The organism is Mycolicibacterium sp. ND9-15 (assembly GCF_035918395.1).
Lineage (GTDB): Bacteria > Actinomycetota > Actinomycetes > Mycobacteriales > Mycobacteriaceae > Mycobacterium.
This window is the reverse complement of record NZ_CP142362.1, coordinates 3,061,060-3,117,576: the sequence shown is the minus strand read 5'-3', so window position 1 is coordinate 3,117,576 and position 56,517 is coordinate 3,061,060. Positions and strand designations below refer to the sequence as shown.

The 56,517-nt window shown below is 65.2% G+C and carries 58 protein-coding genes and 5 tRNA genes (1 of these 63 only partly in view); 39 read left to right on the top strand and 24 right to left on the bottom strand.

Features of this window, described 5'->3' with window-relative positions:
• The first annotated feature begins 279 nt into the window (after positions 1-279).
• Positions 280-462, top strand: a complete 183-nt coding sequence (locus QGN32_RS15270; RefSeq protein WP_326545206.1) for a hypothetical protein — start codon at positions 280-282, stop codon at positions 460-462.
• Between the two features lies 1 nt (position 463).
• Here QGN32_RS15270 and QGN32_RS15265 read toward each other — a convergent pair whose 3' ends face one another.
• Genes QGN32_RS15265 through QGN32_RS15255 form a run of 3 tightly spaced genes read right to left on the bottom strand, consistent with a single transcriptional unit; the run spans position 464 to position 3,693 of the window.
• Positions 464-1,447, bottom strand: coding sequence for an NAD-dependent epimerase/dehydratase family protein (locus tag QGN32_RS15265; protein WP_326545205.1), 984 nt, complete (start codon positions 1,445-1,447; stop codon positions 464-466).
• Between the two features lie 40 nt (positions 1,448-1,487).
• Positions 1,488-3,050, bottom strand: coding sequence for a phytoene desaturase family protein (locus QGN32_RS15260; protein WP_326545204.1), 1,563 nt, complete (start codon positions 3,048-3,050; stop codon positions 1,488-1,490).
• A gap of 46 nt (positions 3,051-3,096) precedes the next feature.
• The gene (locus QGN32_RS15255) at positions 3,097-3,693 is read right to left on the bottom strand and encodes a TetR/AcrR family transcriptional regulator (protein WP_326545203.1); all 597 of its coding nucleotides are present in this window, start codon (positions 3,691-3,693) and stop codon (positions 3,097-3,099) included.
• Between the two features lie 72 nt (positions 3,694-3,765).
• Here QGN32_RS15255 and QGN32_RS15250 point away from each other — a divergent pair, with 72 nt between their 5' ends.
• From QGN32_RS15250 to QGN32_RS15240, 3 genes are read left to right on the top strand one after another with little or no spacing between them, the layout of a single operon-like run.
• Positions 3,766-4,260 (top strand): DUF2834 domain-containing protein, encoded by a 495-nt coding sequence (locus tag QGN32_RS15250; protein ID WP_326545202.1) that lies wholly within the window; start codon positions 3,766-3,768, stop codon positions 4,258-4,260.
• 27 nt (positions 4,261-4,287) lie between these two features.
• Entirely contained in the window at positions 4,288-4,734 is a 447-nt protein-coding gene (locus QGN32_RS15245; RefSeq protein WP_326545201.1) for an ester cyclase, read from the top strand.
• Positions 4,731-5,519: an MBL fold metallo-hydrolase gene (locus tag QGN32_RS15240; RefSeq protein WP_326545200.1), complete on the top strand. Its 789-nt coding sequence runs from the start codon at positions 4,731-4,733 to the stop codon at positions 5,517-5,519. The genes QGN32_RS15245 and QGN32_RS15240 overlap by 4 nt, the downstream gene beginning before the upstream one ends.
• Here the strand turns inward: QGN32_RS15240 and QGN32_RS15235 are convergent.
• Positions 5,516-6,355: an SDR family NAD(P)-dependent oxidoreductase gene (locus tag QGN32_RS15235; protein WP_326545199.1), complete on the bottom strand. Its 840-nt coding sequence runs from the start codon at positions 6,353-6,355 to the stop codon at positions 5,516-5,518. The two genes, QGN32_RS15240 and QGN32_RS15235, sit on opposite strands and share 4 nt — an antisense overlap.
• A gap of 229 nt (positions 6,356-6,584) precedes the next feature.
• Positions 6,585-6,652: transfer RNA gene (locus tag QGN32_RS15230), tRNA-Phe, on the bottom strand.
• A 174-nt stretch (positions 6,653-6,826) separates the two neighbouring features.
• On the opposite strand from QGN32_RS15230, the gene QGN32_RS24300 reads away from it, so the two are divergent.
• From QGN32_RS24300 to QGN32_RS15210, 4 genes are all read left to right on the top strand, one after another.
• Positions 6,827-8,341: a rolling circle replication-associated protein gene (locus tag QGN32_RS24300; protein ID WP_442791709.1), complete on the top strand. Its 1,515-nt coding sequence runs from the start codon at positions 6,827-6,829 to the stop codon at positions 8,339-8,341.
• Positions 8,342-8,489: 148 nt separating this feature from the next.
• Positions 8,490-8,957 carry a TIR domain-containing protein gene (locus tag QGN32_RS15220; RefSeq protein ID WP_326545197.1) on the top strand — a complete coding sequence of 156 codons (468 nt, stop codon included), beginning with the start codon at positions 8,490-8,492 and terminating at the stop codon, positions 8,955-8,957.
• Positions 8,954-9,532, top strand: coding sequence for a toll/interleukin-1 receptor domain-containing protein (locus QGN32_RS15215; protein WP_326545196.1), 579 nt, complete (start codon positions 8,954-8,956; stop codon positions 9,530-9,532). Before QGN32_RS15220 ends, QGN32_RS15215 begins: the two co-directional genes overlap by 4 nt.
• The gene (locus tag QGN32_RS15210; protein ID WP_326545195.1) at positions 9,529-10,104 is read left to right on the top strand and encodes a hypothetical protein; all 576 of its coding nucleotides are present in this window, start codon (positions 9,529-9,531) and stop codon (positions 10,102-10,104) included. Before QGN32_RS15215 ends, QGN32_RS15210 begins: the two co-directional genes overlap by 4 nt.
• 58 nt (positions 10,105-10,162) lie before the next feature.
• On the opposite strand, the gene QGN32_RS15205 is transcribed toward QGN32_RS15210, so the two are convergent.
• The 3 genes from QGN32_RS15205 to QGN32_RS15195 form a co-directional block, all read right to left on the bottom strand.
• On the bottom strand, positions 10,163-10,606 hold the full coding sequence (locus QGN32_RS15205) for an HIT family protein (RefSeq protein WP_326545194.1): 444 nt from the start codon (positions 10,604-10,606) through the stop codon (positions 10,163-10,165).
• A 186-nt stretch (positions 10,607-10,792) separates the two neighbouring features.
• Entirely contained in the window at positions 10,793-11,536 is a 744-nt protein-coding gene (locus QGN32_RS15200) for a hypothetical protein (RefSeq protein ID WP_326545193.1), read from the bottom strand.
• Positions 11,533-12,492 carry a hypothetical protein gene (locus QGN32_RS15195; RefSeq protein ID WP_326545192.1) on the bottom strand — a complete coding sequence of 320 codons (960 nt, stop codon included), beginning with the start codon at positions 12,490-12,492 and terminating at the stop codon, positions 11,533-11,535. The genes QGN32_RS15200 and QGN32_RS15195 overlap by 4 nt, the downstream gene beginning before the upstream one ends.
• 296 nt (positions 12,493-12,788) lie before the next feature.
• Here QGN32_RS15195 and QGN32_RS15190 point away from each other — a divergent pair, with 296 nt between their 5' ends.
• The 6 genes from QGN32_RS15190 to QGN32_RS15165 all read left to right on the top strand — a co-directional run bounded on the left by QGN32_RS15190 (position 12,789) and on the right by QGN32_RS15165 (position 25,199).
• Positions 12,789-13,814 carry a S1 family peptidase gene (locus tag QGN32_RS15190; RefSeq protein WP_326549085.1) on the top strand — a complete coding sequence of 342 codons (1,026 nt, stop codon included), beginning with the start codon at positions 12,789-12,791 and terminating at the stop codon, positions 13,812-13,814.
• A gap of 110 nt (positions 13,815-13,924) precedes the next feature.
• Positions 13,925-17,335, top strand: a complete 3,411-nt coding sequence (locus tag QGN32_RS15185; RefSeq protein WP_326545191.1) for a DUF8742 domain-containing protein — start codon at positions 13,925-13,927, stop codon at positions 17,333-17,335.
• Positions 17,335-20,124 carry a DUF1156 domain-containing protein gene (locus QGN32_RS15180; RefSeq protein WP_326545190.1) on the top strand — a complete coding sequence of 930 codons (2,790 nt, stop codon included), beginning with the start codon at positions 17,335-17,337 and terminating at the stop codon, positions 20,122-20,124. The genes QGN32_RS15185 and QGN32_RS15180 overlap by 1 nt, the downstream gene beginning before the upstream one ends.
• A 1-nt stretch (position 20,125) precedes the next feature.
• Positions 20,126-23,476 (top strand): DUF499 family protein, encoded by a 3,351-nt coding sequence (locus QGN32_RS15175; RefSeq protein WP_326545189.1) that lies wholly within the window; start codon positions 20,126-20,128, stop codon positions 23,474-23,476.
• Entirely contained in the window at positions 23,473-23,853 is a 381-nt protein-coding gene (locus QGN32_RS15170; protein WP_326545188.1) for a hypothetical protein, read from the top strand. The genes QGN32_RS15175 and QGN32_RS15170 overlap by 4 nt, the downstream gene beginning before the upstream one ends.
• 242 nt (positions 23,854-24,095) lie before the next feature.
• Positions 24,096-25,199: a hypothetical protein gene (locus tag QGN32_RS15165; RefSeq protein WP_326545187.1), complete on the top strand. Its 1,104-nt coding sequence runs from the start codon at positions 24,096-24,098 to the stop codon at positions 25,197-25,199.
• A gap of 148 nt (positions 25,200-25,347) precedes the next feature.
• Here the strand turns inward: QGN32_RS15165 and QGN32_RS15160 are convergent, their stop codons facing one another.
• Positions 25,348-26,919, bottom strand: coding sequence for an RNA-directed DNA polymerase (locus QGN32_RS15160; RefSeq protein WP_326545186.1), 1,572 nt, complete (start codon positions 26,917-26,919; stop codon positions 25,348-25,350).
• Between the two features lie 307 nt (positions 26,920-27,226).
• Positions 27,227-27,649 (bottom strand): NUDIX hydrolase, encoded by a 423-nt coding sequence (locus QGN32_RS15155; protein WP_326545185.1) that lies wholly within the window; start codon positions 27,647-27,649, stop codon positions 27,227-27,229.
• A gap of 97 nt (positions 27,650-27,746) precedes the next feature.
• Between QGN32_RS15155 and QGN32_RS15150 the strand changes: the two genes are divergently transcribed.
• From QGN32_RS15150 to QGN32_RS15125, 6 genes are all read left to right on the top strand, one after another.
• The gene (locus tag QGN32_RS15150) at positions 27,747-28,526 is read left to right on the top strand and encodes a GntR family transcriptional regulator (RefSeq protein WP_326545184.1); all 780 of its coding nucleotides are present in this window, start codon (positions 27,747-27,749) and stop codon (positions 28,524-28,526) included.
• Between the two features lie 100 nt (positions 28,527-28,626).
• Entirely contained in the window at positions 28,627-29,049 is a 423-nt protein-coding gene (locus QGN32_RS15145) for a plasmid replication, integration and excision activator (protein ID WP_326545183.1), read from the top strand.
• Between the two features lie 41 nt (positions 29,050-29,090).
• Positions 29,091-30,368 (top strand): cell division protein FtsK, encoded by a 1,278-nt coding sequence (locus QGN32_RS15140; RefSeq protein WP_442791708.1) that lies wholly within the window; start codon positions 29,091-29,093, stop codon positions 30,366-30,368.
• A complete protein-coding gene (locus QGN32_RS15135) occupies positions 30,361-30,717 on the top strand; it encodes a hypothetical protein (RefSeq protein ID WP_326545181.1) in 357 nt (118 codons plus the stop codon). Before QGN32_RS15140 ends, QGN32_RS15135 begins: the two co-directional genes overlap by 8 nt.
• A gap of 4 nt (positions 30,718-30,721) precedes the next feature.
• Complete coding sequence (locus QGN32_RS15130) at positions 30,722-30,958, top strand: helix-turn-helix transcriptional regulator (RefSeq protein ID WP_326545180.1); 237 nt, start codon at positions 30,722-30,724, stop codon at positions 30,956-30,958.
• On the top strand, positions 30,958-32,127 hold the full coding sequence (locus QGN32_RS15125) for a site-specific integrase (RefSeq protein WP_326545179.1): 1,170 nt from the start codon (positions 30,958-30,960) through the stop codon (positions 32,125-32,127). The genes QGN32_RS15130 and QGN32_RS15125 overlap by 1 nt, the downstream gene beginning before the upstream one ends.
• A gap of 23 nt (positions 32,128-32,150) precedes the next feature.
• Here QGN32_RS15125 and QGN32_RS15120 read toward each other — a convergent pair.
• From QGN32_RS15120 to QGN32_RS15110, 3 genes are all read right to left on the bottom strand, one after another.
• A tRNA-Phe gene (locus QGN32_RS15120) sits at positions 32,151-32,227 on the bottom strand.
• Positions 32,228-32,269: 42 nt separating this feature from the next.
• Positions 32,270-32,346, bottom strand: a tRNA-Asp gene (locus QGN32_RS15115).
• 34 nt (positions 32,347-32,380) lie between these two features.
• Positions 32,381-32,453, bottom strand: a tRNA-Glu gene (locus QGN32_RS15110).
• A gap of 121 nt (positions 32,454-32,574) precedes the next feature.
• On the opposite strand from QGN32_RS15110, the gene QGN32_RS15105 reads away from it, so the two are divergent.
• Positions 32,575-32,646 (top strand) — tRNA-Lys (locus QGN32_RS15105).
• Positions 32,647-32,902: 256 nt separating this feature from the next.
• Here the strand turns inward: QGN32_RS15105 and QGN32_RS15100 are convergent.
• Positions 32,903-33,937 carry an oxygenase MpaB family protein gene (locus QGN32_RS15100; RefSeq protein WP_442791707.1) on the bottom strand — a complete coding sequence of 345 codons (1,035 nt, stop codon included), beginning with the start codon at positions 33,935-33,937 and terminating at the stop codon, positions 32,903-32,905.
• A gap of 71 nt (positions 33,938-34,008) precedes the next feature.
• Here QGN32_RS15100 and QGN32_RS15095 point away from each other — a divergent pair, with 71 nt between their 5' ends.
• Positions 34,009-34,593, top strand: coding sequence for a TetR/AcrR family transcriptional regulator (locus QGN32_RS15095; protein WP_326545178.1), 585 nt, complete (start codon positions 34,009-34,011; stop codon positions 34,591-34,593).
• A 6-nt stretch (positions 34,594-34,599) separates the two neighbouring features.
• Here QGN32_RS15095 and QGN32_RS15090 read toward each other — a convergent pair whose 3' ends face one another.
• Positions 34,600-35,025: a hypothetical protein gene (locus tag QGN32_RS15090; RefSeq protein ID WP_326545177.1), complete on the bottom strand. Its 426-nt coding sequence runs from the start codon at positions 35,023-35,025 to the stop codon at positions 34,600-34,602.
• A gap of 107 nt (positions 35,026-35,132) precedes the next feature.
• A complete protein-coding gene (locus QGN32_RS15085; RefSeq protein ID WP_326545176.1) occupies positions 35,133-35,594 on the bottom strand; it encodes a hypothetical protein in 462 nt (153 codons plus the stop codon).
• Between the two features lie 203 nt (positions 35,595-35,797).
• On the opposite strand from QGN32_RS15085, the gene QGN32_RS15080 reads away from it, so the two are divergent.
• The 4 genes from QGN32_RS15080 (at position 35,798) to phoU (ending at position 41,004) form a co-directional block, all read left to right on the top strand.
• Positions 35,798-36,796 carry an acyl-ACP desaturase gene (locus tag QGN32_RS15080; protein ID WP_326545175.1) on the top strand — a complete coding sequence of 333 codons (999 nt, stop codon included), beginning with the start codon at positions 35,798-35,800 and terminating at the stop codon, positions 36,794-36,796.
• 23 nt (positions 36,797-36,819) lie between these two features.
• Positions 36,820-37,953, top strand: a complete 1,134-nt coding sequence (gene dusB / locus QGN32_RS15075) for a tRNA dihydrouridine synthase DusB (protein ID WP_326549083.1) — start codon at positions 36,820-36,822, stop codon at positions 37,951-37,953.
• Positions 37,954-38,153: 200 nt separating this feature from the next.
• Positions 38,154-40,250: an LCP family protein gene (locus QGN32_RS15070; RefSeq protein WP_326545174.1), complete on the top strand. Its 2,097-nt coding sequence runs from the start codon at positions 38,154-38,156 to the stop codon at positions 40,248-40,250.
• Positions 40,251-40,335: 85 nt separating this feature from the next.
• Positions 40,336-41,004: a phosphate signaling complex protein PhoU gene (phoU, locus tag QGN32_RS15065; RefSeq protein ID WP_326545173.1), complete on the top strand. Its 669-nt coding sequence runs from the start codon at positions 40,336-40,338 to the stop codon at positions 41,002-41,004.
• 35 nt (positions 41,005-41,039) lie between these two features.
• Here the strand turns inward: phoU and pstB are convergent, their stop codons facing one another.
• From pstB to QGN32_RS15035, 6 genes are all read right to left on the bottom strand, one after another.
• Complete coding sequence (pstB, locus tag QGN32_RS15060) at positions 41,040-41,816, bottom strand: phosphate ABC transporter ATP-binding protein PstB (protein WP_326545172.1); 777 nt, start codon at positions 41,814-41,816, stop codon at positions 41,040-41,042.
• Between the two features lie 9 nt (positions 41,817-41,825).
• Positions 41,826-42,740 (bottom strand): phosphate ABC transporter permease PstA, encoded by a 915-nt coding sequence (pstA, locus tag QGN32_RS15055; RefSeq protein ID WP_326545171.1) that lies wholly within the window; start codon positions 42,738-42,740, stop codon positions 41,826-41,828.
• A gap of 28 nt (positions 42,741-42,768) precedes the next feature.
• The gene (pstC, locus tag QGN32_RS15050) at positions 42,769-43,812 is read right to left on the bottom strand and encodes a phosphate ABC transporter permease subunit PstC (protein WP_326545170.1); all 1,044 of its coding nucleotides are present in this window, start codon (positions 43,810-43,812) and stop codon (positions 42,769-42,771) included.
• Between the two features lie 49 nt (positions 43,813-43,861).
• Complete coding sequence (pstS, locus tag QGN32_RS15045; RefSeq protein WP_326545169.1) at positions 43,862-44,995, bottom strand: phosphate ABC transporter substrate-binding protein PstS; 1,134 nt, start codon at positions 44,993-44,995, stop codon at positions 43,862-43,864.
• Positions 44,996-45,120: 125 nt separating this feature from the next.
• Positions 45,121-46,014: a mycothiol synthase gene (mshD, locus tag QGN32_RS15040; RefSeq protein ID WP_326545168.1), complete on the bottom strand. Its 894-nt coding sequence runs from the start codon at positions 46,012-46,014 to the stop codon at positions 45,121-45,123.
• Positions 46,011-46,790: a winged helix-turn-helix transcriptional regulator gene (locus QGN32_RS15035; RefSeq protein ID WP_326549082.1), complete on the bottom strand. Its 780-nt coding sequence runs from the start codon at positions 46,788-46,790 to the stop codon at positions 46,011-46,013. Before QGN32_RS15035 ends, mshD begins: the two co-directional genes overlap by 4 nt.
• 180 nt (positions 46,791-46,970) lie before the next feature.
• Here QGN32_RS15035 and lmeA point away from each other — a divergent pair, with 180 nt between their 5' ends.
• The 10 genes from lmeA to QGN32_RS14990 all read left to right on the top strand — a co-directional run bounded on the left by lmeA (position 46,971) and on the right by QGN32_RS14990 (position 52,764).
• On the top strand, positions 46,971-47,768 hold the full coding sequence (lmeA, locus tag QGN32_RS15030) for a mannan chain length control protein LmeA (RefSeq protein ID WP_326545167.1): 798 nt from the start codon (positions 46,971-46,973) through the stop codon (positions 47,766-47,768).
• Positions 47,765-48,187, top strand: coding sequence for a thioredoxin family protein (locus QGN32_RS15025; RefSeq protein WP_326545166.1), 423 nt, complete (start codon positions 47,765-47,767; stop codon positions 48,185-48,187). Before lmeA ends, QGN32_RS15025 begins: the two co-directional genes overlap by 4 nt.
• A gap of 5 nt (positions 48,188-48,192) precedes the next feature.
• Entirely contained in the window at positions 48,193-48,309 is a 117-nt protein-coding gene (locus tag QGN32_RS24295; protein ID WP_442791706.1) for an Ms5788A family Cys-rich leader peptide, read from the top strand.
• A gap of 87 nt (positions 48,310-48,396) precedes the next feature.
• A complete protein-coding gene (locus QGN32_RS15020) occupies positions 48,397-48,882 on the top strand; it encodes a DUF4395 domain-containing protein (protein WP_326545165.1) in 486 nt (161 codons plus the stop codon).
• Positions 48,883-48,919: 37 nt separating this feature from the next.
• Positions 48,920-49,753 (top strand): sulfurtransferase, encoded by an 834-nt coding sequence (locus tag QGN32_RS15015; protein WP_326545164.1) that lies wholly within the window; start codon positions 48,920-48,922, stop codon positions 49,751-49,753.
• Positions 49,754-49,755: 2 nt separating this feature from the next.
• A complete protein-coding gene (locus QGN32_RS15010; RefSeq protein ID WP_326545163.1) occupies positions 49,756-50,058 on the top strand; it encodes a DUF1416 domain-containing protein in 303 nt (100 codons plus the stop codon).
• A gap of 223 nt (positions 50,059-50,281) precedes the next feature.
• Entirely contained in the window at positions 50,282-50,911 is a 630-nt protein-coding gene (locus QGN32_RS15005) for a heme-binding beta-barrel domain-containing protein (protein WP_326545162.1), read from the top strand.
• Positions 50,911-51,168 (top strand): YajG family lipoprotein, encoded by a 258-nt coding sequence (locus QGN32_RS15000; protein ID WP_326545161.1) that lies wholly within the window; start codon positions 50,911-50,913, stop codon positions 51,166-51,168. The genes QGN32_RS15005 and QGN32_RS15000 overlap by 1 nt, the downstream gene beginning before the upstream one ends.
• Before the next feature lie 700 nt (positions 51,169-51,868).
• Positions 51,869-52,486, top strand: a complete 618-nt coding sequence (locus QGN32_RS14995; protein ID WP_326545160.1) for a LysM peptidoglycan-binding domain-containing protein — start codon at positions 51,869-51,871, stop codon at positions 52,484-52,486.
• Positions 52,369-52,764 carry a recombinase family protein gene (locus QGN32_RS14990; protein WP_326545159.1) on the top strand — a complete coding sequence of 132 codons (396 nt, stop codon included), beginning with the start codon at positions 52,369-52,371 and terminating at the stop codon, positions 52,762-52,764. Before QGN32_RS14995 ends, QGN32_RS14990 begins: the two co-directional genes overlap by 118 nt.
• Positions 52,765-52,837: 73 nt before the next feature.
• On the opposite strand, the gene QGN32_RS14985 is transcribed toward QGN32_RS14990, so the two are convergent.
• Positions 52,838-53,725, bottom strand: a complete 888-nt coding sequence (locus QGN32_RS14985; RefSeq protein WP_326545158.1) for an aminodeoxychorismate lyase — start codon at positions 53,723-53,725, stop codon at positions 52,838-52,840.
• A 51-nt stretch (positions 53,726-53,776) separates the two neighbouring features.
• Between QGN32_RS14985 and ygfZ the strand changes: the two genes are divergently transcribed.
• A complete protein-coding gene (gene ygfZ / locus QGN32_RS14980) occupies positions 53,777-54,847 on the top strand; it encodes a CAF17-like 4Fe-4S cluster assembly/insertion protein YgfZ (protein ID WP_326545157.1) in 1,071 nt (356 codons plus the stop codon).
• A 125-nt stretch (positions 54,848-54,972) separates the two neighbouring features.
• Entirely contained in the window at positions 54,973-55,149 is a 177-nt protein-coding gene (locus tag QGN32_RS14975) for a DUF3073 domain-containing protein (protein ID WP_326545156.1), read from the top strand.
• Between the two features lie 3 nt (positions 55,150-55,152).
• Here the strand turns inward: QGN32_RS14975 and purM are convergent, their stop codons facing one another.
• The gene (gene purM / locus QGN32_RS14970; RefSeq protein WP_326545155.1) at positions 55,153-56,226 is read right to left on the bottom strand and encodes a phosphoribosylformylglycinamidine cyclo-ligase; all 1,074 of its coding nucleotides are present in this window, start codon (positions 56,224-56,226) and stop codon (positions 55,153-55,155) included.
• A 199-nt stretch (positions 56,227-56,425) separates the two neighbouring features.
• On the opposite strand from purM, the gene QGN32_RS14965 reads away from it, so the two are divergent.
• On the top strand, positions 56,426-56,517 hold the beginning of the coding sequence (locus QGN32_RS14965) for an NAD(P)H-binding protein (protein ID WP_326545154.1). It continues 865 nt past the right edge of the window; only the first 92 of its 957 coding nucleotides appear in the window; its start codon is at positions 56,426-56,428; its stop codon lies beyond the right edge, outside the window.

Sequence of the window (56,517 nt, the reverse complement as noted above, 5' to 3'; positions counted from 1 at the left end):
AGAGCCGGTGTTGACTGTCAACGTGGGTATACGGGCAAGCCAGGCCGTCAATAAGCAGGATTCGCAGGTCACCCCAATAGCTTTGGTTTCGCTCACCTAGATCGGATCGGGCTGAGCTTTTGGCTTGCCATCGCAGCGGGTGACAATCGGTATCCTTCCGGGGGGTGGACGCTGCAGTGGGCCGACTGTCTCGCCGAGCGGAACCGGATGCGTCGGGACTGGAAAGCGCAAAAGTCGGCGCAACGACTGAAAGTCGAACTCCGGGGGTATCCATCGCTGGTGAGCGACGACAAGCGAGACAAGCCTGACACCGCCGAGACCGACGCGGGCCCCGCGAACGCGGACGACGACGTGCAGAGCGACCCGGCCAGGGGCTCCGCCGGCACCGAGGGCGTGGACTGGTCGGACGAGGGCGGCGCGACACCGAGCGGACCTGCCGACACCGGCGACCACACCCAGTGAGTCAGCGCAGCGATTCCGCCAGCTGCGTCAGCGTCTGCGCGGCCGTGTGATTCGGCCGCCAGCCGAGCTGAGTCTTCGCCTTCGTCGTGTCCATGACGACCGATGTGCGGCTGGCGTGCAGCCATTCCAGCACCGACGGGATCAACGGCAGCCGGGCCAGGACCCCCGACGCCACGGTCGCGGTGATCTTGGGGACCCGCACCGGCCGAGCGCCGAGCGCGCGTGCCACGTCGGACAACGACACGACCCCGTCGGCGGCGATGTTGTACGCGCCCGGTGGCGCAGATGTCGTGGCCGCCAACGCTACTGCGGCCGCCACGTCGTCGTGATGAACCAGCTGCAGCGGTGTGCCGGGATCCGGGAACGGCGGTTTCAGCAGCGGCACCGCCTGGGTGATGCGCTTGACGGGTCCGGGCAGCTGCGTCCACGGCATGGCGTCGGCCAGTGCGTGCGCCTTCGGTCCGGCGACGATGCAGGGCCGCAACACGTACACCGTCAGCGACGTGCCGCCGGTGATTTCGGCGAGCGCGTCTTCACACGCGGCCTTCTGCTGCGAGTAGTAGTGCTCGGGCGAACCGCGCGGCGGGACGCTTTCGGTGATCGGGACGGGGTTGTCGGAGTGGTAGCCGTAGGCAGCCACCGAAGAGGTGTAGACCAGTCGCTGTGGGCGCGCGGCGGCCACCGTCGCCTCGAAGACGTTTCGGGTGCCCGCCAAGTTGACCCGCGCGCTCTCGTCGCGCGAGCCCATGATGATGAAGGCCAGATGGACGACGACGTCGGCGCGTTCGACGAGTGCGTCGACCGCCTCCCGGTCGATGATGTCACCCCGCACGTACGTCGTTTTCGACCATCCGTGTTCGGCCGGATCGAAGGGCCGGCGCGCCATCCCGATGATCTCGTCGATATCGGCGCTGGTTTCGAGAGCCTGCACCGCCGACTTGCCGATCTCGCCCGTGGGCCCGGTCACGGCCACCGTGATTCCCATGGCCCAGGCTATTCCCGGTGCGACGGGTCGGGAAACGGATTCAGGACATGTCGGCCAGTGCCTGCTTGGCAGCGTTGTACCCGGGAATGAACGTGATCCCCGGCCCGCCGTGGCAGCCGGCACTTGCCAGATACAGTCCGTCGATCGGAATCGGTTGATCCACATATCCTTTGGGGCCTGGCCGGTTCGGCCCGATCTGGTCGGGATGGATCAGCCCGTGACAGTAGTCGCCGCCCGGCGCGCCGAACATGGTGCCCATGTGCTTGGGCGTGAACGTCGTGTGCCGCAGGATGAGATCTTCGAAGTTCGGCGCCAGCCGCCTGATTTTCTCGATCACCCTCCTGCCCATCTCGGCCTTCATCTCGCCGTAGCCCTGTTCACCCTCCTGGATGGGGAACCAGAGCGAGAACGCCGAAGCCGCATGCTTGCCGGACGGCGCCAAGCCCGGATCGTTGACCGACGGGATCTGCAACGCGATCGTCGGGTCGGCGGGCACGATGCCTCGCCGGGCGTCTTCCCACTGCTGCTGCAGTTCTTCGGGAGTGCTGAAGATTCCGATGTTGGACTGCATCGCAGGGTCATTCAGCAGTTCGTAGGGCGCCGCGAACTCCGGAATCCCCTCGAGCGCGAAGTGCATCTGCAGGTAGCTGCCCCGATGGTCCAGCCGCGAGAACCGGTCGCGCACTTCCGCGGGCACCGCGCCGGGATCGACCATGCCGTTGACGGTCAGATCGGGCGCGACGCCGGAGACGACGACCGGGGCGGAAAGCGCAGTGCCGTCCTCGAGGCGCACGCCGTTGACCCGGCCGTCGTCGACCATGATCTCGACGACCTTGCTGCGCAGCCGCAGTTCGCCGCCGCCGGAGGTGAACACGTCGCACAGATGCGAGGTGAGCGCCCCGATACCGCCCCGCAGCTTCTTGACCAGCAGGGCGTTCTCGTCGGGAACGGCGAACCCGTAGGCGAGCGCCGCCGCGGTGCCCGGGGTGGCGGGGCCGCGGTAGGTGGTGTTGCACGCCAGCAGCGACAGCATGCCGCGCAGCGCCCCGTTCTTCTCCTTGTCCGGCAGGTAGCGGTCGAGCACGTCGGTGACCGACCCGAACAACAGATCGGTGATCGTCGACCGCTCGAATTCATTTGTCGCGCAGGCATACATCTCGTCGAGCGACTTGGGCGGCTGGCCCGCGTCGAACCGGCCCAACGCCCGGGTGGGCGCCTGACACCAGGCCATCAGACCGGCCATGCCGTTGACGGCCTCGGCACCGTGCACCTCGTTGATGTGCGTCAGCAGCTTCATCGGGTCGGTGTAGTAGATCAGCGGTTCCTCGCCGACGCCGCGCAGCGACACCGACATGACATCGAGGTCGACGGTCGGCAGCGCGTCGAGGCCGAGCTCGCGGCTGACCACTGCCGACGTCGGGATCTGCACCGAACCGGCGATCTCGAATCGGAACCCGTCGAACAACTCCACGGTGGAGGCCATCCCGCCGGCGTAGAGCTTGGCGTCCAGGCAGAGCGTGCGCAGCCCCTGCTTCTGCAGCAGGGCGGCCGCGGTCAACCCGTTGTGCCCCGCACCGATCACGATCGCGTCGAAGTCGCTCATCGGCCGAGGCTGACACGCACCGAAAGTTTTGTCAATCGTGACAAAACTATCCGCGGATGCCCTCGGCGAGGGCGCTCAGAGTCTCCCCGGTCAGCCGGGACAACTCCGGCAAGGAACGCTCATCCCCGAGCATCCACACCTCCATCGCGCCGAAGACCGCGGCCGCGATACACCGTGCCGTGACAGCGATCCGCATCCGCTCGTCGATGGAGGCCACCGCTGGGCCGCCTTCGGTCAGGTGCTCTTCGATCGCCTCGGCGAAGTCGGCCTCGACCTGGCGCATGTGCCGCACCACCCGGCCGGGTTCGAGTTCCTGCGCGCGCAACGCGGCGGTCTGCGCGACGGCCCAGTCGTCGTACGGCCGCGCCATGATCGCGTTGTGCACCGACTCGACGATCGTCTCCTGCCGGTCGCGCGCCGCCAGCGCCGCGCGGAACCATTCCAACCCGGCATAGTCGGCGAAGAGCAGGTCGTGCTTGGACGCGAAGTGCCGGTAAAAAGTTCGCAACGAAACGCCGGCGTCGGCCGCGATCTGCTCGGCCGACGTCTCCTCGACGCCCTGGGCCAGGAACCGCACCACCGCCGCCCTCCGCAGCGCCTCGCGGGTGCGCTCGCTGCGTGCGGTCTGGGCAGGCCGGGGCATGTGCACGAAAGTACCCCAGAGATGTTTTGTCAATATTGACAAAACCGGGCGGGGTGATGAGAAACTCCGGACATGGTCTCGCTGATCGTCCACCTCGTCCTCGGATTCGCCACGCTGGCCGTCATCGTCAAGGCGAACCCGGCGATCTTCGCGCGCTACACCTCGGGCCCGCGGGTCACCAAGCTCGAGTTGTTCTACTACGTCGCCGGCGTCGCTTCGGTGATCCTGGGCTACTACTTCAACAACCAGTTCGTGGCCGAGTACGCGCCGCCCGGTGGGCTGCACAACTTCATCTGGGGTCCGGGCAGCTGGTCGGAGTTCATCGCGCTCGGCTACGACAATCCCGCGGCCAGTTCCGCGAGCCAGGACTACACGATCATGAGCCTGCTGCTCTTCCCGGCGTGGTTGCTCGTCGACGGCCACCGGCGCGGCATCAAGCACGCCTGGCTGTATTTGGGCTTCATTTTGTTCGCTAGTTCTGCGTTCGCGTGGGCGTTCTACTTGGCCACGATCGAGCGCCAGCACCGCCATCAGCAGTCGGCGGCAGAGGTGAAGTCGACCGCCTGACGGCGCCCGCAGCCGTACAGTGCGTGCATGGTCACCGACGCGCTGCGGCAACGCCGACTCGACGTGATCCGTGTGCACATGGAGACGGAGGTCACCAAGGACTTTGACGCCACCCTGGCCACGTTTAACGGCCATCCGCACTACGAGATCATGGCCACCGGTCAGGTCTTCGACGGTGCCGACGAGGTGATGGCCTACTACCGGACCACGCGCACCGCCTTCCCGGACCAACGCCACGACAGCGTCCGATACCACGTCGCCGACGATGCGGTGATCGTCGAATTCGACCTGCTGGGAACCAATCTCGGTGAGTTCTACGGGTTGCCCCCGACAGGTCGGGCGTTCCGGGTGCCGGTGGCGGCGGTGTTCTTCTTCGACGGGGACCGCATCGTCAACGAGCGGATCTACTTCGACTCCGCGAGCCTGCTGACGCAGATCGGCCGCACGGAACTGCTCGCCGGAGGCGGGGCGTGAAGGTCCACCATCTCAACTGCGGGTCGATGCATCCGTTGGCGGTGCCGTCGCTGGTATGTCATGTCCTGCTGGTAGAAACCGGCAACGGTTTGGTGCTCGTCGACAGCGGATACGGCTTGGGCGACTGCGATGATCCGGCACTGCGCATCGGCCCGATGCGCCGGATCACCCGGCCGACCTTCGACCGCGACGAGACCGCCGTCAAACAGGTCCAGCGACTGGGCTTTCGCCGCGAGGATGTCCGACACATCATTGTCACGCACTTCGACGTGGACCACATCGGCGGCATCTCGGACTTTCCCGACGCCGAGATTCATTGCACGGCAGCCGAAGCGCTCGGTGCCATGCGAGCACCCACTCGCGCCGAGAGGTTCCGGTTCCGGCCGGCCCAGTGGGCGCACGACCCCAAGATCGTCGAACACAATCCCGATGGTGAGACGTGGCGCGGGTTCGCCGCAGCCAAGGAACTCACGGAGGTCTCGCCGGGGATCGCGCTTGTCTCGCTGCCCGGCCACACCCGCGGCCACGCCTGCGTCGCCGTCGACGCGGGCAGCCGTTGGCTACTGCACTGCGGGGACGCCTTCTACCATCCGAGCGCCATCGGCGGTGGCGGTCGAATCCCTGGACTGCTCGGCGCTTTCGAGAAGTTCGCGGCTTACGACCGCAAACGGGTGGCCGACAACCATGCCCGCCTCACCGAGCTCTACCGTCGCCACGAGCCAGACCTGTTGCTGCTGTGCGCGCACGACCCAGGCCTGTTAGAGCTCGCGATCCGAACCGCCTAACGGCTCGCTCGCTTTCGCAGCGTCGACTCGAGGCGGTCCAGCACGTCGTAATAGCGGGTCGGTGCGATCCGGGCGAGGGCGTCGAACAGGTAGGCATCCGGCCCGACGAGAATCCGAGCCTTGCCGGCCTCCACGCCGCGGTGAATGATGGCCGCCGCTTTGTCGGGTTGCGTCCTGGTGATCGCGGCGAAGTCCTTGATCATCTGCTCCTTCGTCGGCCCGCCCGGTTCCTCGTGGAACCGGCCGTTCCGCACGATGTTGGTGTTCACTCCACCGGGGTGCACGTTGACGGCGGACACACCGGTGCCGCGCAACTCCTGCCGCAGCGAGTCGGTGAACCCGCGAACCGCGAATTTCGCTGCGCAGTAGGCGCTTTGACCGGGCATGCCGACAAGGCCGAAGACGCTGGAGGTGTTGACGATCACACCCTCGTCCTGGTCGACGAGGATCGGCAGGAACGCCCTGGTGCCGTTGACCACACCGTGGAAGTTGATGTTCCACAGCCAGTCGTCGTCTTCGACGACGGCGTCGAGCACCGTGGACCCGAGTGCGACGCCGGCGTTGTTGAACACCGCCCCGAGCGGCCGCGGCGCCCACTCGCGGACCTCGGCGGCGAACTCACGTTGCGCATCCGCGTCGCTCACGTCGAGCACCCGTAGCAGAGCGGGACCGCGCAGCGACGCCTCAGTCTCCTTGAGCCCCTGCTCATTCACGTCGGCGACGGCCACCGGGCAGCCGTACGCCGAAAGTCGTCGCGCCAGTGCGCGACCGATGCCCGAGGCGGCACCGGTGACGACCGCGGTGCGGCCGCTGATCGTTCTGCGCTGCTTGGTCATGCTCGCTCCTTCGAGGCCGCGTGGTCGGTGTGCTACACCACAAGGTAGACGGGAGGCAGGTTCATTTCGCCCATGAGCCGCCTTGTGTGGTACGCAGAGGTACCGGATACGGTACGGGGTGGTACCGAAGAAGACAAGGCTCAACCGCGGAAGCGCTGAGGACAGGTTCGGGGATCAAGTGCGGGTGGCCAGAGCGGGGATCGTCTCCGATCGCTGACGGAGCTGGATGTGGTGGCCAGGGCCGGGATCGAACCGGCGACCTTCCGCTTTTCAGGCGGACGAGATAGCCACTGACCTGCGGTTTATCTGAGTCTATGCGTCGTATGCGCCGCATTGAGCTGCGCTGACGTATTCAGTCTGTCCGGCGAACGGACATAAACCGGACACGGTGCTTGCACTCCTGACCAGGAGCTTCGGCACTGCCGCTTGCGTTGTGGGCGGCGTCGGGGCCTCCGGGGAGCAGGCACCCCGATGCCCAGCATCGAATCATCATCCGCCGACTCGACACGATCGCTGCACGGCTCGGCATCCGACACATCTCACCCGCCATGCGGTCCCAGTTCTGCGGGCGTCTCGGTTGACGGGAGGTCGCGAGCGCCCGAGGCCGCCCCGGCCGCAGGGCGCGAGAGCGACAGTGGTCGGCCGGACGTCAACCGAAGCACCGGCCTCAACCCGGCCGCGGCCGGCGGGCTTGTTATATGTGCCGAAAATGTCCGCGCCACGCTCGCCGACGGGACCGCGACCGGCGATCTGCGGGCGATCGACGCATTGGGGCTGCGGTTCCCGAGCCCCGAGATGGTCTCCGCGGCTGCGGCATTGTTCGAGCCGGTGGCACCGTGGGCTTGTGGTTCTGGTCGTCGAGGCACCGAACCTGAATCGGGACGGTTTCGCATCACGGTCGGTCCTGGCGTCGTACGGCTCGGATGGACCAATCCTGTCCGGGCTGAGAAAACAGCAGAACGGGCCGTCGGTCATCACCAACATGACGTTGACGACGCGAAGCTGCACGTCAGATATGACCTCGCCTCCACAGCCGGGGACGGTGATCAGTCCGTCGTGTCTTCGACACGACGGAGATCTACGGAAAACGAGCAGCGGAGTGCTGGTGGTGTCATCACCGAGTGGTCCCGCAAATCACGGTCGTCGATGTGCCGCACCTTCGCCGAACTCGACTACAGCCCGCTCGTGGAGTCGGGCCGTGTCCCGGAGATGATCACTCTCACCTACCCCAGTGAGTGGGAGGTCGTCGCGCCGGACGGGGCCAGTGTGAAGCGGCATATGGTGTTGTGGCGCAAACGATTTCAACGCGAGTACGGAGAACCGGCCCGCTACATCTGGAAATTGGAGTTCCAGCGCCGTGGAGCACCGCACGTCCACCTCTGGATGGCACCACCTACGTCGCCGGGCCGGTCGGGCCGCAGGTTCGCTCAATGGTTATCGGAGGCTTGGGCGCAGGTCGTCGATCACCCCGACCCGGAGCAGAAGTCACGGCACCGGCTCGCCGGCACCGCCATCGACGTTCGCAACGGCCTGAAAGCGTGCGACCCCAAACGCCTGGCTATCTACTTCACCAAGCACTCATCACCAAATCTGCACGGCGACAAGGAATATCAGCACACCGTGCCCGAGCTCTGGCGGCAGCCTGGACGCGGCCCTGGCCGGTTCTGGGGCGTGTACGGACTCAAGAAGGCCATCGCCGTGGTGGAAGTCGCTCGGGATGCATACCTCGCGGCTCGCCGAACCGTGCGTCGCTGGTCACGCAGCCAAGCCGTGTACGGCGACGCGGGTAGCCGCTTCCCCACTGCCGTTGTCCCGCGTACAGCGGTCCGCCTCGTCGCCCGCGTCGACGGCACCACCGGTGTTGTGGAGCACCGGCGTCTGCGACGACGACGAATGCTCTGTAAACAAGGCGGGTTGGCCGGCGGTTACGCGCTGGTCAACGACGGACCCCAGTTCGCTGCCCAACTCGCCAAAGCAGTCACATGAACACGGCCCAAGTTTCCTTAACAACGGAAGAGGTCGCCACGGGCAGGCGGTCGTAGCACGCGAGTGCGTCCTCATCGGGAATGTCAGACGCCATCGTTATGGTCAGTTCCGCAATGATCCGTTGCTTTGCATTCACTGGAGGTCCTCAATGGCGAAGACGGTCTTCTACAGTTTCCACTACGAGCGTGACGTCCATCGCGTGCAGCTGGTCCGCAACATCGATGCCCTCGAAGGGCAGCCGCTCCTGAACTCGCAGGACTGGGAGAAGGTCCGCGACCGCGGCGACCACGCCATCAAGAACTGGATCGATGAACAGATGCGCTACAAACGAGCGGTCATCATTCTGATCGGGCAGCAAACTGCCGGCAGGCCATGGGTCAAGTACGAGATCCAGAAGGCGTGGAACGACGGTAAACCCCTGCTGGGCGTTCGAATTCATGGGCTGTCATCGATGGGCAAAGTGGATCAGCCAGGCCCCGATCCCTTCGATGCCGCTGGCCTCCGTTACGCAGGTATTCCTGTATTCGATCCAACCCGTGCCGACTCTCAGGCAACCTACGCCGCACTGCGTCTAAACCTCGCCACATGGTCTGACCGGGGAGCTAAACGGCCATGAGCCTCTACACGGAAGACGATTTCCGCAGTATGGCCGGCAGCGTGACCGCGAGTGCAGCTGCGGATTCCCTACGCACCGCGTCCAAGTCGGCGACAGGAGAATTCGACATTTTCCTGAGTCACAGCGTCCGCGATGCGCGAGTGATACTTGGCATACGAGACTGGCTCACCTCGCGGAACCTGCGCGTGTACGTCGACTGGATCGACGACCCTGAGATGGACCGCTCGGCAGTGTCTCGTGCCACGGCAGCCCGTCTGCGTGAGCAGATGCTGCACTCACGCAGCCTGCTCTACGCGACGTCACGTGCCGCTAAAGCATCACGCTGGATGCCCTGGGAGCTCGGATATTTCGACGGCCTCAAGGGGAGCGAGCGAGTCGCGATCATGCCCCTCGATAGCTCCAGCAGCAACGAATTCATAGGCGAGGAATACCTCGGCCTCTACAAACAAATCGAGCGGGTCCGCGCAGACGGCAAATTGGAGCCCTATGCGGTACAACCTTCGCGCAAGCAAGCTGAGTCGCTGCGCTCATTTGGCCAAGCGGCCGGCCGCTATGAAAACCTGGTGCATTCGTGACGAACGAAAACGACAGCGGGTCCGACGGCCTCGACCGCAGCGATCACCACAAGCACATGGACTACGTCCAAGCCGTCATCACCAGGCTGGCGAACAACTCGTTCCTTATGAAGGGCTGGGCGCTGACGTTGTCCTCAGCGCTCCTTGGGTTCGCAATCACACAGAAGCATGCAGGACTTGCACTCGCCGCCATAGTGCCGGTGACAGCATTCTGGTTACTCGACACTTACTACCTGCGCCAGGAGCGTGCGTTCCGCGACATGTACGCCGACATCGCAGCAAAACGATTACGCGACTTCAAAATCGATCCCAAGCCGTATGCCGAAAACCAGCCGTGGAGCGTCGGCTTCTCGGTAAGTCTCAGGATCTTCTACCTTGCGATCATCGTCCTAACTCTAGTCGTGGCGATAACCCTGGCTGTCGCTGCTGCCGTGCCGGCGCACCAAGACAATCAGCCGCAGCCGGACGGGAACCAGAACAGCTCCGACGAGCAACCACCCTCCAGTAGTGCCGTTCAATCAAGCCAACCGTCGTCGCCGATCGCACCAACTGCGCGTACCTCGACCCCCTAGCGGGTCATCACAAGGCACTGTCGAGTCGACTACCTAACCTGAGCCGAGGATTTGGAACTCAACCGTGATGATTGAGAGTCGCACGGAGTTCCTCAACAATTGAATCCAGTTGCGCGACTGACCATTCCGCATCATCCGGCCAGAGGTCCGGCATACGATCGCCGCTCTTCCGAGGAACTACGTGAATGTGCAGATGGAAGACTGATTGGCCCGCCGCCACCCCGTTGGACTGAATTATGTTCATGCCTTCGGCGTTGGTTGCTTCAGCAACAGCTACCGCAACTCGGCGGGTGGCATCCGCCAGGTCACACGCCTCGCGTTGGCCAACGGCCCAGATATCGGGTAGGTGAGTCGTTGGAACAACCAGGGTGTGGCCGAGCACAGCTGGCACATCCGGAAGAAACGCCAAGACTGTGTCAGTTCGCAAGACCTCGCGGGCGAAGGCGCGACCGGCAACGATAGCGCAAAAAGCGCACTCGCTCGGAGGACTGTTCGCATCCACCGAGACCCCGCTAGCCGCTGCCCATTGATAGCCAACGGTCGCTCATCAGGCAAGACTACTGAATATCTGCTGCTCAGATAGAGCAGTCGCATGTCGGCGTCGCCCTGAAACTGACCCAGTGTCAATGAAGCGCCTTGGCATCACCAACGCGCATCTCTTGGCGCAGTCGCCCCAAGGACGTAGCGATTAACCGGAAGGAAGAGCAACGTGACGCCGGAGCAGCGCACGGACCCGGGCAGGCACCATCGTCGGCGGACCGGAAAGCATCCGCGCCGCCTCGCGTGCCGCATCCCCGCGCTCGCCACCACTCGTGACCCTCGGGTCGTTCATTCGCCACGGTGATGCGAAATAGTCCGGCTCTGTGGCCACGATGTCCAGCAGCGTTTCGATGTCTTGGAGGTCTCGCGCCGAGGCTCGGACGGTTCGGGCCAGCATCTTCAACACGAACGCGGCTTCGACATCGGGGACGGGGATCTCGAACGTTATCGTGTCGCCATCGGTGAGCCGCGCAGTGACCGCTACCTGGATCGGGGTCACTGCCAGAGCCAGCCGCAACCCCGGCGCCCCGTCGAAGGCCCGCTCACCAATGATCCGTTTGCCAGGCCTCACCTGGGTGGGGACTAGGAGGTCGACCGCCTGATCCCCAAGGACGTACCGGTTACCGTACTCAGGTTTGTACCCGAGACCGGTGAGCTGGTCGTGGAAGCCGCCCTCGGCGGCGACGTTGACGTCGATCCCCGTGTCGGCGTCCGAGGTCAACCTTGGCATGCCCGGCAGGCGGTACGCGTACCGCAGCAATCGCACCATGTGACCCCCGATGATCCGGTACTCGGAGTCGCCGGCGGCGGTGGCCACGTCACGGAGGGCACGCATCCCGTGGTCATCGGCCGCCGCGGTGCAAGCTAGGACGACCGGTACAGTCCCCGTCACCGGACCGCGATCCAGTCGGTGAGTCGCTCCGGCGCGCCGTCGCCAAGGTCAGCACCGGCAGTCAGGTCTTCGAGTACCACCACCGGGTCCACAGTAGGGACGCCGACAGCCTCACCTTCCGACACCCGGCGCCACCACGTCGCAGTCGTCCACACTGTCGGATCAGCCGGCACCCGTATCGTCAGCGTCGCCTCGTCAGCGGTGGCCTCCACCAGGTCGACGACCGATAGGTCGATCAACTCTTGGGCGTAGACCAATCCCTGGGTCGGTACCCGCCATGGCCGCAGGGCGTCCGCGGCCACTTCGCCGCCTGCGAGGACTGGGACGGTGAGCTCGTTGCCGAGTCCGATCGCGCTTCGAACCTGCTCCACCGCCGACTCCATGCCGTACCAGTAGGTCTCGACGAGGCCGTCGTCCGCGGGGACTGATGACAGCGCGGCAAGGCACTCGCGCCGTGCGGCCTCGGTCATGGGTGTGTCGGGCAGCGGAGCTTTCTCCGCCATCAGCGACACCGCCTGCTGACTCACCCCAACAGCCGCAGCGATGTCGCTCTGGCGCATGTGTTCGCGGGTCAAGACGCAGACCCGCTCCGCTGCGCGCCGGCGTCGTCGGCGCTGGTTGACCGCGCGACGTGGATGCGCCGGTGTAGGTGCCTGGTAGACCGCGCCGGAGAGCACCAGCTCACCGGTATCGGTGACGCTCAGGTCGACCGCGCCGTCGCGGAGGAGCGCGGACCGAGCTTCGTCCGTGATGGTTTCGCAGACGACCAGGACCCGCTGGCCGGGGCGACGTCGCAGATGGTCGAGCACCTTCGCCGCGGACGATACCCTCTCGGCGACAAGAAGTTCCGCCGTGACTGCATGCCCGCCGACACGATAGGTGATGTTGTGGGCGTCACCGGCCACAACAGAAACACCGGCATCGGCTAATCGCGAGGGCAGCGATGTTGAATTCACCCTTTTACGCTACCAGCCACTAATAGTCAAACAAGCGATTACGCAGGTTCCCGAGTTCACTTGTTTGACGATTGTTCCAATGTCAGGTAATTGGGGACAGAACGGGCGCGCGGCACGCCTCGTTCGTCGAGCAAGCACGCGCTGAGCATGTCGAGCCACCATATTCTGACCCGCCACAGATAGCGTCTATGACCATGGTGGATGTTGACACCGACGCGCTAGCGAGCACATCGCCGCGGCAGCCCACGGCGGCCGATCTGAGGCCCGGGACTCCTGCGTGGCGTGTGAACGTGGCGATGTGCGCCCACCAATTTTTCGGGCTGGTCCACAACCCAGAAGTTGCGGCGGCGATCGGCAAACCCGAACCACCACCAGCCGACCCGGATAGCGGCCCGCCCAGGACCGTGCCGTTCGAACCGTGGTCGGTCGCCGACTTCTCCAAGTACCTGCACACCCTCGGCCTACCCGGCGCAGGCGAGGCTGTCACACTCCACCGCATCCTCAGCTCGATGGAACGCGCCGGGCTTCTGCTGCCACTCGGCTGGAACCCACGATTGCCAATCATGGGCCAGCAGTACATCTCGCAGGGCGCGATATCGAGAGGACAACGCGACGGCAACCTATGGCTGTCCGACGTCTTCGGTGCCGAGCTCATCATCCCGAGCTACAACGCCGTGACTGTTCAACTCGCCGGTCACGACAACGACGGTAACCCGGTCGACAGCTGGGGTACCGGGCTCGTCGTCGACCACAATCACGTCATCACCAACAAACATGTCGTGACCGGACTCGCGGGCGCCAGCTCAGGTCTGTCCGTCTACCCGGCACGCAACCACGATGAAGCCGAGCTGGTGAACTTCTCGGCCACCGCTCATCCACACCCCACGCTCGACGTCGCAGTGATCAAATTCGAGATGCCCGAAGGCAAGTACATCCCGCGGCTTGGCGGCCTGGCGTTCCGTGATCCCGACTGGGCCGACGAGGTCTACGTGTTCGGTTACCCGCGCGTGCCGATGACTGCGGAGATGGCAATCACGGTGCAGCGCGGCGAGGTGGTCAACCCCGCCGCGACGACTATCCCCGACCGCCAGAAGATCTTCCTTTACTCGGCCATCGCGCGGCCAGGCAACAGCGGCGGTCCGATCGTTGCGCAGGATGGCCGTGTGATCGGCCTCGTGGTCGAGGACTCTGCGGAAGCGCCATCGACCGGCACCGGACCGAACGCCGCACCCTTCTATCGCGGCGTCCCGTCGAGCGAAGTGATCCGCGCGCTCGACGAACTCGGCTTCGGCGGCATCGTGGAGATGGACACGCTCCCATAGGCAGAACTCGGGACGTATCAAACAAGCGCCAAACCCTCAATCCGGTCAACGACATGTCCCTGTCGGTCCCCTCGATTAACGTTGTTTGGCTGTCGAGATGGGAGGCCAACGTGCTGCTTGAGGAGCTCAAGCCAGGTTTGCGTATCGATGGGTTGATCCCCGCCGCAGTGGTCACCGTCGTCGCTGCACAGTGGCATGGCACGGACGCGCTTGAGCTCACCTACAAGACGGCCGCAGGCGCGCTCGGACAACAGGTTCTCTTCCGCACGGACGAAGCGAAGCTCGGCGTCGCCCAGTCAGGCTCCCGAGCCTTCGACGCCCCGGCAGCTGACTTCAAGCTCGTCGCCGAAGCGCAGCGCATCCAGCTGGCCGGTCTGTTCGATCCAATGCTGGCCGTGGCCACCAGCGACGTCCGCCCGTTGCCCCATCAGATACGCGCGGTCTACGGCGAGCTTCTCCCACGCACACCGCTGCGCTTCCTGCTCGCCGATGACCCCGGCGCCGGCAAGACGATCATGGCTGGCCTCTACATCAAGGAGCTGATCCTTCGCGACGACGTCAAGCAGTGCCTCATCGTCGCGCCGGGCGGACTGGTCGAGCAGTGGCAGGACGAACTGTTCTTCAAGTTCGGGCTGCGGTTTGACCTGCTCACCAATCAGCTCATCGACGCCAACGTGAACCTCAACGTGTTCGAGACCAACCCGCTGCTGATCGCCCGCATGGATCAGCTGTCCCGCAACGAGGAGCTGCAAGCCCAGCTCAAGGACACCGAGTGGGATTTGGTGATCGTCGACGAGGCCCACCGCATGGGGGCGCACTACTTCGGCGCCAAGCTGGAGAAGACCAAGCGCTTCCTGCTCGGCGAACTGCTGGGCTCCATCGCGCGCCACCTGCTGTTGATGACGGCCACCCCGCACTCCGGCAAGGGGGAGGACTTCCAGTTGTTCCTGACCCTGCTGGACCGCGACCGGTTCGAGGGCAAGCACAAGAAGACCGCCGACACCAGCGGCATCATGCGCCGCATGGTCAAGGAAGAACTGCTCACGTTCGAGGGCAAGAAGCTTTTCCCCGAGCGCATCGCCGAGACCGTCCCTTACGAGCTGACCGCGCTGGAGTACGACCTCTACGAACAGGTCACCGCGTACGTGCGCGAAGGCATGAACCGCGCCGACAAGATCGGCGGCAAGCGCAAGAACACGGTCGGCTTCGCCCTGACCGTGCTGCAACGCCGACTGGCGTCCAGCCCGGAGGCCATCTACCGCAGCCTGGTCCGCCGCACCGAACGCCTGGAGCGCAAGAAGCAGGAGATCCTCAACGGCACCTACGTCGAGAAGGAGCCCAGCATCGACGTCGGCGCCCTAGACGCCGACGAGTACAACGCCGAGGAAATCGAGGACATCGAGGAAGAACTGCTCGACGCCGCCACCGCCGCACAGACCGTCGAGGAACTCGACGCCGAGCTGCTGGAACTCGCGGAGCTGACGAAAGTCGCCAAGCAGGTCCGCGACGCGGGCACCGACCGCAAGTGGACCGAGCTGAGCACGATCCTGCAGGACAACGCGCTGACCACCAACAAGGATGGGGTACCGCGGAAGTTCATCATCTTCACCGAGCACCGCGACACCCTGGACTACCTGACCGCTCGGATCCGCTCGCTGCTGGGCAAGCCGGATGCGGTGCAGGCTATCCACGGCGGAGTGCGCCGGCTCGAACGTCGCGTGATCACCGAGGAATTCACCAAGAACCGCGGCTGTCAGATCCTGCTGGCCACCGATGCCGCCGGCGAGGGTCTGAACCTGCAGGCCGCTCACCTGATGGTCAACTACGACCTGCCGTGGAACCCTAACCGGATCGAGCAACGGTTCGGACGCATCCACCGCATCGGCCAAGAAGAGGTCTGCCGGTTGTGGAACCTGGTGGCCAGCAACACCCGCGAAGGCGACGTGTTCGTCCGGCTGCTGATCAAGGTCGAAGAACAGCGAAAAGCATACGGCGGCAAGGTGTTCGACGTGCTCGGCGAAGCGTTCACCGAAACCTCACTGCGGGACCTGCTGCTGGAGGCCATCCGCTACGGTGATCAGCCCGAAGTGAAAGCCAAGATGCACGAGATCATCGACGGCCAGGTGTCCGAAGGTTTGACGCAGCTGCTCGAGGAACGCTCCCTCGCCGCAGAGCATCTCGCCGAGGCCGACCTGGCGAAGCTACGCGCGGCGATGGACGAGGCGCGAGCCCGGCGCCTGCAGCCGCACTACATCGAGTTGGCGTTCAAGGCGGCGTTCACCCGGCTGGGCGGGCGGATCGCCAAACGCGAGCAGGGCCGCTACGAAATCGCCAACGTCCCGGCGCCGATCCGGGCGGGCAACGTCGGGCCGATCGCCACCAAGTACGACCGCGTCACCTTCGACCTCAGCCAGGTCCACTCCGACGAGTTGGTGCGTGCCGACCTGTTGGCGCCGGGGCACCCGTTGCACGATGCGGTGATCGACGAGGCCATCCGCCGCCACGGCGGCGCCCTGAACAGCGGCACCGTGTTGGTGTCTTCCACGCTGGAGGAACCACACCTTTTGGTCGGCGTGGTGGAGGAGGTTGCCGACGCGACCGGCGCCACGGTGTCGCGCCGATTCGGATATGCCTACGTCGACAGCTTCGGCACCGTGACCTCCGCGGGGCCTGCACCCTACCTTGACTGTGTGGCGGCCCCCGATGTGCCTGCGGTCGCAGCGGCCCGCCAGTTGCCGTGGCTGGCCGAGGCAGAGGACCGGGCGATCAGTTGGATCATCGCCAACCAACTGCCGGAATACCTTGCCGAGGTACAGCCGCGACGCGCCGCCGAACTGGCCAAGACCCGCGAGCTGGTGACCAAACGCCTTGAGCACGAACGCGATCGACTGCTGTTGGACGCTGCGGTCGCCGCCGAGAAGGAGCAGGCCGGCGACAAGCCCAAGGAGTCCGCGGAAAGCCTCAACCGCAAGGCCGTCGACCTCGACGCCCGGCTGCGCAGACGGTTGGAGACACTCGACCAGCAGGCGCTGATGTCGACCAAGCCGCCGCGCATCCTCACCGCAGCGCTCGTCCTGCCGATCGGAATGCTCGAAGCCGACCTGCCGCCGACGGCGCCGATCCACGCGAAGGAAACCAAGGACGTCGAACGCCGCGGCGTGGACCTGGTGCTCGCACGCGAGCGCGAACTTGGTCGCACACCGGTGGAACAGGCCTTCACTAACAAGGGGTTTGACATCCTGTCTCACGCGCCCAACGGCGACACCTACCGCATCGAAGTCAAGGCGCGCATCGACGGGGCCAAGGACTTCTTCGTTACCCACAACGAAGTGATGGTCGGTAAGAACACGGTGCCGCGATACCGACTCGCTCTAGTGACGGTCGACCCGCGCGGGCCGCAACACGACGAGGTGCGGTATCTCGATAATCCGTTCGCGACAACCGATCTGGGCGATTTCGATTCCACCGGTATACGTGGTGACTGGGCGAAGATGTGGGCAAAGGGAGTGAATCCGTTCTGATGACCGATGGCGACGTGGCAGTCGAGCCGATCCGCAAACGCAAACTGATCGAAGTTGCGCTTCCTTTGGAGGCGATCAACCGGGAATCCGCACGAGAGAAGTCGATTCGGCACGGCCACCCATCGACCCTCCACCTGTGGTGGGCGCGACGGCCGCTCGCCGCCGCGCGGGCCGTCCTCTTCGCCCAGCTCGTCGATGACCCCTCGTCGCGTCCGGACGAGTTCCCCACCGAGGAGCTGCAGCGCAAGGAACGAGACCGGCTGCACACGCTGATCGAGCGACTTGTGGTGTGGGAGAACATCCGTGACGAGAAGCTCCTCGCCCAGGCGCATGCCGAGATTCTCAAGTCGACCAACGGCAACCCTCCGCCGATCCTCGACCCGTTCGCCGGTGGCGGCACCATCCCGCTCGAAGCGCAACGGCTCGGGCTTGAGGCCCACGCCTCGGACCTGAATCCGGTTGCGGTGTTGATTAACAAGGCACTGATCGAGATTCCACCGAAGTTCCGAGACCAGTCACCGGTGTTCCCGGGACTTGCGGAATCGGAGATCCGCGACTGGAAGGGCGCCGAGGGGCTCGCAGCTGATGTTCGCACCTACGGGGCCTGGATGCGTGACGAGGCTGAGAAACGCATCGGCCACTTGTACCCGAAGGCCACACTGCCCGACGGATCAAAGGCGACTGTCATTGCATGGATTTGGGCACGCACGGTGACTTGTCCCAACCCAGCCTGCGGGATCGAAATGCCGCTGGTGCGCAGCTGGTGGCTCGGCAAGAAGAAGGGCAAAGAGGCGTACGCCGTCCCGCGGGTCGTAGCCGATTCATCACACCCATCTGGTCAGCGGCTCCGGTTCGATATCGGACACGACAAGCGCGGCCCCGCAACCGACGGCACCATGTCCGGCCGACAGGGCGGGCTGTGTCCTGCTTGCAACAGCCTCGCATCTGTCGACTACATCCGATCGGAGGGCAAAGCCCAGCGCATGGGCAATGCGTTGCTGGCAATTGTCGCCGAAGGAAACAGACAACGCGTATACCTTGAGCCTGAAGTCGCCCACGTTGAGGCGGCCGACGTCGAAGCCCCCGATGACATCGTGTCAGGCGAAATCGCCGATAACCCTCGGTGGTTCTCGCCGCCTGCTTATGGCCTGACGAAGTTCTCAGACCTTTTCACCAACCGTCAGCTCGTCGCGCTCACGACATTCAGCGACCTGGTCGCCGAGGCCCGCGATCGCGTGCTCACCGACGGCGGATCATCCGACTACGCAGACGCCGTCGCGACGTATCTGGGTTTCGCGGTAAGTCGTCTCGCTGACTATGGGTCGACTGTTTCCACCTGGATGCCCGACCCCAAGAATGAGGGCATCCGAAATACGTTCGCACGACAAGCAATTCCAATGACATGGGATTTCGCGGAAGCCAACCCATTCTCAGATGCCTCGGGAAACTTCGCCTTCATGCTGCGCGGGATCGGCCGTGTGTTGGACGCGCTTGTCCCGCACAACGGCGCCGTAGTGGGGCAAGCCGACGCGAGCTCACGCCCATACAGTGGTTTCGTCGTAAGCACTGACCCGCCCTACTACGACAACATCGGCTACTCGGATCTGTCCGACTTCTTTTACGTTTGGTTGCGTCGAAGTCTCCGCCCAGTCCACCCAAAACTTCTGTCAACGATGCTGGTTCCGAAGGCCGAAGAACTCGTCGCAAACCCGTACCGCCACAACGGCAAGAACGGTGCTCGGCAGTTCTTTGAAGACGGCTTCCGCTCAGTATTCGCGCGTGCGCGCGAATTCACGCCGGACGACTTCCCGATCACGGTCTGGTACGCGTTCAAGCAGAGCGAATCAGACGACTCCGGCGCAGCATCAACAGGCTGGGAAACCCTGCTTGAGGGCATGATCCGATCTGGCTGGGAGATTACGTCCACGTGGCCCAGCCGCAGCGAACGAGGTGGGCGAATGATCAGCGTCGGGACCAATGCTCTCGCCTCCTCCATCGTCTTATCCCTCCGTCCACGCCCAGAAGGTTCGGCGACCACTGACCGCCGGGGCTTCATTGCTTCACTCGAATCGGAACTGCCTGCCGCGCTGCGCAAGCTGGAGCAGGGCATGATCGCTCCGGTGGACCTACCCCAGGCTGCAATCGGCCCAGGTATGGCTGTGTTCAGTCGATACGACGGGGTCCTCGAACCCGATGGTTCGAAGATGACCGTCCGCTCCGCACTCGCGCGTATCAACGAAATCCTCGACCAGGTACTTAACGAGCAGGAGGGCGACTTCGACTCGACATCTCGCTTCGCGATCGCATGGTACCGCCAACACGGTTACAGCACAGGCAAATTCGGCGATGCCGATAACCTTGCGCGCGCCAGGAACACGAGTGTCGACACCATGGAACGAGACGGGATTCTAACGTCCCGTGCCGGGAACGTTGCGTTGATCAAGCCGGCAGACCTTGGCGCAGGGTACGACGTCGTCGCCGACCGGCACACCAGCAGCTGGGAAGGCCTGCATCACCTGATCCGAATTCTTGAGCAGGATGGCATCGCGGCCGCCGGCGACTTCCTGCGGTCGGCTCTGAGCCGTGAGGACCGTGCAATCGAGGCCGACCTCGTCAAGGAGCTTGCGCATCTGCTTTTCCGTATCGCGGAGGGCAACGGGTGGACCAAGGACGCGTTGAGTTTCAACAACCTGGTGACCAGCTGGCCCGAGATATTCGACGCCGCGCGTTCTGAAAAGCCAAGAACAACCTCTCAGACCTCATTCGATTTCGAGGAAGACGCCGACTGACATGGCACTCAGCAACCGAGAACGTATAGACAGAATGTTCGTCGCGATGGCACCCGCCATCGATGACTTCATCGCATCGATTGTCGGCCAAGGGAATCCATCGCTGGGCGCGGATTGGACGAAACTCGTCCAGGGCAAGGACCTCAAGAACGGTGTCCCCTCGACCAAGACCTACGAGCCGCTGGACCCGCAGGTTCAGTTCCGCATGCTCACCGAGGCCAACATCACCGGCGGTTACCGCAAGGGCTGGTATCCGTTCGATGAGGCGCTGGGTAAAGCGGGTAAGTCGTATGCGATCGAGCTGCGGGAGGTGCGCAACACCTGGGCCCACCACGGCAGCACTTTCTCCGACGACGACGCCTACCGTGCCCTGGACACCGGGGAGCGGCTGCTGAAGCTCGTCGGCGCAGCGAGTGTGGCCGACGAAGTCCGCAGCATCCGGCTGAACCTAAGGCGGGTCACAGCCGACAAGGACGACAAGAAGGTCCTCAAGGCCGCCGTCGACAATCCTGAGTCCTCCGGCCTTAAGCCCTGGCGTGAGGTCCTGCCACCGCACGACGACGTCGCGACCGGCAACTTCGCCGCATCGGAGTTCGCCGCCGACCTATACAAGGTCGCCTTCGGCGGCGAGCAGGACGCCGACTACGCCGACCCCGTCGAGTTCTTCAAACGCACGTATCTGACTGAGGGCCTCGTTGACCTGATCGGCCGCGCCGTGCGCCGGCTCACCGGCGACGACAACGCGCCGCCGGTGATCAACTTGCAGACCAACTTTGGTGGCGGCAAGACCCACTCGATGCTCGCGCTGTGGCACGTCGCCTCCGGTCTTCCCGTCGGCCAGTTCCCACAGGACACCCAGGATCTGCTGACGGCGAACGGCTACACCGGCGCAACGGTCAGCCGGGTCGCCATTGTGGGCAATCACTTCAGCCCGTCCGGTGTCGTGCACGACGACGGCACGCACGTCAATACCATGTGGGGCGAGCTCGCTTGGCAGCTTGGCGGACCGAAGGCATATGCGTTGGTGGCCAAGGCCGATGCCGACCGCACGCATCCCGGCAAGGCGCTACACGAACTGCTAGCCACATACTCCCCGGCGGTCATCTTGATCGACGAGTGGGTGGCCTACGCCCGGTCACTGGTGGGCCGTGACGACCTGGCCGGCGGCACGTTCGACGACCAGTTCACTTTCGCGCAGTCGCTGACGGAGGCCGCCAAGGGCACTTCGGGCGTGCTGCTGGTGATCTCGATTCCGGCCTCGGAGAGCGGCGACGATCCCGACAAGATCGTCGCCGGCAATGCCGAGGAGGTCGGTGGCGCGCACGGCTTGGAGGCGCTCAAGCGGCTGCAGAACGTCGTGCGTCGCGTCGCCGACCAATGGCGGCCCGCGTCCTCGGCCGAGGCCTACCAGATCGTCAAGCAGCGACTCTTCAAGCAACCCGACGCCGCCGCGCTAGCGTCGATCGGCGCCACCGCCCGAGGATACGTGGAGATGTATCGCAAGTACGGCGACGACTTCCCCCGCGAATCCCGCGACACGGCATACGAAGAGCGGATCAAGCGGACCTATCCAATCCACCCCGAGCTGTTCGACCGGCTCTACGAAGAGTGGTCGTCGCTGGAGCGGTTCCAGCGCACCCGCGGCGTGCTGCGGCTGATGAGCACGGTGATCCATGCCCTGTGGGCGGGCGAAGACGCTTCACCACTGATCATGCCCGGCTCCATCCCGCTGGCCACCGCGAGCGTGAATTCCGAACTCACGCAGTATCTGCAGGACTCCTGGAAGGCGATCATCGACGCCGACGTCGACGGCCCCAACTCCGAACCCGCGCGCATCGATACGGCGAAGCCGCTATATGGGCAACGCTCACTGACGAAACGTCTTGCGCGCACCGTGTTTTTCGGAGCGGCGCCGACCATCGGTTCGGCGCACAAGGGCTTGGAAACGCAGCGGGTGTTCCTGGGCACCGCCGTGCCGGGCGATGTGCCGGGGAACTTCCACTCGGCGCTCACCCAACTCGGCGACCGCGCGACCTACTTCTACTCTGGCTCGGGCAAGTACTGGTACGACCTGCAGGCCAACATCACCCGTACTGCCAAGGACCAGGCCGAGCGTCTACACAAAGAGGATGTGTGGGCAGAGATCGTGCGGCGTTTACAGGGTCAAGCCAAGACCAGCGGCGATTTCGCCGGCGTGCACGTGTGCCCGGAATCCAACGCCGACATCCCCGATACGGACGAAGCACGACTAGTTATCCTGCACCCGAAGGTGGCTCACAAGCGGGGATCCGATTCTCCTGCAAAAGAATTCGCCCAACAGGCCACCGAGTACCGCGGAACCGCGAACCGGGCCAACCGCAACATGCTGGTCTACCTGGCCGCCGACGAGACCCGCTTAGGCGAGCTCGACTTCGCGGTGCGCGACTACCTCGGCTGGACTCATGTCCTGGCCAACGAGGCCGATCTCGACCTGACGCAAAACCAGAAGAACCAGGCGACACAACGTCAGACGCAGGCCGACGGGACTGTGAATTCTCGTCTGCTGCAGACATTCACATGGGCGTTGGTACCCGCCCAACCCGATCCGAGCGCACCCTTCATCATCCGCGAGACCAAAGTCGAGGGGCAGTCCCCTTCCCTGGCCGACCGGGTTTCACGTCGGCTCGGCAGCGACGGCGACCTGTCGATCCGGCAGGCGGCGGCGACCATCCGACTCGCGATCGGCAAGGTGCCCCAGATTTGGAAGGACGGCCACGTCGCCCTCGGAGCGCTGTGGCAACTGTACAGCCGGTACCCGTACATGCCGCGGCTGCGCGACCGGCGGGTGCTCGACGAGGGCATCGTCGACATGCCGATGATCTGGCAGACTGACGCCTTCGCGCTGGGGACAGGCTTCGATGAGGCGGCTGGTCGCTACATCGGGCTCTGGACGCCCGACGATAAGGGCGCCGCGCCCGCGGCGACCGACTCCCTGCTACTGGTACGACCCGATGTCGCCGTCAAGCAACGCGAAACCGAAGTACCTCCCCCACCCGCGGAGGGCCTCGGCGGCATGGGCACGCCGGTCGTTGGCCCGGATACGCCGCCGAAGCCATCGGTTGACATCGCGTTCCCTCCGCCGAAGACCCGCTTCTACGGAGTCAAGACGCTCAGCGCCGACAAGATCGCACTCGACTTCAAGAACGTCGCAGAGGAGATCATTGCCCACCTCCGTGACAGCGGAACGAAGCTGGTGGTGAAGATCGAAATCGAAGCAATTGACGCGGCCGGCTTCAACGAAAGCAAGATCCGCACCGTCTCCGAGAACGCTCAGACGCTGAAGTTTGATCAGTCGGGCTTCGAGGAGACATGAGCTTCACAGAACTCCACCGTGCTCTCGGAGTTGCGCCCGGACCATTGGCTGACGAACTATTCAACGACGCCGTCGCGGCCGGTGTGATGGAAACCGATGGCCCGGACTGGAAGTCTGAGTTACCTCCGGCGAAGGGACTATCCCAGACCGATTTCCCGAAAGACGTAGCGGCGATGGCTAACAGCGGCGCCGGCGTGATCGTCTACGGCGTTCGTGAGGTTCAGAAGTCAGCAACCGAGAGAGTCGATTTGGGTGAGCTAGACGAGGTACACGACCCTTCCTTGGGCGGCGCCGCAATCACCGCTATTACTCCGCCTGTATTCGGCCTGAACGTGCTCCGGCTGGGCACCGAGGGGAATCGGGCTATCGTTGGTTGAGGTGCTCGCGAGCGCGTTGACGGTCCGCATCTCATCTAGAAGAACGACTACTTCGCCGCGCCCGTCCGTAACGAGTCAGACACGGTCTGGATGAAGGAACGACAGATCGAGGCGATGTACCGCGCTCGGTTCGATCAGCGCCGCCACGCGAAGGACGCACTGGATACGTTGTTCAGCGAAGCTGGCAGAGAGGCTTGGGCGAAGAACATTTGATGTCGGCAGTGCCCGATACCGTATCTAGTGTGGCGAGTGAGTCATCGATCCAGAAGTGGAACAAGGTACTCGACGATGTCGAGCGAATGAACAACACCCCTAGCATGCGTCTTACGCGACGGGCCAGCGCCGAGGGGGCTGCTGCTGCAGCCGCCCCGAACATGTTCTCTGTCGTCGTCGGCGCTCTCACATCGCCGTTCGCAAGTGTCTGGCTTGCGGGCCGACCGGAAGAGCCGGAGCTGCTCGCCATACTTCAACCCGTAGCTGATGCCATCCGATCTTTCGATCGCAAGAGCGACCTAATTCCGCAAATCGATCACTTCCTTGAGGTGGTCGCAGAAGCGAAGGGCCAGTTGAACATCGAGGCGATGACCCCCCACACCGCGGACGAGATCATCAGCGATATGGAACGGGCGCTGAAGATCACGCTGCTCGTCGCGGGCACCAGTCATGTCGGGCCGATGAGTCTGATCGACCAAGAAATTGGCGAACGCGCCAGGGCCATCTCTCGCGGTGAAGACCGGGCCGCCAAGTATTTCGACTTCGCAACGTCGAAGCTCACTGACGCGCCATCTGCTAAGACAATCAGCCTGGCTGACTTCGCCGCCATCGTCGATCTGGGGCCCGCCACAAGTTGGGACGAGGTCCTCCAGCCGGACCCAGCCGACCAGCCACCGCTGATGAAACAGTTCGCCGCCCAAGCTGTCGTGGAATTCTTCACCGAGTGGGAGGAGTACTACCGCCCCGCCTTGGCGGCCGCACTTGGATGCTCCGAAGACGACATCCGGATCGACTACTTCGGTGATCTCCGGAACATGCGCCACGACTACGTGCACAACCGTGGCATTTGCCGCAACTCGGCTCGAAACAAGGTGCTGAAGTGGTTCACCAAGGGTGAGGTGATGATCCCCACCCCCGCCAACTATCTGGAATTGCTGACCGCCTTCCCCGCAGAGCAGCTACGAATCAAACCGCCCCCCTTCGTCAAGGAGCGAAAGCGAGTAGAGGCCAACGCCACTGCTGGCCTGGTAGACGAGTTCGAGAAGATCGCCGATACCAACGGCCTCTCCAAGGATGCGGCGCTCGACCAGGCGCTGACTGAGTGGTTGGCGGCGCATCCGCCGCCCGCGTAGCCACAGTCGTTCCAAGGGTGGACGCTATGGCCGAATTCGCAGGCGCACCTGCGCGAGAGAACGCCTGCGCGAGAAAACCCGGTTTGAGCGATGAACACGGTGCCTTGTCCCAACACAGCGCCAGAGTCACACGTTTGGTCCCGTGCCTTCACCCCGGGGCATCGTCCGAGCCACCGAAGTCACCAGCCACTGGCGGTGGTTCCCAATTTCGGGTTTCCAGGTAGTGAGCAAGCAGCCCATTCCTTTTGTCGCGCTCAAGAACAGCTGCGACGGTTCCTCGATCAGCCTTGGTCCGCAACAAGCCAAGTGCAAAGACCCGCAGAAGTAGCGGGTCCGATGTCCCGTCCGCGCGGGACCTCATCACATAGCGCGCGTAACTCTGGTCCATCGCACTCATCCGCTCGGCTGCGATCGCCACCTGTTGGAGGTCGGTACTCGAATCCAGCCAGCGTGCCAGCACTTCCCTGACGCGAGGGGAAGTGTTGTCGTCGAAAGCCAGTGCGAATTGTGAAGTCACCCAATTCTGTCGCCCCCAGGTTGACGCGACGTACTCGGTGAACCAATTCACGCAGTCGGTCACCTCTGATCCGAACCACGCGGCATCCATCGAACCGCGTAAATATCGCCCCAGGTTGTCGGCGACGTGGGGGACTCGATGAGCTATTCTTCGCCATTCGGCAGAATTGTCAAAAATGCCATATTCTGTCAGCGAATGAAGAACTGACCGAATGACAGGACGTCCAAAGCCGTCGGGATTATCGAGAATCTCTCTTTCAAGACTCGTTAGAACGTCGGCATTAACCGCTACGTCGACTTCTTCATCAGTGTATTCTGACAGTTTCATTTTGCGAAACTCTACTTCAATGGTATTCAACGTCTCAGATCGCAAGTCTTTCGCCGTTTCACTGGCGTCAGTTAAGTGAGTTTTGGCGGAGTTCAGTTCCAACCCAATGTGTCGGGCGCGATCCTGGAGTTCTAGAAGGAGACCGTATAGCGACTCTTCCGGACCTTCGGCGCTTATGTCATCCATCCACCGGCGAACCCCAACAATGTCGAGATCCCAGTTTCCTATCGCGGCATTTAGTGCGTCGTCAATCGGCTGGAGGTAGCAATTCGCAAGGATCGCAGAGGCGAAACTCCGCTGTGGTAGTCCACTTCGCCCCAGCATTCTCGAGTGCGCGTCGACAACAGCAGCGATTATCTCGCGCGGTATCGTCTTACCGGCCGCAGCCCCCACTATTTCGAGAAGTCGGTCTAATTCGATCGACGCGAAGAACGAGGTTATATCCGTAACCAACCCATGACCGTCGTCGTCAACCGTAGGAAGGCTCTCGACATAGGCGGCCCACTCACGCTTGTTCTTGGATATCTTGTCGTCACGTAAACGCCATCCATACACCCACGTGGGTAGGTCAGAGTGAAGAGTACCTACGCCTTTAAGTACAGCGGCGTTGTATGCAAGCCGACTCATGGGGTCTTGAACCACTGCCGGCCTGACGCCCAAATACGACTTTGGCACTTCCATTCGATGGAAGAACGGATCCAAACTTGTAGACACACTCCTTTTGTCAATACCCAGGTGCCCTTCGGCATCGAGCTTGGCGACGAACTCTACGGTCAGAACCTCCGGCCATCCCCAGGGGTCTCGATACCAATCGCCGTAGAGTTCCATGGCCGACAGCTGCCGAGCGCTTTCTAGTTCCAAGCCAAAGGTGGCCACTACTGCACCTTAAGTTCGAAGCGTTGCCGCTTCCAATTCTCAGCAACGAGCTCATACTCGGTGCTGGAAACAAATGCGGGGTGATCGATGACCGCCTATGCCATCAAGGGGCGCTGCGACGGCTCGCGGGGGTCACCCCCCACACCTTTGGCGGGTGTAAGCGGCCCCGCGCGGCGCGGAGGTCGCAAAACTACGCGCCTTGCGCAGGGCACTCTCGGGGAATGGTGGTGTGGCTGCAACCTGACAGCGGACCACTGCACTGCCTGGTCTGCGGTGAGACCTACGAGGCATGAGCCCGTACCACCATCTATACGAGATTGACCCCGTCATGCGCCCGCGACTGGGGCGCTTGCTCGAACGCATCCAAGACCCGAACCCCGAACGCAGGTATCATTGCTGACTTTACTTCTTCCCTTGTCATCCAACGGATTTCACGTGCCTCCTCGGTGGCGTGGGGTTCACCCCCTGCCGGTCGACAGCGATACACCAAGGCGACGATTCCGTGAGTCATATTCTTGTAGACACCAGTAAGCCGCTCGACCGCGACCTCAAGTCCCGTCTCTTCCAGCACCTCGCGCTGAACGCCGCTCTCGAATGATTCGTCAAGCTCAAGGACGCCGCCGGGGGCTTCCCAGTGGCCGGTGTCATCACGTTTGATGACCAGGACGCGGCCGTCGTCGCGGACCACGATGCCCGCGACGCTAACCGAGTGTTTCGGCGTGGTTGCCATGCGAGACTCCATCCTCGGGGCCGGACTCCAGTAGTGACATGGGCGTGTCGTTTTCTTACACTACTAGTCGTCTAGACATGCAAGGGAAGGCTCTGCGGTGCTGCAACTTGGCCAGATCGACCGGGCGGACGACAAGCCGCCATATCGGCAGATCGCCAGCATGCTGCGCGAAGCTATCAGCTCGGGCCAGCTATCCGCAGGCGAGCGGTTGCCGTCCGAGGCCGAGTTGATCAAACACTTCGGCGTGGCACGCATGACCGTCAGGCAGGCAATGCAAGTGCTCGGTGGCGAAGGACTAGTAATCACGCAACACGGCCGCGGCGTGTTCGTTCGCTCGACACCCCCGATCCACAGGCTCGCGTCAGATCGATTTGCCCGACGACATCGCGCCAGCGGCAAAGCGGCGTTCACCGTCGAGGCGGAGAAGTCTGGTTACGCGCCGCGGGTGGACAACATCACCGTGACCCGTGAGAAGCCGAATTCTTTTGTTGCCGAACACCTTCGCTTGACACCCGACGACGACGTTGTCGTGCGGTCTCGGCGGTACCTCGCCGATGGCCGGCCAGTTGAGACAGCGATTTCGTACATTCCCGCCGCATTCGCTCAGGGCACCAAGATCGAACAAATCGACACCGGACCTGGCGGCATCTACGCGCGACTCGAAGAAGCCGGCCACACCCTCGCCCGATTCACCGAGGAAGTCGGCGCACGGATGCCCACCCCCGAAGAGCGCCGCACCTTGCAACTCGCAGCCGGAGTACCCGTTCTGACGGTGGTGCGGACGGCTTACGACACCAACGACGTGGCCGTCGAAGTCTGCGACACCGTGAAGGTGGCGTCGGCCTACCTGCTCGAATACGACTTCTCAGCGCGCTGAACCCAGGGGAAATGCCAAAAGGCCGCTCAACACTTGACAGACTCCTCTAGACGACTAGGTTGAATAGCCATCTAGTTCATTCCGACCGAAAGGTTTCGCAATGTCCATCCCCAAATGGCTTCAGATCACCCACGACCAGGTGTTCGCGTACGGCGCGTTCCTCGTGTCCGAGGTGACACCGATGATCGACTTCGACAAGTCCTCGGGCGACAACCGTGTACAGGCGACCGATCGCGAGACCGGTTCGCCGATGTGGCAGGTCGAAGTGCTCGACGGTGATCCGTCCGCACCGAAACGCAGCCGCACGGTGACGGTCAAGTTCGCCGCACAAACGCAACCCGTCGCCCCCACCAATTCCAGCGAAACACCGTTCACGCCCGTGGTGTTCGAGGGCCTGATGGCGCTGCCGTACATCGAGCGGTCGGGCGATTTCTCGCGGATCGCGTGGTCGTTTCGAGCCTCGGGCATGACCGCACCAGGCAAGCCGTCAGCAGCATCGAACTCAGGTCGGGCGTCGGCATGAACCCTGACCCGTTCGCGCCAACTGACCTCAACGACCCGCTGATGTTCGACCACCTCCTGCAGCTGCTACTTGGCGCCGTGGCCTGGGTCGCGGCCGTCGCAGGCATTAGCGCTGCAGTTCTGATTGCTTGGCGGCTGCGCTCACCGAGGACCTACGAACTGCACTTCGCAGCCCCCGCTCGGCGCTTGCGCTGGAGACTGTGGGCCTACGCCACATGGGAGCGGTTGTCGAAACGCTGCGGCTTGTCCGCCTCTGAGCAAGTCAGTCGCAAGGACCATGAAGGGCGGCCGGTCACACAGACGCGGTGGACTCATCCAAAGCTGCTGCAGGTCAAGGTGTCCGACAACTGCCTGAATCTGACGGTGCGGACACGAATGGGTCTGACCGTCGAGGACCTGGAGCGTGCCGTCCCGGCTATCCGCGACGCCGCACGCGCACACGCCGCCCGGTCGGTCGTGGTCGCACCGGGCACCGTGCGGATCGAACTGGTCATGCGAGAGCAACTCTCGTCAGTCGGCCATGCCGCCTCTCCCACGGCAGTCGCTACCACCAGAGTCACGCTTGGACGTTGCGAAAACGGCGCCCCGTGGAGGCTGCACGTCGCCGGACGACACACCTTGACAGTGGGCTGCTCAGGCGCAGGTAAAGGGTCGGTCTTCTGGGGCATCGCCGGCGGCTTCGGCCCAGCGGTCGCGGCCGGCCTGGTCCACCTGATCGGCATCGACCTCAAATACGGCATCGAACTATCGGTCGGCGCTCGCCTGTTCACCAAGGTCGCCACCACCGAGGCCGACGCAGTGAAAACCCTTGCGGCATTGGAAAAGTTGATGGACAAGCGCGGCGCGCAGATGGCTGGAAACGCCCGCGAACACACCCCGACAAAATCGGTTCCCCTGATCGTGCTGCTGATCGACGAACTGGCCGGCGTGACCGCCTACATGAGCGATGCTGCACTGCGCAAAGAAGCCGCTGCCTCCTTGTCGCGGATTCTGACCAAAGGCCGCGCCCTGGGAATCGTGGTGGCCGCGTTCCTGCAGGATCCCCGCAAAGAGGTCCTACCGATGCGAGGGCTGTTCACCCAGACCATTGCGCTCCGCCTTCGTTCCCGCGACGAGGTGGCGATGGTTCTCGGCGACGGCATGGCCGATGTCGCGCCCGCGCACCGGATCAGCCCGGACGCACCGGGCACCGGCTACGTCGTCGCTGAGGACGGTCGAGTGACCAGAGTGCGTTCAGATTTCTGGACGGATGACCAAATCCGCTCCACTGCAAAGCAATACGGACGGATGCGCGCTGCCGGAGGTAAGCGCCATGAATAACGACTGGCCTCTCTTCGAACCACCCAATCAGGATCAATTGGCCCGCCACGCCGATGATCTGATGCACCGCGCCAACCTGGTCCGCACGCACGGATGGGACGAGTACCGGCACCTCTGGTCCTGCGGCGAAGTCCTCGGCGTCGCCTTGGTCCTGGGCGACGACGCGGAACTCCAGCGACGCGGCGAGACAACGGCCTCCGCGCTGGATCGGTGGGCATTCGATCTCTGGGGAATCATCGGCGGGCAGGCTGACGCCGACGCCAGACTTCCGCGCACTCGCGCCTGGTTCGCCTCCCTCCGTGCTGGCATGAACATTCCGTCGACGGACCAGCCACCCGCAACGAGGTGAAGCGATGGTCACTCACGGCCTCCGGGAGGCTCTCGTCACCGCAGGAAACTTCCCTGAGCTGCTGACCGCAGAACAGGTGTCGGCGCTGCTTGGCGTCTCGGCTGCGACGCTCAATCGCTGGGCGTCGATCCGCGAAACGACCGGCGAGCAGATCGGCCCGCCCTGCTACACGTTGTCAGAGCGGGTACGCCGCTGGGATTGTGCCGAAGTCCGGTCCTGGCTGAAGCAGGTACGTCGGTAATGGCCGGCAACACCCCACGCGGCATCCGAAAGCGCACCAATGCGGCCGGACAGCCCCGCTACCAAGTCCGCTACCTGATCCGTGATCCCGACGCACCGTCAGGCTGGGTCGAAACATCAGCCACGTTCCCGACGCTGCGCGAGGCAAAGGCGTTCAAATCTGAACGTGATAGCGAGGCCGCGCTTGGTGCACGTCGGTTCGACCCGCGCCTCGGCCGCACACCGCTGAACCGGATTTGGGCGCAGTTCTCCAACTCCAAGAAGCCCGCGGTGTCGCCAAAGACGTGGAGCGGCTATACCCAGCACTGGGATCTGCGTATTGCACCGCGGTTCGGTCATGTGCCCGTCGACGAAATCACCCGCGCCGACGTCCAGGCGTTCGTTGACAACCTGACGGTCGGGCCGTGGGCGAAGGTGTCCACGCTGCGACTCCTGCGTTCGATTCTCGACGTCGCCCACCAGGACGGCCGGATACACCGCAACCCGGCCCTTGGCGTCTCGGCGGGCCGCATTCCCGAGAGGGAACGGCACCGCTACCTGACCGCGCAGGAAGTCCAGACACTCGCCATCGCGTGCGGCGACCAGGGAGACGTCGTGACTATCCTCGCCTACACCGGCCTGCGGTGGTCCGAACTCGTCGGCCTCCGCGTCAAGGACATCGACCTGGCCGCTCGTCGTCTGTACGTTCGGCGTGCTGCGCCCGAAGTCGAAGGCCGGATCGTCATCGGTCCCACCAAGACGGTGGCCGGGACCCGAACCATCCCGCTCCCCCAGGTCGTCATTGACGCCCTGAAACCGCGCATCGCCGGCCGCGCTGCCGATGAGCCCGCCGTCACATCACCCAACGGAAAAATGCTGAGGTCCAACAACTGGCGCAGGCACACGCACTGGAACAAAGTCCTCAAGAAAACACGCCTGGCACCGCTGACCCTCCACGAGCTACGCCACACCTACGCGAGCCTGGCTCGCAAGTCCGGCGCTGACCTGCGCTACGTCCAGAAAACTATGGGGCATTCGACGCCAACCGTCACCGCGAACATCTACAGCGATCTCTATGCAGACGAACTGGACCAGGTGGCAACCAACCTCGATCAGCTTCACGCGACTGAAATTCACGCACCGAAGACCGGACAGAAACCGGACGAGTCAAACCATCAACCGAGTGCATAACCCGTGTCTATGCAGGTAGAACCTGGTGGCCAGGGCCGGGATCGAACCGGCGACCTTCCGCTTTTCAGGCGGACGCTCGTACCAACTGAGCTACCTGGCCCGGAAGGCACCGGTCGCGCGCAATCCAGATGCCTCGCCGCAATGGCGACCCTGACGGGACTTGAACCCGCGACCTCCGCCGTGACAGGGCGGCGCGCTAACCAACTGCGCCACAGGGCCTTGCTGTGCGTCCCATCGTACGGGTCGTCACGGGTACCCCCTACGGGATTCGAACCCGCGCTACCGCCTTGAAAGGGCGGCGTCCTAGGCCGCTAGACGAAGGGGGCCAGCCGAATCTCTCCGGGGTACTCGCAACGCAATGACGTTGGGAGCCTCGATAGCTTAGGGTACCGGCACCCGAATCCTCAAACGAGGATGCCATCGGCCACCCAGTATCCTGTCCCTCGCGCCCCTATAGCTCAGCGGTAGAGCTACGGACTTTTAATCCGCAGGTCCTAGGTTCGAATCCTAGTGGGGGCACTGTCGGACACTGACGCTACAACCAGGTATGCCCACCAAACACTGCCCGCGTTGCCGTTGGGATCGCCCAGCGTTCACGGGCGCCTACTGTCCAGCCTGCCGCCGCGAATACAACCAGGCGTACTACCGGCGGACGCCGGAGAAGAACACACAGCGCCGGGCCGCCGGTGCCGCGAACTGATTCTACGAGCCGCAACCGTTGCCAGTTGCCCTATTTCGACGGCGCGATATGGACTCGGCATACGCTAGCGCGGAATCACACCTTCGGGCAGTAGAACTGCGGCTGACCCCGGTACTCGACCGGCGGCAGGTTGCGCGCGGGCGTCTCGACCAATGGGGCATCCACCGGAAGACGGCCGCTCGCCCGGTCCATCGCGGAACGCTTGCGCGGATGCATCAGCCATCGCTTGGGCAACACCTTGGTCGCCAGCGTCACCACATCGCACAACCGTCGGTGCAGCCACTCCTGTCGCGGAGTCCAGGTGTAGCCCATGAGTTCGCGAACCGGCGGGTCGTAGAGGGCCACGGTCATGAACGTCAGGAACCGCTGCATGACCTTGAGGTTGAGCGCCCACATCCAGTCCGGCACCCACTCCAGCGACGGATGTTTGGGCATGGTGGACAGATCCATCACCTCGCGGGCCGCCCAGTTGTTCTCTAACACGTTGTTGCACATGTGATCCCAGTACTGCTGAAATTCCTCCCAGGTCTTGGGCACCGGACGCATGCTCATGCCGTACATGCGGTACCAGACGATGTGCTCGTCGAACAGCTGCCGCTTGTCGGCCTCGGTCAGTCCACCGCCGAACTTCTCGGCGGCCAGCAGGGTCGACTTGAAGAACGTCGCGTGGGCCCAGTAGAAGACGTCGGGGTTCAGCGCGTTGTACCGCCGGCCCTGCTCGTCGACGCCCTTGATGCCGATGTGGTAGTCGCGGACCTCTGCACCCGTCTGTGGGGCACGATGGCCGTCGAAGACCACACCGCCGATGGGATAGATCGACCGCAGCAGGCGCGGAATCCGCTCCAGGAAGAAGATCGAGTGGTTCTGCACCGCGGCACCCAACTGCGGATGCATGTTCTGCATCGAGCCCGCCCAAGTGCCCTGGAACAGGCCGGTCCACTGGCCGAAGTACTTCCACGTCAACGAGTCGGGTCCGAGCGGCAACGGAGGCGCGTCGTAGCCGCCGGACGTGACCGGACAGCCGGTGGCCACCGGGCTCGCGTCCCCCTGCCCTTCGGGCGGGTGGTGCCCCCAGGACACCGGGCACGTCTCAGACGTATCTTGAGTCACTGATGTACTTCCGTCCGGATCTGTATCAGAATTTGACTACGGGCGTTGTCATCGCCGAGCTTAGGAGGGATGTGCCTTCGGGTCAACGACGGGGCCGATGGTCCGGTGTGCCGCTGCAGCACCGGCAGGTCCTTCGCCGCGACGAACTCATCGCCGCGGGCGCCGGGCTTCTCGGAAGCGCCGAGGGCCCTTCCCTCACGGTCCGGGCAGTCTGCCGAGCCGCTGGGCTGACCGAGCGCTACTTCTACGAAAGCTTCACCGACCGCGATGAGTTCGTGCGCGCGGTCTACGACGACGTGTGCGGCAAAGCGATGTCGACACTGATTTCGGCTGACACCCCCCGCGACGCGGTCGAGCGGTTCGTCGCGCTGATGGTCGACGATCCGACGCGGGGCCGGGTGTTGCTGCTTGCGCCGGCCCGTGAGCCGGTTCTGACGCGGTCAGGCGCCGAGTGGATGCCCAGCTTCATCGAACTCCTGCAGCGCAAGCTCACCCGCATCACCGATCCCGCGCGGGCGGCCATGGTCGCCACCGGGTTGATCGGGGCGCTGACCGCGTTGTTCACCGCCTATCTCAACGGCAGCCTGACCGCCACGCGTGAGCAGTTCATCGACTACTGCGTCGAGATGCTGCTCGGCCGCGTCTCGAGCCACTAGGTCAACCTACTCGTCGGGCGTGACGGGGCTTTCGAGTTCCCGCTGTTCCTGTCTCGCGGCTTCCGCCTCGGCCTTCGACTTGGCCGCCCGCCCGAGCGGGTCGGCAACGGACGCACCGGGATTGGTCGCCGTGGCGTATTCGCCGGCGCAGTTCAGCGCGACCGACATCTCGTTGTTGTCCGACGAGTTGATGCGCAGGAACGACGAGTCCCAGATGTTGGTGACGATGCAGTCGTCCAGATCGAGCTTGTCCCCGACGCGGGAGGCAACCACCGCCCGTCCGCCGCTGTTCTCGATCTGCTCCAGGGCGTCGGAGTACTTCATGCCGACGACATTGGGAGCGGCGACAGCCGCGCCCGCCCCGACCATGGCGCCCGATACCGTTGCGGCGCTCATCGCCGACAGGAAGACGATCGAGACGACTTTCTTCACGACGACGCCAAACCTCCATATCGGGGCGATGATCGCCCAAGAAATACCTGGAGGCAGTTTATTGCGGTTCCGTAGGCACCGCCACCGCTGCGCCGCGGCAGGGAGTCCTAGTTACCGGGCGTTACAGGGCCGGCCAACTCCTGCTCTTCCAGCGACGCCGCTTCGCGCGCCGCTCTGGCCGCCTGGCGTTGCTGCTCGGCCTTGGCATCGCGACCGGTCGGACTCATCGCGGAGTTGCCCGGCACACCGGGCGCCGCCAAGACCCCGTTGCAGTTCAGCGCCACCATGACATCCCGGTTGGCGACCGGGCGACCACGCGAGTTGGGGCGCCGGACCGCCGCGTCCCATGCGTTCGTCACCAAGCAATTGGCCTCGTCGGCAGCGCTGCCCACCCGTGTCGCGACCACGGCGTTCCCGCCGGACTGCTGAATGATCCGCTGCGCGTCTTTATAAGGGCGGTCGACGACGTCCGGGACAGCGGCCGCCCCGCCCGCTCCGACAAGCGCAGTGCCCGCCGCTGCGACGGCCAGGATCACCGCTGCCAGTGGATGCCGCGCTCTGAGCAACACCCGTCCTCCGATTCTCCCGGTGCCGAACTCTGGGCGTAATTGTTTGCCCGCGCGGATACTACAACGACAGATGCGCCTGGTGGGGCAATTGTGACACCCCTGGACGGAACTTGGATGTCACCGGGGTACACAGATATATTAATTGCAACCAACGGGTACAGATAACCGCTGGGGCTCCCGCACGCGAGGAGAATTGAGGGACGATGCACGAGAACCTGACTGACCTACATCTGCTGCATGAGCTCGAGCCGGTGGTTGAGAAGAACTTCAACCGTCACATGACGATGACGAAGGACTGGAATCCGCACGACTACATCCCGTGGTCGGACGGCAAGAACTACTACGCCCTCGGCGGCCAGGATTGGGACCCCGAGGAGTCACAGCTGTCCGAGGTTGCACAGGTCGCGATGGTGCAGAATCTGCTGACCGAGGACAACCTGCCCTCCTACCACCGCGAGATCGCGATGAACATGGGTATGGACGGGGCTTGGGGCCAGTGGGTCAACCGCTGGACCGCCGAGGAGAATCGACACGGCATCTCGCTGCGCGATTACCTGGTCGTCACGCGTTCCGTTGATCCGGTCCAATTGGAGCAGCTGCGCGTCGAGCAGGTCACCCGCGGGTTCTCCCCTGGCCAGAACCAGCAGGGCGACCTCTTCGCGGAGAGCCTTTTCGACTCGGTCATCTATGTCACGTTTCAGGAACTGGCGACCCGCGTCTCGCACCGCAATACGGGCAAGGCGTGCAACGAGACCGTCGCCGACCAGCTGCTGGCCCGGGTCTCAGCCGACGAGAACCTGCACATGATCTTCTACCGCGACGTCAGCGAGGCCGGCTTCGATATCGCGCCGGACCAGGCAATGCACTCGCTGCATCGGGTGCTGCGCAACTTCAAGATGCCCGGATACACCGTTCCGGAGTTCCGGCGCAAGGCGGTGATCATCGCCGTCGGCGGCGTCTACGACCCGCGCATCCACCTCGACGACGTCGTGTTGCCGGTGCTGAAGAAGTGGCGCATCTTCGAGCGCGAGGACTTCACCGGCGAGGCCGCGCGGATGCGCGACGACCTAGGTGTGCTCGTCGAGGAGCTGGAGGAGGCCTCGCAGAAGTTCGAGGAATCCAAGCAGCGTCGCCTCGAGCGCGAGGCCCGCAAGGCTGAGAAGGTCGCCGCGAAGAAGGTCTTGGCCTCCTCCCCGTCATGACGGTTCTGGCCGACAGGCGCGAACTGCTGATCGGCCCCATCCGGCTTCGCAGCCCGGTCGTACTGGCGCCGATGGCCGGTGTGACGAACGTCGCCTTCCGCACACTGTGCCGCGAACTGGAACTGGCCCGGGCGGGGACCGTCAGCGGCCTCTACGTGTGCGAGATGGTCACCGCCAGGGCCCTCGTCGAACGGCATCCGGCCACCATGCACATGGTGACTTTCGCGCCCGACGAGAATCCGCGCTCGCTGCAGCTGTACTCGGTCGATCCGCAGAACACCTATGCCGCGGCGAAGATGATCGCCGACGAAGGGCTGGCCGACCACATCGACATGAACTTCGGCTGTCCCGTGCCCAAGGTCACAAGGCGCGGCGGTGGTGCGGCGTTGCCGTTCAAGCGCAGGCTGTTCGGGCAGATCGTCGCCGCTGCGGTCCGCGCTACCGAGGGCACCGACATCCCCGTCACGGTCAAGTTCCGTATCGGCATCGACGACGCCCACCGGACCCATCTCGATGCGGGCCGGATCGCTGCCGAGGAGGGGGCCGCTGCGGTGGCCCTGCATGCCCGCACCGCGGCCCAGCGCTACTCCGGTACGGCCGACTGGGAGCAGATTACGGCCCTCAAGGAGCACGTGACCGGTGTGCCCGTACTCGGCAACGGCGACATCTTCGAAGCCGCGGACGCGCTGGCGATGATGTCGGCCACCGGCTGCGACGGCGTGGTCATCGGCCGCGGTTGTCTCGGTCGACCTTGGCTGTTCGCCGAGCTGTCTGCGGCCTTCACCGGGAGCCCGGCGCCCGCACCGCCCACCCTCGGCGAGGTGGCGTCGATCATCCTGCGGCACGGGGAGTTGCTGACGGCCCATTTCGGCGAGGCCAAGGGCATGCGGGACATCCGCAAGCACGTCGCCTGGTACCTGCACGGCTTTCCCGCCGGCGCCGAGCTGCGGCGGGCATTGGCGCTCGTCAAGTCGCTTCCCGAGCTCGAGGCGCTGCTTGGCAGGCTCGACGCGGCCGTGCCGTTCCCCGACACCGCCACCGGTCCGCGCGGCCGCCAGGGGTCCGCCGCCTCGGTTGCTCTGCCGGAGGGCTGGTTGACCGATCCGGACGACTGCACGGTGCCGACGGGTGCCGAGGTGATGCACTCGGGTGGCTAGGCAGCCATCAGCCGTCTCGAAGTCGTCTCGTTTCCGAGACGACTCTGACATCACGGCTCTCAGGATGTCTAAGTACGATATGAGTCTCGTTCGTAATGCGGTTCCCACAGCGCGGAGCCACCGGGTGCTGTCGCAATGGCGCGGAGCGCCACGTACGCCCGTGTGCTGCACACAGTACGACTACGGAGGCCGGTAGGAACATGAGTGACGGCGATAACGCCACTCCTGGCCCGTCCGACCCCGGCCGTGGCGACAACCGCTGGCTGACCCGAAGCGAGCGACCGCGACCAGGTGCCGCGCCCTGGGAGCGCGCGGACGTTCCCCGCAGGTCCACCGGGTCCGGCCGACCCGATGAGGGCGCCGATCCTGCCGACGTCGAGTCCACCGGCAACCACACCGACGGCGTCACCGTCGCCGACCTGATCGCCAAGCTGTCTGGTGGCTCTCCGGTGCCGCAGGTGCCGCGCCGTCGGCGCCGCCGCGAACCCGAACCGCCCGAACCGGCCGAATCCCCGACCCCGCCTGCACCCCCCACCGAGATCATCGCCGTGACGCCGGGTCCGGCGCCGCAGGTACCCGTCGATGCCGCGGCCCACGACGACACCGAGATCCTGCCCGTGGTGCGCGCCGCTGCGCCGCTGCCCGACCTGGCGCTGGTTCGCAGGCCGAGCCGGGTGCCCGCCGCACATTCGGCCACCAGTCGCTTGCGCTTGAAACCGCGCCGCCGAAGGCGCACGGCGATCATCGCCGGACGTGCGATTGCCGCGCTGACCGCCGTGCTGGCGCTGGCGATGACCGGCGGAGCCTGGCAGTGGCAGGCCGCCAAGAACAACATGCTGAACCGGATCGCGGCGCTGGACCCTGACTCACGCGACATCCTCGACCCGAACGCACAGTTCGGTGACGAGAACTTCCTGATCGTCGGCGTCGACAGCAGGATCGGTGCCAACAGCGATATGGGTGCGGGCACCACCGACGACGCTGCCGGCGCCCGCTCGGACACCGTGATGCTGGTGAACATCCCCGCCAACCGGGAACGTGTTGTGGCCGTGTCCTTCCCGAGGGACCTCGCCATCGAGCCGCGGAAATGCGAGCCGTGGGATCCGCGGACCGGCGAATACGGTCCGATCAGCGACCCCGAGTCGCCGATGTACGGGCTCGACGAGGTCTACACCGAATACAAGTTGAACTCTGCGTACGCCGTCGGTGGCCCCAAGTGTCTGGTCAAGGTCATCCAGAAGATGTCCGGCCTTTCGATAAACCGCTTCATGGCAGTCGATTTCGCCGGCTTCGCCAAGATGGTCGACGCCATGGGCGGGGTCGAAGTGTGTAGCACCACACCGCTCGAGGACTACGAACTCGGCACGGTGCTGCCCCACGCGGGCCGGCAGATGGTCGACGGGCACACGGCGCTGCAGTACGTGCGCGCCCGCCAGGTGACGACCGAAACCAATGGTGACTACGGACGGATCAAACGCCAGCAGCTGTTCCTGTCGTCACTGATGCGCTCGATGATCTCCAAAGAGGTGTTCTTCTCGCTGTCGAAGCTCAACAACGTGGTCAACATGTTCATCAGCGACAGCTACGTCGACAACATGAACACCAAGGACCTCGTCACGCTCGGCCAGTCGATCCAGGGCATCGCCGCCGGCCGGATCACGTTCCTGACGGTCCCGACGACGGGGTACATGGATGAGTACGGCAACGAGCATCTGCGCGAACAAGACACTCGGGCGATCTTCGATGCGATCATCAACGACGATCCGCTGCCGGAGGAGAAGAACGCCGACAACACCCCGCTACCCGGCACACCCGAGGCGACGACCAGCACCCGGGCCCATGCGGCCGAGCCGACCCACGACTCCGCGCCGTCGAGCGAACTCGTGGACGTGATCACCACGAATCCGTCCGATATCACGGTTCAGGTTTCCAACTCCACCGCACAGAACGGTCTCGCCGCGACGGCCGCCACCGAACTGCAGACGCACGGATTCAACGTCACGTCCCCCGACGACTATCCGGCTCCGCTGGACTCGACGACGGTGTTCTTCTCGGCCGGCAACGAAGAGGCGGCGGCGACGGTTGCCTCCGCCTTCGCCGACCCGAAAGTCGAGCGGGTTTCGGAAATGGGCGACACCGTTCGCGTGGTGTTGGGCAGTGACTTCCACGCGGTGACCGAGCCGTCGCCGATCGGGTCGCCGGTGCAGGTGCACGTCGTGCGCGGGACCAAGAGCACTCCGACACAGCTCCCGGAAGACCTCGCGGTCACCAACGCGGCCGACACCACCTGCGAGTAGCCGACAGCGTTTGGGCAGGTGAGGTTCACCCTTCGTTCACCGCTCGCCTCATGCCGCTCGGGCAACAAGCCCGTAGGGTGGAGGTATGCGTACTGCGTACCACGAGCAGTTGGATGACCTGGCCGCTCTCCTGGGCGAGATGTGCGGGCTGGCCGGTACGGCGATGGAGCGCGCGACCCAGGCCCTGCTGCAAGCCGATCTGGTGCTGGCCGAACAGGTGATCAGCGATCACGAGCAGATCGCCGCGATGAGCGCGCGCGCAGAGGAGGCCGCGTTCGTGCTGCTCGCCCTGCAGGCGCCGGTCGCCGGCGACCTTCGGGCCATTGTGGGGTCGATTCAGATCGTCGCCGACGTGGACCGCATGGGTGCGCTCGCCCTGCACGTCGCCAAGATCGCTCGTCGTCGACACCCCCAGCACGCGCTGCCCGAAGAGGTGAACGGCTATTTTGCCGAGATGGGTCGTCTCGCAGTCGAACTGGGCAACAGCGCACAAGAGGTCCTGGTGACGCGCGACCCGGAGAAGGCGGCCCGTATTGGCGAAGAAGACGATGCGATGGACGACCTGCACCGGCATCTGTTCACCGTCCTGATGGACCGGGAGTGGAAGCACGGGGTGGCCGCCGCGGTCGACGTGACCCTGCTGGGCCGCTTCTACGAGCGGTTCGCCGACCACGCCGTCGAAGTCGCCCGGCGGGTGATTTTCCAGGTCACCGGCAAGCATCCCGCCGAAGAGGACATCCCCGCGTCGCGCTGACGACGTAAGTTCGCGCAGTTGTAGCGCAGGCTTGCTCAGCCGAAACGGCCGGAGATGTAGTCCTCGGTCGCCTTCTTGCTGGGGTTGGAGAAGATCTTCTCGGTGTCGTCGATCTCTACGAGGCGGCCCGGCTTGCCCGTCGCCTCGAGGTTGAAGAACGCGGTCTGATCACTCACCCGCGCGGCCTGCTGCATGTTGTGGGTGACGATGACGATCGTGAACTCCTGTTTCAGCGTGGAGATCAGATCCTCGATGGCCAACGTCGAGATGGGGTCGAGCGCAGAACAGGGCTCGTCCATCAGCAGCACATCGGGTTGCACTGCGATCGCGCGGGCGATGCAGAGTCGCTGCTGCTGGCCACCCGAGAGCCCGCCGCCGGGCTTGTCCAGCCGGTCCTTGACTTCGTTCCACAGGTTGGCCCCGCGCAGTGACCGCTCGGCCACCTCGTCGAGTGTCTTCTTGTTGCGTACCCCCTGGAGCTTGAGCCCCGCGACCACGTTGTCACGAATCGACATGGTGGGGAACGGGTTCGGCCGTTGGAACACCATGCCGATCGTCTTGCGCACACCCACCGGGTCCACCCCCGGGCCGTAGATATCCTCCCCGTCGAGCAGCACCGACCCCTCGACGCGCGCGCCGGGGATGACCTCGTGCATGCGGTTCAGTGTCCGCAGCACAGTCGACTTGCCGCAGCCCGACGGACCGATGAAGGCCGTCACGTTGCGGGGCGGAACTGCCAGCGTGACGTCGGCCACGGCGTGGAACGTGCCGTAGAAGATGTTGACGTCCTTGAGGTCCAAGCGCTTGGCCATCGAAGGCTCCTAAACCTTCTTGGGAGCGAAGATTCTCGCGAGGAATCGCGCCCCGATGTTCAGTATGGCGATCAGCAGGATAAGAGTCAGCGCAGCACCCCACAGCCGATCTGTGGGAACAGGATTCGCGCCCGCACCCGCCGAGGTCTGGTCGTACATCATGCCGGGCAGCGAGCCCATGAAGCCGTCGAACATGTCGAAGTTCATGGCCTGCGAGTAGCCGACCAGGACCAGCAACGGTGCCGTCTCGCCCATGACCCGCGCCAGCGCCAGCATGATCCCGGTGACAATGCCCGACAAGGCGGTCGGAATGACAATGCGGACAATGGTTTTCCACTTCGGCACACCGAGCGCGTAGCTTGCTTCCCGAAGGTCCATCGGAACGATGCGCAGCATCTCCTCGGTGGCGCGCACGATGACCGGAATCATCAGCAGCACCAGCGAGAGCGATACCGCGAATCCCGACCGCGGGAATCCGAACGTCGCCACCCACAGCGCGTAGATGAACAGCGCGGCGACGATAGAGGGAACGCCGGTCAGAATGTCGACCATGAACGTCGTCAACTTGCCGAACCGCGTTCCGCCGCCGTACTCGACGAGATAGATCCCGACGAAAACCCCGATCGGTATCGAGATGGCCGCGCACACCAAGCCCTGCAACAGAGTCCCCACGATCGCGTGGTACACCCCGCCGCCGGCCGCAAAAGCCGTCATGCCCGCCTGCGAATTGGTGAACCAGACCGGCGATGTCAGGGCCCGAAACCCCTTGGCGATCACCGAGTAGAGCACCCACAGCAGCGGCACCAGGGCAACCAGCACGGACAGTGTGACCAGGATCGTGGCGACGTTGTTGGTCACTTTGCGCCGAACACTGACGCCTTGAAAGGTAGTCGCCTTCACCGGGCGGTCCAGCGTCGAGGTCATCGGGGTCGTCTCCTCTTCGCGCAAGCGCTCACCGGCCGGCCTTCCCCGCGACCGCGGCGCGCGCCAGCGCGTTCACCACGAATGTCAGGATGAACAGCACCAGGCCGGCCGCGATGTAGGCTCCCGCCTTGTATTGATCGTTGAATTCGCTTGCCGTGGCGGCGATCAGGCTAGCGAAGGTATACCCGCCGTCGAACAGCGACCAACCGAAAGCTTTCTGCGTGCCGCGCAGGATGATGAGCAACGCGATCGTCTCGCCGAGCGCGCGACCGAGGCCGAGCATGGCACCGCTGATGTAGCCGGACATGCCGAACGGCAGCACCGTTGTCCGCACCACCTCCCAACGGGTGGCCCCCAGCGCCAGCGCCGCCTCCATCTGACCTCGCGGCGTCTGAACGAACACTTCCCGGGTGACCGCGGTGATGATCGGCAGGATCATCACCGCCAGAACGATTCCCGCGGTGAAGATGGTGCCGCCGCCGGCCACCGACGCCGTCCCGGTCTTGAACAGAAAAAGCCAGCCGAGGTTCTCGTTGAGCCACAACGCAATCGGCTTGAGCACCGGGGCGAGGACGTACAGGCCCCAGACACCGTAGATGATCGACGGCACCGCGGCCAGGAGGTCCACCATGTACGCCAGCGGGCCCGCGACTCGCCGGGGCGCGTACTGCGTCAAGAAGATCGCGATGCCGAGCGCCACCGGCATCGCGAGCACGAGTGCGAACACCGACACGAACACCGTCACCTGCAGTAGGTCCAGGATGCCGAAGTGCATTGCCGAGGTGTCGGTGGTGATCCAGGTGCCGCCGTAGAGGAAGAAGTTCTCCTCATTGCGAGCCAGCGCCGGAATCGCCCGCCACAACAGAAACACCCCGATGGCCGCGATCAACGCGACGATGACAGCGCCGGAGCCCTGCGCCAACCCGCGGAAGATGCGGTCGCCGACACGCTCTTTGGCGTGCTTCGACGGGTCGGTGGAGATCGGGGTCGGCTCGGGAAAGGGCGAAGCAAGCGCTTCACCCGATCCCGCGTCGGCCGGATTGGGTATTGTCAATTCGAGCCTATCGGTCATCGGTCCCAGAACCCATCCTCACCGTATCCGCGCCGACACGCCACGAAAACTAGGCGATCGCTTCGATAGACGTCAGCAGACGCTCCTTGAAGCGGTCTGGGAGCGGCACGTAGCCAGCGGGCGAAAGGTTCTGCTGGCCGTCGTTCGCGGCGACCGTCAGGAACGATTTGACCGCGGCCGAGGTTTCGGCGTCGTAGCCCTTCGAACAGACGATCTCGTAGGTGGCGAGCACGAGCGGATAGGCGCCCGGCTCCTTGGTTCCGTACAACGAGTTCAGGTCCAGCGTCAGGTCATTACCCTCGGCGGCGAACTGCGCGACGTCGATCGCCTTGCCGGCCGAATCGTCGGTCAACGCGACAGGCCCTGCGCCGCTGTCGATTTCGGCAAACGACACACCGCCCTGCTCGGCGAAGCCCTTTTCCACATATCCGATCGCACCGGGCGTGGCCTGCACGGCCTGCACGACGCCCGCCGACTTCTGGGCACCCTCACCCGCGCCGCCCTGGAACTCGCTGCCGTCGCCCTTGGTCCAGCTTTCCGGAGCCGCGGCCGCCAGGTACTTCTGGAAGTTGTCGGTCGTGCCCGAGGAATCCGAGCGGTAGATCGGCGTGACAACGGTGTCCGGCAGGTCGACGCCGGGGTTCAGCGCGGCGATCGCGGGGTCGTTCCACCTGGTGATCTGACCTTGGAAGATCTTGGCGAGCAGATCGGCGTTGACGACCAGCGTGTCGACGCCCTCGACGTGGTAGGCCAACGCGACCGGGCCGAACACCAGCGGGAGATTCCACGCCGGGTTGCCGCCGCAGCGCTCCGCCGCCTGCTGCACCTGAGAGCCCTTGAGCGCCGAGTCCGACCCGGCGAAGTCCACCTGCTTGGCGATGAACTGCTCGCGGCCGGCGCCCGACCCGGTGGGGTTGTACGAGAGGTTCCTGCCGGCGCACAGCTGGCCCCAGACCTTGTTGAACTCGGCGATCGCGTTCTGCTGGGCCGTCGAACCCTCGGCGGTCACAGAGTTCTTGCCACCGCACTCGGCGGCCGCCGCCCCGTTTTGACCCGTCGTCGCGGTCGGCGTGCCGACGTTGTTGTCGCTGCCGCAGGCGGCCAGGGTCAACGTGGCGATCGCGGCCACCGAGACCGTGGTCACCAGCGGGGTGCCGAGCGTCCTGCCAGAGTTGAGCTTCACGAATCCCACTTTCGAATCGGACGGCTTTGGACTCCCCGGCAACGTATGCGGCGGCGATGGACGAATGCCCTATACAAGGTGAACGGACAGTGAACACGTTCAGTTAGTTCACCGTGGTTTCCCAGCTAACGCGGCATATTCAGGGCATACGCGCCGTCGACGGCGAAGACCTCGAAGCCCAGCCTCCGGTAGGTCTTCACCGCCGCGGAGTTATCTGCCTCCACATAAAGCATCACCGTGGGATGTGAGCTTTGCGACAGGCGCCCGGCAAGGTGGTGCAGGCCGGTCAGGGTCAACACCGCGCCGAGACCGCGGCCCTGAGCGGCTGGATCGACGCCGACCACGTATACCTCGCCCAGATCCGGATTGTGCACTTTCGTCCAGTGGAAACCGAGCACCTCATCGGTGCTCTCGTCGACGGCCAGAAACAGGCCGTCCGGGTCGAACCACGGTTCGTTGCGGCGCTCGGCGATGTCCGCGTCGGTCCAGCCGCCCTGCTCAGGGTGCCAGGCGAAGGCCGCGTTGTTGACGCGCAGCAGCGCTTCGTCGTCGGCAGGGCCGGAGTAGGTGACGACGCGGCTGCCGTCGGGCGCCGGGGTCGGCGGCAACCCGGTCAGCGAACGTCGCATCTGCAGCAGCTCACGCACGACGGTCAGCCCGAGCGACGCCGCGGTCGCACGTGCCGGCGCCAGGTTGCCGTGCGCCCACACCCGGGCGCCGTCCCCACCCTCAGCGAGGCCCGCGCGCACAAGCGCCGAGCCGATCCCGCGACGCCTGGCCCGCGGATGCACCACCGCTTCGGCCATCGCGGACCCTTCTTCGGCCGCCAGGTTCAGATAGCCGACGATGTCGTCGTCGTCGCGGGCCAGCAGGTGCCGGGTCCGGTCGTGCGGAAGTTCCCGCAGCACCTGCTCCCCCACCGGGGCGACATCGTCGGCCGTCGTGGCGGCCTCGACCAGTTCACGGATGCGACGCTGCTCGTCGCCGGAAAGCCCGGTGCGCCAAAGGAATTCCGTCACGAACTTCGCAGCGGGTCGGCCAGCGTGCCGGAGATACCCTCCGGCGCCTCGAAGTCTGCGCCCTCGATGTCGTCGGCCACCGCGGTGTCCGGGGCAGGTGGGCGACCGCGCGCCGGGCGGACCGCCTTGTAGCCGACGTTGCGGACGGTGCCGATCAGCGACTCGTACTCCGGGCCGAGTTTGGCCCGCAGCCGCCGCACGTGGACGTCCACCGTGCGGGTGCCGCCGAAGAAGTCGTAGCCCCACACCTCTTGCAGCAACTGCGCGCGGGTGAACACCCGGCCGGCGTGCTGGGCCAGGTACTTGAGCAACTCGAATTCCTTGTAGGTCAGGTCGAGGGGACGGCCGCGCAGGCGCGCGGTATAGGTGCCCTCGTCGATCACCAACTCGCCGAGGCTGATCTTGCCGGCGTTCTCCTGGTTGGCCGACCCGCCGCGGCGGCCCACGAGCAGCCGCAACCGGGCGTCGATCTCGGCGGGCCCCGTGCCGGGCAGCAGGATCTCGTCAAGTCCCCACTCGACGTTCACCGCCACCAGGCCGCCCTCGTTGACCACGGCCACCACGGGCACCGAGGTGCCGGTCGTGCCCAGCAGCCGGCACAGGCCACGGGCGGCGGCCAGGTCGGTACGCGCGTCGACGATCGCGACGTCCGCGCTGCCGGCCTCCAAGAGGGACGAGACCTCGGTCGGCGCGGTCCGCACGGTGTGCGCGAGCAGCGACAGCGACGGCAGCACAGACTCAGGGCGAGGGTCGACGGTCAGTAGCAGTAGATCCAACTGGCCCTCCAACAGCCACGGGGACCTCGCCTGGACAACTTTGTCGGCCGGTGACTTCCCAGGTTCATGCTCTCGACATACGGCCGTTACCCGGCCGATAGTGCTCTAACGATAGCGCGCAACCAGCCGGTTAGCCGCGCCGAACGGACCGGCACGACACCGGTGAGCCAGAATGTGCGGGTGCGCAAGCTGCTGATCGGGGTCTTGGCGACGGTGCTGGCGGTCGCCGTCTGCGCCGTCGGCGCGGACTTCGGGGCGGCGATCTACGCCGAATATCGCCTGGCCAGAAGCGTGCGCAGCGCCGCGAACCTACAGCACGACCCGTCGGTGGCGATCCTCGGATTCCCGTTCACCACCCAGGCGCTGGACCGCCACTACGACGAGGTCGAGATCAGGGCCAACGGTGTCGATCACGCCGTGGTGGGCAAGACATCCCTGGAGGCCACGCTGCACGGGATCGACCTGCCCGACGGGTCCTGGCTGATCGGGCCCGACGCCACGCTGCAGACCGGCAAGGCCGAGAGCCGCATCATCATCGACTCGACGCATCTGGGCCGGTTCATGGACATCCCCGACCTGCTGGTCGAGGCACCGACGAGGGAAAGCAACGACGCCACCGGCGGCACCACCGAATCGGGCATCTCGAGTAGCCGGGGCGTGGTGTTCACCGGAACGCCCGAGAAGGCGGACTTCCACGACAGGGTGAGCATCGCGGTGGACCTCGAGGTCACCGGGGCGGAGCAGACGACGTTGGTGATGACGGCCACCGGGGTGTTGACCGGCCCGGGCACCGCCGATCAGGACGTACCCGACGACAAGAAGGACGCGGTGCTGGCGGCGTTCAGCGCGAGCCTGCCCGGCCAGAAGCTGCCGTTCGGGCTGGCGCCCACGGCGCAGGGCGCCCGTGGCTCCGACATCATCATCGAAGGCATCGCCGAGGGAGTAACGCTGGCCCTCGAGGAGTTCAACCTGTCATGAGCTCTTCCTGGGTTTTGGTGATCACCGTGCTCATCGCGGCGCTCGGCGTGGCGTACGTGATCGGACGGCTGCTCGCGCTGCGATCCGGGCTGCTCAAGGCGAGCGAGGACGCGGCCAACATCGACACCAGCGACCTGGGCTTGTCGTCAACCGGGCCCACGGTCGTGCACTTCTCCGCCGTGTGGTGCGGGCCCTGCGCGGCGGTGCGCCGGGTCGTCGATGAAGTGTGTGAGGAGCTGCCCGCCGTGGCGCACGTCGAAATCGACCTGGACGCCAACCCGCAAGCGGCGCGGCGGCTTTCGGTGCTCTCGCTGCCCACCACCATCGTGTTCGACAAGCGGGGCCGACCGCGGTACCGAACCCACGGCGTCCCGAGGGCCGCCGACCTGCGCTCGGCGCTGGAACCGCTGTTGGCTTGATCACCATGTCGATTGGTAAGCTGTCCGCCGTGTCCGCCCGCCTCGAGCCGATGCTCACTAAGCGCCGCGCAGTCGATCTGTGCCGCGTCGCGGGTTCTTGTTGTTGTTGTTGCAGCTGCTGAGTAGCCGCGCCCTTCTTCGCGCCGCACTCGGGAGCGACCCGTGTGGTCAATCCCAGCCCAGCCCATGACTGCAACAGGAGCACATGAATGTCAACGACCGAGCTGTCGAAAACCCAGACGCCTGACCAGGTGGACGTGCGGGGACCGCGCTTCGCGGCCTGGCTCACCACCGCGGTGATCGTGGCCACGCTGCTGGTGTGGCCGTTGAGTCCGGTGACCGCCGCGGTGCTTCTGAGTGTGCAGGCGGTGGTATTCGCCGTCGGCGCGTGGCGTGGTCCGCGCGCGCACCCCTACGGCCTGATCTTCAGCCGTCTCATCGCCTTGCGGCTCGAACCCGTCACCGAGAGGGAGCCGGTGCCGCCGCTCAGGTTCGCCCAACTCGTGGGCTTGGTCTTCGCGGTGATCGGCGTCGTCGGGTTCACGGCCGGACTCCCGCTACTCGGCCTGATCGCCGTCGGCTTCGCGCTCGTGGCGGCCTTCTTGAACGCGGCCTTCGGCATCTGCCTTGGCTGCCACATCTACCCGATCGTCGCGCGTTTCCGGAAGAACGCAAGCGCGCCGTCAACCGGATAGCTCTTCGAAACTCGAAGCAACCGAAAGGATCTCCTCTATGGCACGCTCCGATGTCCTGGTCACAGCTGACTGGGCCGAGAGCAATCTCAAGGCCCCGAACACCGCGTTCGTCGAGGTCGACGAGGACACGAGCGCATACGACGGCGGTCATATCGAGGGCGCGGTCAAGATCGACTGGAAGACCGACCTTCAAGATCCGGTGCGACGCGATTTCGTTGACCAGCAACAGTTCTCGAAGCTGCTGAGCGAGCGCGGCATTTCCAACGAGGACACCGTGATCTTGTACGGCGGCAACAACAACTGGTTCGCCGCGTACGCCTACTGGTACTTCAAGCTGTACGGGCATGAGAACGTCAAGCTGCTCGACGGCGGCCGCAAGAAGTGGGAGCTCGACGGCCGTCCGCTGTCCACCGAGGTGGTCAAGCGCCCGGCGACCAGCTACACCGCCAAGGCGCCCGACACCAGCATCCGGGCCTTCCGCGACGAGGTGATCGCCGCCATCGACACCAAGAACCTCGTCGACGTCCGCTCCCCCGACGAGTTCTCCGGCAAGATCCTGGCTCCTGCGCACCTGCCGCAGGAGCAGAGCCAGCGGCCCGGACACATCCCCGGCGCCATCAACGTTCCGTGGAGCAAGGCGGCCAACGACGACGGCACCTTCAAGTCCGACGAGGCCCTCGCGAAGCTGTACGCCGAGGCCGGCCTGGACGGCGAGAAGGAGACCATCGCCTACTGCCGCATCGGTGAGCGTTCGTCGCACACCTGGTTCGTGCTGCAGGAACTGTTGGGACACCAGAACGTCAAGAACTACGACGGCAGTTGGACGGAATACGGCTCCCTGGTGGGAGCCCCGATCGAGTTGGGAAGTTGATTATGTGCTCTGCCCCGAAACAAGGCCTGACGTTGCCCGCCAGCGTCGACCTGGAGAAGGAGACGGTGATCACCGGCCGCGTCGTGGACGGGTCCGGACAGGCGGTCGGTGGCGCGTTCGTGCGGCTGCTGGACAGCTCCGACGAGTTCACCGCCGAGGTGGTCGCGTCGGCCACCGGCGACTTCCGCTTCTTCGCCGCGCCCGGCACTTGGACGCTGCGTGCGCTGTCGAAGATCGGCAACGGCGACGCCGTGGTGGCGCCGTCCGGTGCGGGCATCCACGAGGTCGACGTCAAGGTCGCCTAGCACCCCTAGTACGCGCGAGCGACCGTGTCTGCCCGGCGACACACCGCCACGCAGTGTGCAAATGCGGTCACTCGCGGCGGGTGGGGACCCGGATTTTGACACCGAGCTGACGAACTAGACTCTTGCCCGTGGTGTTGTTCTTCGAAATCCTGCTGGTGGCCGCGACTCTGTTGATCACCTGGTTCGCGTTGTACACGCTGTACCGGCTGGTCACCGACGAGTCGTGACGTCCGGGGACGACGCCGTCGCGGCCGCGGCCGAACGTGCGAAAACGACTGCCGCGCGGAACATTCCGGTGTTCGGCGATCTGCCGGCACCCGCCGACACCGCCAATCTCCGCGAGGGCGTGAACCTCCACGACGCACTGCTGGCGCTGCTGCCGCTGGTCGGTGTCTGGCGGGGCGAGGGCGAGGGCCGCGGCGCCCACGGGGATTACCGGTTCGGTCAGCAGATCGTGGTCTCCCATGACGGTGGGGATTACCTGATCTGGGAAGCGCGGTCGTGGCGGCTCAGCGAATCGGGCGACTACGAGGCGCACACCCTGCGCGAATCGGGCTTCTGGCGGTTCGTCGACGATCCGGCAGACCCCTCCGAGTCCCAGGCCATCGAACTGCTGCTGGCCCACTCCGCGGGCTACATCGAGCTGTTCTACGGACGTCCCCTCACACAGTCGTCGTGGGAACTCGTCACGGACGCGTTGGCGCGCAGTAAGTCCGGGATGCTGGTGGGCGGCGCGAAACGGCTTTACGGCATCGTCGAGGGCGGCGATCTCGCCTACGTCGAGGAGCGCGTCGACGCCGACGGCGGCCTGGTTCCCCACCTGTCGGCCCGGCTGTCGAGGTTTGTCGGCTGATGCGCGCGATCTGGCTGGCGGCGGGCCTCGCCGCGGCCACGATCCTGGCAGGCTGCGCTTCGGAACCCCCGGCCGAGCAGCCGAGCACCACATCGGATGCCCCGACCGGGCACGGGTCGCTGGCGCAGTGCCTGAGCGACCACGGTGTGCCCGCCGCGCCTGGTCCTGCGGCCGGGCCGCCGCCCGGCGTCGATTCCGAGACCTGGAATCAGGCCATAAAAGCCTGCGCGACGTTCGCGCCAGGGCCCGCGGGGTAAGCCGGCGCCGGCCTCTTCGCGGCCCGGGCGGGTCCTTCCGACCGGCCATCAGAGATGGAGCGGCCCCCGAGCCGTGTGTTCCTGGCGGACAAGACCGAGGGGCTCGGGGGCCGGGTGACTGCGGGGAATTCGCCAGCGCGCGCAGGACGCGAAGAGCCGTCAGCTCATTCCCCTGGCGCTGCTAGCTCGCAGCCACCTCACAAGTCCATAAGTCACTCAAGATGTCGGACCACCTCCTCTCCTGTGTACGCGCGAGGCTATCACCGACGCCGAAGGGCCGGTAGCGATTAACTTCGCGCCCCCGGTGCGGCGCGCCTTGCTCCGTCCGATGTCAAAGGATGGGTCGTCGGGTGGTGGCCGGGTGCGTCGGTTGAGTGCGCGTTCGTATTTGACGCGTTGGCTCGGTCGGCGGTTCCGGTTCGGGTTGGTCGGGTGGTTCGGCCGGGCCGGCGGGCGCAGGCGGCGATCAGGTCGGCCGGCATGAACGCATGTGCGGCATCATCGCGCATCCGGTGGACAACGGCCTCGGCGGCCCGCCGTTCACCGGCCGGTCACGGGTAGTCGGCGCCGCCGACGCGAACCGCGCCGATAGTTGGGTCCACAGGGACCCAAAGGCTCTTGCGCCCGGCCAGGTCGACCGTAGGGTTGGCCCTACCGGCCGGCCGACAAAGACGCCGGGGGGCGGATGAGAGGAATGGACGTGGGAGACACACTCACAGAGGGACAGAAGTTGGGGACGGGCGACTCGCTCACCTCCAAAAACGGCGCCTACACGCTGACATTGCAAAAGGACGGCAATCTGGTTCTCGAAGCGCGCGGGAAGGCGGTCTGGGCCACCGACACCAACGGCCAGAACGTGGTACGGGCTGAGGTGCAGAAGGACGGCAATTTCGTGCTGTACACCCCGGACAAGCCGGTGTGGCACAGCGACACCAAGGGCAAGAAGAACGTGCGCCTGGTGCTGCAGGACGACCGCAACCTGGTGCTGTACGCGGGCGACAGTGCGGCCTGGTCGTCGAAGACCAACACCGACGAGCCGCCGCCGGCGGCCCCGGCTCCCGAGCCCGCCCCGGCAGCCGCGCAGGAGCCGGCCCCGGCGCCCGAGCCGGTCGTCGAGCAGGCCCCGCCGCCACCATCACCGCCACCCCCGCCCGCGCCCGAACCGGCCCGGACCTACACCGTGGTGTCCGGAGACACGCTGTGGGCGATCGCGGAACGCTTCTACGGCGACGGCAACCAGTACCGGCGCATCGCCGAGGCCAGTGGGATCTCCAATCCGGACCTGATTCATCCGGGGCAGGTGGTGACCATCCCGTAGCCGCCCAACCTGAAACGGCCCCCGAGCCCTCGATTCCTGGCCCGCGGCCATCGACAGAGGCGCGGCGCCGAGGCTGGCGTGTCGAGCGCCTGACCGACGACGGCGTAAGTGGTAAGCACATCAACGCAGCTTTGCGAGAGGTGCTGACAATACTGGAATCTGGTCAGGCCGATGACTTGATCGTTGCGAAGCTCGACCGCCTGGCACGCTCAGTTGTGTACGCGTCCAACATCATCCGAGGCAGCGCAGACGCTGGTCGCTGGTTGTGCTTGATCTGAACCTTGACCTCACGACTGCGGCAAGACGCACGACACCCGCAATACATTCGCCACTTTCCGGCCGGTTCAGCGATCAGCGATCACTGACGATCGCGGCGTCGACGAGTTCGGCGAACTCGGCCGCCAGTGGGCTCGGCGGCAGTGGCCTGCCGTCGAGGGTGTGCACCCGCGCGGCGAGGGTGATGCTCGACACCAACCAAACGCCTTGTGCGGTAACCAGATCTGCGGGTCGTAGTGCGCGGTAGTCACAGTCGTAGCCCTTGTTGCGCGCCACCTCGAACAACGCCTGCTGCGTGGTGCCGCGCAGGATCGGAAACCACGGCGGCGGGGTGAACAACCCGAGATCGCCCGCGCCCGGCTCGGACTCGGCGGCGATAACCACCGTCGAGCGCGGTCCCTCGAGGATCAAACCGTCGGAGCCGACGAAGATCACGTCCCCCGCGCCGTGCCGCTCTGCATGCCGCAGCGCGGCCATGTTCACCGCGTAGGACAGGGTCTTGGCGCCGGCCAGCAGCCACGGCATCTCGGCGGTGCCCTCGGCCGGCAGCCCGCGCGCCAGCGTCAGCGCGGCAAGCCCGTTGCGCCGCACGTCGGTGACCCGCGCCGGCAACGCGCCGATCGTGGCGTACGCCGTCGGGGACGAGCCGCCTTCGCGGCCGCGGCTGTACACCAACCGCAGCACCCCCTCGTCGCTGGTGCCGGCGGTCCACTGCGCCACCGCCGCAGCCACCGCGGCCCGCCATCGTGGCAGGTCGGGGGCCGCAAGATCGACCATCCGGGCCGACTGGCTGAGGCGGGACAGATGGGCCTCGAGTAGGCACGGCCGACCACCGCGGACCAACATCGTCTCGAAGACACCATCGCCGCGCACCGCCGCGAGGTCGTCGGCGTGCAGCAGTGGCACCGACGGATCGTGCAGTCGCCCATCGAGCGTCACCACGACCCCGGGTTCGCCAGCCATGGGCCCAAAGCGTAGCCCCGGACCTCGGCGCACCGAACGTAGAGTTGACGTGTGACATTCTCTGGACGAGCCGCCCCTGCTCCCGACGCCGGACCCGACGCCGGCGCCGTCTGGCATTACGGCGATCCGCTGGGCGAGCAACGCGCTATGGCGGACGCTGCCGTCGTCGTGGACCGCTCGCACCGGCCCGTGCTCACCCTCACGGGCGACGACCGCAAAACGTGGCTGCACAGCCTCACGACACAGCATGTCAGCGACCTACCCGACGGCGCGGTCACCGAGAATCTGAGCCTCGACGGTCAAGGGCGTGTGGAAGATCACTGGGTGCAGACCGAGCTGGGCGGGGTCACCTATCTGGACACCGAATCCGCGCGCGGGGAGGCACTGCTGAGCTATCTGCGCAAGATGGTGTTCTGGTCCGATGTCACCGTGGAGCCGGCCGACCTGGCGGTGCTGTCCCTGCTCGGACCGCGGTTGGCCGACGCCACCGTGCTCGAGGCGCTCGGCGTCGGTTCGCTGCCGGCCGAACGCACGGCCGTCGCGCTCCCCGACGGCGGTTTCCTGCGCCGCCTCAAAACCACCGAACTCGACCTCGTCGTCCCCCGCGACCAGGTCGAACGGTGGCGGCAGCGGCTCGGCGATGCCGGGGTCCGGCCCGCCGGGGTGTGGGCCTACGAGGCGCATCGGGTGGCCGCCCTGCGGCCCAGGCTGGGCGTGGACACCGACGAGCGGACGATCCCGCACGAGGTCGGCTGGATCGGCCCCGCCGTGCACCTGGACAAGGGCTGCTACCGGGGACAGGAGACGGTCGCGCGGGTGCACAACCTCGGTAAACCGCCGCGGATGCTGGTTCTGCTGCATCTCGACGGTTCGACGGACCGGCCCGCCACCGGTGATCCGGTGCTTGCCGGCGGCCGCGCGGTCGGCCGCCTCGGCACCGTGATCGACCACGTCGACGAAGGCCTGGTCGCACTGGCGCTGCTCAAGCGCGGGCTGCCCGCGGACACCGAACTGACCGTCGCAGGGGTGCCCGCCGTCATCGACGCGGACTCGATGCCGGCGCCCGACGTCGCAGGTGCGGGCCGGCGCGCGGTCGAACGGCTGCGGGGCGGAACCCGCTGAGTGCCGAGGGCTGGCAGCGCGGCGCAGCCAGGCACGGTAAAGTGTTGGCAGGACGATAAAAGACAGATCAGATCGGAGCCGCCTGCAAATCGGGCCGCTCCGTTATTGCGCGAGGGGGTCCCCCCATGGGCCGCGGCCGGGCAAAGGCAAAGCAGACCAAGGTCGCTCGTGAGCTCAAATACAGCTCACCACAGACCGATTTCGAGCGGCTTCAGCGCGAGCTGTCGGGCGCTTCCGATGACGACCTGGCCGACACCGATCCGGCGGCCGACGACTGGGTCGACGACGACTGGCGCCGCTGACCTTTAAAAGCGGGGGTGCTGACCCACGAGTTTGGCTCGGGGGCCGTCCTTGCCCCCCTTCTTGACGGTGCCCAGCGTCCAGCAATTCAGGTGCCTGGCGGTCAGAATCGCCAGTGCGCGGTCGGTGTCCTCGGGTGCGACGACGGCGACCATGCCGACGCCCATGTTGAAGGTCCTCTCCATCTCGACCCGCTCGACCCGTCCGCGTTGTGCGATCATCGCGAACACCGGTGCCGGAGTCCAGGTGCCGCGGTCGATCTCGGCGACCAGGCCGTGCGGGACCACACGCGCGAGGTTGCCGGCCAATCCGCCCCCGGTGACGTGGCAGAAAGTGCGGACCTGTGTCTCCGCCGCCAGCGCCAAGCAGTCCTTGGCGTAGATACGGGTCGGCTCCAGCAATTCTTCGCCGAGGCTGCGGCCGAATTCCTCGACGTGGCCGGCCAGGTTCATCCGATCGATTTCCAGCAATACCTTGCGGGCCAGCGAGTAGCCGTTGGAGTGCAGCCCCGTCGAGGCCATCGCGATCAGCACGTCGCCGGGCTTGACCCGGTCCGGGCCGAGCACGTCGTCGGCCTCGACCACGCCCACCCCGGTGGCCGAGATGTCGTAGTGGTCGGGTGCCATCAAACCGGGGTGCTCGGCCGTCTCGCCGCCGAGCAGCGCACACCCGGCCTGCAGGCATCCGCTGGCGATTCCGCCCACCAGCTCCCCGATCCGCTCGGGCACCGTGCGGCCGACGGCGATGTAGTCCTGCAGGAACAGCGGTTCGGCGCCACACACCACCAGGTCGTCGACGACCATCGCGACCAGGTCGATTCCCACCGTGTCGTGCTTGTCCATGGCCTGGGCGACCGCCAACTTGGTGCCGACACCGTCGGTGGACGACGCCAGCACGGGTTCGCGGTAGCCACCGCGTAGTGCAAACAGCCCGGCAAAGCCACCGATACCGCCGCGCACCTCGGGCCTGGTCGCTTTCGCCGCGAGCGGTTTGAGGAGTTCGACGGCGCGGTCACCGGCTTCGATGTCGACCCCGGCCGACGCGTAGGAGATGCCAGCAGGTTCGGCGCGTTCGGTCATCGCGCTAAAGGCTACCGGTGTTGGCCGCGCTGCGGTAACCGCCTCGGCCGCCGTTTCCAGACCGCAATGTCCGGCGTTTTGCGCCACGGTGCGACAATGTGGGTGCTCTACATCAACCCGGCGGGCACGCCGCTGGCGGTCGAGGCGCCCGATCCGGGTTGTGCGTTTGCCTGAGCCGGAAACCGGTCATCCCGCTCCGGTGGCTGACCCGACTCGCTGCCTGGTAACCGGTGCGACCGGTTACATCGGCGGCCGGCTGATCCCTCAACTGCTTGGGCGTGGTCACGCGGT

Coding starts and splice junctions, on each gene's coding strand:
- QGN32_RS15265 (WP_326545205.1), bottom strand. CDS start 1,447: ATGGGAATCACGGTGGCCGTGACCGGGCCCACGGGCGAGATCGGCAAG.
- QGN32_RS15260 (WP_326545204.1), bottom strand. CDS start 3,050: ATGAGCGACTTCGACGCGATCGTGATCGGTGCGGGGCACAACGGGTTG.
- QGN32_RS15255 (WP_326545203.1), bottom strand. CDS start 3,693: ATGCCCCGGCCTGCCCAGACCGCACGCAGCGAGCGCACCCGCGAGGCG.
- QGN32_RS15250 (WP_326545202.1), top strand. CDS start 3,766: ATGGTCTCGCTGATCGTCCACCTCGTCCTCGGATTCGCCACGCTGGCC.
- QGN32_RS15245 (WP_326545201.1), top strand. CDS start 4,288: ATGGTCACCGACGCGCTGCGGCAACGCCGACTCGACGTGATCCGTGTG.
- QGN32_RS15235 (WP_326545199.1), bottom strand. CDS start 6,355: ATGACCAAGCAGCGCAGAACGATCAGCGGCCGCACCGCGGTCGTCACC.
- QGN32_RS24300 (WP_442791709.1), top strand. CDS start 6,827: ATGCCCAGCATCGAATCATCATCCGCCGACTCGACACGATCGCTGCAC.
- QGN32_RS15220 (WP_326545197.1), top strand. CDS start 8,490: ATGGCGAAGACGGTCTTCTACAGTTTCCACTACGAGCGTGACGTCCAT.
- QGN32_RS15215 (WP_326545196.1), top strand. CDS start 8,954: ATGAGCCTCTACACGGAAGACGATTTCCGCAGTATGGCCGGCAGCGTG.
- QGN32_RS15190 (WP_326549085.1), top strand. CDS start 12,789: ATGTGCGCCCACCAATTTTTCGGGCTGGTCCACAACCCAGAAGTTGCG.
- QGN32_RS15180 (WP_326545190.1), top strand. CDS start 17,335: ATGACCGATGGCGACGTGGCAGTCGAGCCGATCCGCAAACGCAAACTG.
- QGN32_RS15175 (WP_326545189.1), top strand. CDS start 20,126: ATGGCACTCAGCAACCGAGAACGTATAGACAGAATGTTCGTCGCGATG.
- QGN32_RS15170 (WP_326545188.1), top strand. CDS start 23,473: ATGAGCTTCACAGAACTCCACCGTGCTCTCGGAGTTGCGCCCGGACCA.
- QGN32_RS15155 (WP_326545185.1), bottom strand. CDS start 27,649: ATGGCAACCACGCCGAAACACTCGGTTAGCGTCGCGGGCATCGTGGTC.
- QGN32_RS15145 (WP_326545183.1), top strand. CDS start 28,627: ATGTCCATCCCCAAATGGCTTCAGATCACCCACGACCAGGTGTTCGCG.
- QGN32_RS15140 (WP_442791708.1), top strand. CDS start 29,091: ATGTTCGACCACCTCCTGCAGCTGCTACTTGGCGCCGTGGCCTGGGTC.
- QGN32_RS15135 (WP_326545181.1), top strand. CDS start 30,361: ATGAATAACGACTGGCCTCTCTTCGAACCACCCAATCAGGATCAATTG.
- QGN32_RS15130 (WP_326545180.1), top strand. CDS start 30,722: ATGGTCACTCACGGCCTCCGGGAGGCTCTCGTCACCGCAGGAAACTTC.
- QGN32_RS15125 (WP_326545179.1), top strand. CDS start 30,958: ATGGCCGGCAACACCCCACGCGGCATCCGAAAGCGCACCAATGCGGCC.
- QGN32_RS15080 (WP_326545175.1), top strand. CDS start 35,798: ATGCACGAGAACCTGACTGACCTACATCTGCTGCATGAGCTCGAGCCG.
- QGN32_RS15070 (WP_326545174.1), top strand. CDS start 38,154: ATGAGTGACGGCGATAACGCCACTCCTGGCCCGTCCGACCCCGGCCGT.
- phoU (WP_326545173.1), top strand. CDS start 40,336: ATGCGTACTGCGTACCACGAGCAGTTGGATGACCTGGCCGCTCTCCTG.
- pstB (WP_326545172.1), bottom strand. CDS start 41,816: ATGGCCAAGCGCTTGGACCTCAAGGACGTCAACATCTTCTACGGCACG.
- pstA (WP_326545171.1), bottom strand. CDS start 42,740: ATGACCTCGACGCTGGACCGCCCGGTGAAGGCGACTACCTTTCAAGGC.
- pstC (WP_326545170.1), bottom strand. CDS start 43,812: ATGACCGATAGGCTCGAATTGACAATACCCAATCCGGCCGACGCGGGA.
- QGN32_RS15025 (WP_326545166.1), top strand. CDS start 47,765: ATGAGCTCTTCCTGGGTTTTGGTGATCACCGTGCTCATCGCGGCGCTC.
- QGN32_RS24295 (WP_442791706.1), top strand. CDS start 48,193: ATGTCGATTGGTAAGCTGTCCGCCGTGTCCGCCCGCCTCGAGCCGATG.
- QGN32_RS15020 (WP_326545165.1), top strand. CDS start 48,397: ATGTCAACGACCGAGCTGTCGAAAACCCAGACGCCTGACCAGGTGGAC.
- QGN32_RS15015 (WP_326545164.1), top strand. CDS start 48,920: ATGGCACGCTCCGATGTCCTGGTCACAGCTGACTGGGCCGAGAGCAAT.
- QGN32_RS15010 (WP_326545163.1), top strand. CDS start 49,756: ATGTGCTCTGCCCCGAAACAAGGCCTGACGTTGCCCGCCAGCGTCGAC.
- QGN32_RS15000 (WP_326545161.1), top strand. CDS start 50,911: ATGCGCGCGATCTGGCTGGCGGCGGGCCTCGCCGCGGCCACGATCCTG.
- QGN32_RS14985 (WP_326545158.1), bottom strand. CDS start 53,725: ATGGCTGGCGAACCCGGGGTCGTGGTGACGCTCGATGGGCGACTGCAC.
- QGN32_RS14975 (WP_326545156.1), top strand. CDS start 54,973: ATGGGCCGCGGCCGGGCAAAGGCAAAGCAGACCAAGGTCGCTCGTGAG.
- purM (WP_326545155.1), bottom strand. CDS start 56,226: ATGACCGAACGCGCCGAACCTGCTGGCATCTCCTACGCGTCGGCCGGG.